Below are 56,108 nucleotides of genomic sequence, written 5' to 3'. Positions count from 1 at the left end.
TTAAAGATGCCAAGAAAGAAACGCCTGTCAAATTGTACGTTAACGGTCAATTGGCCGGTCTGACAATCGAAGATGCCAAAGCTTTTGGAACAGACGAGTCGAAACTGTTCCTTACAACGGCTGAACGTGCGGCTGCTTTCCTAGAAGCGAACGCTGCCGTCATCACGGACACGCACCTCGAATACGATCGCCGGAACAGCGCCGTACCGATGCTCGATACGACGCAGTTGAATGCCCGCATCGAACCAGGTTCGTTCATTCGCGACCACGTTCAAATCGGGAACAACGTCGTCGTCATGATGGGTGCTGTCATCAATATCGGTGCCGTCATCGGTGACGGGTCGATGGTCGATATGAACGCGGTCATCGGTGCCCGCGGGACACTCGGGAAAAACGTCCACCTTGGCGCTGGCGCTGTCGTGGCAGGTGTTCTTGAGCCACCTTCAAAAGATCCGGTCATCATCGAAGACGGTGTCATGGTCGGTGCGAACGCCGTCATTTTGGAAGGCGTCCGCATCGGTGAAAATGCCGTTGTCGCAGCAGGTAGTGTCGTCACGCAAGACGTACCGCCAGGCGTCGTCGTTGCCGGTACACCAGCCCGCGTCATTAAGCAAAAAGATGAAAAAACCGCAGAAAAAACACAACTTGTTGATGACTTACGCTCCCTGTAACGTATAATAGACAGAAAATATCAAAAATGAATGGGAGAGTTGAACAATGGAACAGTATGGACAATGGATGTGGCAAGACGGGGCTTGGATCGAGCCGAGTGATGCGAACACGAGTATCATGACGCACGCAATTCACTACGGTAGTGGGTTCTTTGAAGGGATTCGGGCATACCACACAGAGGAAGGCCCGGCCATCTTCCGACTCCGTGAACACTTGGAGCGACTCGTTCGTTCGTGTGCATACTATCACGTCGACTTGCCGTACACGGTCGATGAGCTCGAACAAGCAACAATCGAATTGATTGAACGCAACGGATTTGAAGCTTGTTACATCCGCCCATTCGTTTTCCTCGGCACACCTTGGCAGGCACTCATGCCGACGCAGGAAACAAAAGTACACGTCGCGATCTCGTGCTGGCCGCTCGGCGAATATTTCAGCAAGACGGTCGGAATCCGTGCGAAAGTCGCCTCGTATCGCCGCGTCTCTTCGACGATGATGCCGATGCAAGCGAAAGCGGCAGCGAACTATATGAACTCGCAACTCCTTAAAGGAGAAGCGGTCCGTGACGGATATGACGAAGCGATTGCCCTCGACATGAACGGAAACGTCAGCGAGGCGAGCGTCGCCAACATCTTCCTCGTAAAAGGAAACAAAATTTTCACACCGTCACTCGATTGCTCGGTGCTCGACGGCATCACGCGTCAAACGGTGATCGAACTTGCCCGTGAGGAAGGGTTCGAGGTCATCGAACGCCACATCGGACGTGACGAACTATATGTCGCAGATGAGATTTTCTTAACAGGAACGGCGGCTGAAGTGACGAGCGTCATCGAAATCGACAATATTTCGATTGGTGGCGGCGTTCAAACGGTCGCGACGAATATGCTCTCGCGTTACCGTGAGGCTGTGACAGGACAAATCGCAGGCCACCGTGATTGGGTCACGTTCGTCAAAGCTGGAGTCAAAGAGTAAAGGAGTTTTTTGTATGGGAGTCACAATTGACTTGAATGCGGTTCGCGAAAACAAACGTCGGATTGAAGCGCTTGGCCGACCGGTGTTCGCCGTCGTAAAAAACAACGCCTATAACTTAGGGATGGAGCCAGTTGTGACGACACTGTACGAAGAAGGGGTGCGTCACTTCATGGTGACGACGCTTGACGAGGCGAGCGAGGTCCGGGCATCAGCTCCGGAAGCACGCGTTCTTGTCATGAACCCGGTATACGAGTGGACAAGCGTCCATCGTGACCAACTTGACGTCGCCATCGGTTCCTATGACTGGCTCGTCTCGCAACGGGACCAGCTCGACGGGGTCCGGCTTCATTTGAAGCTCGACGTCGGCATGAACCGCTTCGGTGCGAAGACGTTCCAGGAAGCGTTGGCCATCGTCGCCTTTTGCCAAGACGAGGGGCTCGATCTTGTCGGGTTATGTACACATTTCCCACTCGCTGACGCGGATAACGCCGAAATCGAGCACAGTGTGCACGTGGAGCGGTTCGCCGACTGGTCGAATCGTCTCATGGAGCGGCATACGTTCGACATCGTGCACGCAGCCAACAGTGCAGCGACGCTTCAAGCGGACCCGCGTCTCGGGCATTGCACGCACGTCCGTGTCGGTATCTTTCTCTATGGCTACTCTTCGGTCGAACCGGTCGATTGGCTCATCCCGGCGTTTCGCTGGGAAACAGAAGTCGTCGCCGTGCATGACATCGAGGCCGGTGCCCACGTCGGTTACGGTACGGGCTACACGGCCGAGACGAAAGAACGCATCGCCGTACTCTCGGTCGGCTATGGTGACGGACTCATGCGAGCCCGGCGCTTCTTACCAGCCCATATCGAAGGACGAGCCTATCCGTTCATCAGCAACATTTTCATGAGCCACAGTTTTTTACGCGTCGATGACACCGTACAAGTCGGAGATCGTGTGGAGCTGTATGGCCATCTTACGAAAATCGATGACGTGACCCGTACCGGTCACGCCAATAACTCAGAACAATTATGCGCACGCTCATGGCGTGTCCCGCATCGCTTTGAAGGAGGCAATGTATGTACACCACCAACCAATCAGTTTGTATGATCGAAGGCGTGTCCGTCCGTGAACTTCAAGCGACGTACGGGACACCGCTCTATATCATGAGCGAGCCTGAACTCGAACGTCGTCTCGACCTTGTCCGGAACGCGTTCCTCGACAAGTATCCGAACACGTACGCGCTGTACGCATCGAAAGCGATGTCGATTGCGGCCGTATACGATAAAGTGATGGCAGCGGGTCTGAGCATCGACGTCGTCTCGCGGGGCGAGATGTTCGTCGCGCTCCACGCCGGTGTCCCGGCTGACCGGATTCACGTCCACGGCTCGAACAAGACGGTGCAGGACATCACGTTCGCGCTCGAGAACGGAATTACCCACTTCACCATCGACAACATGCGTGAGATTGGGCTGTTGTCGGGTCTGGCCGCTGAGCAAGGGGTAGACGTCGATGTCTTGCTCCGCATCGTCCCACAAGTCGTCGGAGGCGCCCATGAGGCGATTCAGACGGGCGGGGTCGATACGAAATTCGGCTTCCCGACCCATGATGATACGTATCTCGAAGCGATCAAAGCAACGCTACAAGCGGAACGACTGCAACTGCGAGGCATTCACTGTCACGTCGGCTCGCAGATTCAAGAACCGACGCTGTTCATCAATACGGTCAAAACGATGGTCAACTTCATCGAGACGATCCGTCAAGAGACGGGGTATACGGCCGACGTCTTGAATATCGGTGGCGGCTTCGGTGTCGCCTATCTCGAGTCGGACGACCCGCTCGACTTCGCCGACACGATGACGCAAGTGATGGACACGCTCGTCGCGGAAGTGGAACGCTTCGGCTTGCCGCTTCCGAAAATCGGCATTGAACCGGGCCGTTGGCTCGTCGCCAACGCCGGCGCGACGCTCTATGAAGTCGGGACGGTGAAAGAAGTGAGCGGTGTCCGCACGTACGTCTCGGTCGATGGAGGGATGACGGATAACATTCGTCCCGCTCTCTATGACGCTGAATATGACGTCATTGCGGCGACACGGATGGATGAAGCGAAGACGCTCGAGGCGAAAATCGTCGGGGCGTGCTGCGAGTCGGGAGACATCATCTCGAACCGTTCGCTTATCCCGCCGGTCGAAGCTGGTGATCTCTTGCTTGTCAAAGCGACGGGAGCGTATAACTTCTCGATGGCAAGCAACTATAACCAGATGCTCCGCCCGGCCGTCGTCTTCGTGAAAGACGGGACACATCGTCTCGTCGTCCGGAGACAGACGCTCGAAGACTTGGTCGCCTGTGAGATTGTCGGACAATCGACGTGACGCCATAAACGCATTCCTGATTCAGGGATGCGTTTTTTAATGGAAGTCGTTCTTCTTCAAATGAGAAATGCTTTTAATTATGATGGGGGAGAGAGAACAGAGGGGGAAGTGACTTCAATGGAAAAGACAGCAGGACAACAGTTGATTGAATCGCGGCGGACGATTCGCATGTTCACGGAAGAACCAATTGCGACGAAAGTACTCTATGAGTTGTTGGCGTCAGCTCACCAAGCGCCGTTTCATAACAAAGTCGAACCGTGGAATCTCTATTTGTTCAACGGGGATGGAAAAGACGTCTTGCTTCAGGCGCTCGAACCGGCGTTTCAAGATGGACCGGAATCGAAACGTGAGAAGATCGCCGGGCGGATTCGTAACGCGGCCGCATGTGTCTACGTGACGACGAAAGCGTTCGAGACGGACAAAGGGAAGAAAGATGCGCTACTCGCGACGGCGACGATGATTCAAAACTTTCATTTATTGTGTAGTGAGCAACAAATCGGCCTCGTCTGGCGGACGGGCGGTATTTTTGAGGATGCCAGGCTTCAAGAGATGATTGGAGCTGAAGGTGAGACGTTTGTCGGGTTACTCCAGCTCGGTCGTTACGAAGACGTGCCACCGACGAAGCAACGTCAATCGATTGACGCTAGTTTGACAATTTTTGAGTGAACGAAAAGGCCCGAGCGTAGGTGACTACGACCGGGCCAATCTTTATAGGTCAATGAGACTGAGCCGTTCATGTGAGCGCTCGGTTTATTTTTTTAACTTGGCTGCAAGCCAGTCTTGAATGACATTCGTTGGAATCATCGTGTTCACGTTCCCTCAGTTTTAATTTCTTTCTCTATATTATTATCCAATTGCAGTCGTTCCCAAACCTCTCGATGTGTACCTTGTAGCGTATCATCGAACGAATCCTCGATATGCAGGCAATAACTTGGGTTAACGGACGAAGCGTACAAGTCTAACATCAGTTCGGCATGATTTGGATACATACAAATTGGCCCCTTTCGACACGTCGGCTTGACTACATCCTCAGTATACAAAGGAAACATAAAGAAAAATCGGGGAAATCGTTAACATTTTATGAATCTTGTAAACGCTTTCACAAACTTTATGTGGATGTCAGTGGTTCACACGTCTGTCTGTACTGCTCGGCTCGTTTCGCATATTTGTTGACGGTCCGTTCCATGATGAAGCGATCTTCGTCGTTAAGCGGACGGACGACTTTGGCAGGGACGCCCATGACCATGACGCCTTCCGGAATTTGCATGTTCGGTGTGACGAGAGCACCAGCGGCGATGAACGAGCCCTTCCCGATTTTTGCACCGTCGAGAACGGTGGCATGCATCCCGATGAGACAACCTTCTTCAATCTCACAGCCGTGAATCATCGCCATATGTCCGATGGAGACGCGGTCATGAATGACTGTCGGGGAACCTTCATATTGGTGGACCATCGATCCGTCTTGGATATTCACGTAAGAACCGATGCGAATCGGTCCCTCATCGCCTCGAATGACCGTGTTGAACCAGACGCCGGAATGGGCGCCGATGGTGACATCACCGATCACGTGGGACCCAGGTGCGAGAAAAACCGTCTCGTCAACTTGCGGCATCAATTTGCCTAATTTGTACTGCATAAGTGTAACCCCTTTCAAACAGATATGCTTTCATTGTCGCATAAGTTGAAAAAGAAATTGCGCCTGAAAGATTATTCTTGTTAAGATAGTAAAAATACGTAGGAAAAAGGAGACACACAGATGGAGAAACAACATTTGATCGACATCGCGGCGAAGAAAAAGAAAGCAGCGGTCGTCTTTAAAGATGTGGCGGTCATCGACGTCTACAGTCGTGAGACGATTCGCACGGATGTCGCTATCGATGCGGGATACATCGTGGCCATCGGGGACGGTTACGAAGGGGAGACGGAATACCACGACCCGTCCTGGACGCTCGCACCGTCGTTCATCGATTCACACGTCCATATTGAATCATCGATGGTACCGCCTCACGAGTTCGCCAAGGCGGTCCTGCCGCTCGGAGTCACGACAGTCATCGCCGATCCGCATGAGATTGCGAACGTCAACGGGGCGCTCGGAATCGAGTATATGTTGGCGGATGCCAAAGGCTTGCCGCTCGATGTGCGCATGATGCTCCCAAGCTGTGTGCCGGCGACACCGTTCGAGCACGCAGGTGCGAAGCTATACGCCGAGGACTTGGCACCGTTTTTAGGAGATCCGGGCGTACACGGTCTCGGCGAAGTGATGGACTATCCGTCCGTCGAGTCGGGTAGTGCGGATATGCTTCAAAAGATCGCCCAGACAGAACTTGCCGGAAAAGTCGTCGACGGTCATGCCTCAGGTCTTGGCCCGGATCAGTTGAACGTGTATCGCACGGCCGGCATCATGACCGATCATGAGTGTACGACGGCTGAGGAGGCGCTCGAACGGGTGCGTCGCGGCTTTTACGTTCAAATTCGTGAAGGGTCGGTTGCCCGGAACGTGGAAAAAGTCAGCCGGGCCATCACGGAGAGCAACGCCCACCGGTTCTTATTCTGTACGGACGATAAGCATTTGGACGATCTCGTCGTTGAGGGTGGGATCGACTACAACATTCGCATGGCGATTAAACAAGGCGTCAAGCCAGAGACGGCCTATGCCGTTGCTAGTCTGCACGCGGCCGAGGCGTATGGACTAACCGACGTGGGTGCTATCGCCCCGGGCAAGCGCGCGAACTTTGTCATCTTGTCAGACGTCGAATCGGTAACGATTGACACCGTCTACGTGAACGGGAAAGTCGTCGCTAAAGATGGTAAGGCGACGTTCGAGGCTGACGGGATTGAAGTGCCGAAACCGATGAAAGGTGAGCTGAAGCTGCCGGACTTGACGGCTGATTCGTTCCGTTTGGCCGTGAAGGAAGAAGCGGTCGATGTGATTCAAGTATTGCCGAATAGTCTCTTGACGAAACGGGAGCGACTCGTCTTTCATCCGGATGCTTCTGGTGCCGACCTCAAGCAAGATATCGCCACGCTCGCCGTCATCGAACGCCACCACGGGACGGGTCATATGGCCCTCGCACCGGTAACCGGTTTCGGCTTGAAACGAGGGGCGCTCGCGGCCACGGTCGCGCACGACAGCCATAACCTCGTCATCGCCGGGGTGAGCCCGGACGATATGTTGCTCGCTGCCGAGACGCTTGAAAAAGTGGGCGGTGGGGTCGTCGCGGTGTCAGAAGGCAAGGTGCTGGCCGTCTTACCGCTTGAAATTGGTGGACTCATGACGAAACGTCCTTATGCGGAAGTGGCGGACGTGCTCGAACAGTTGAACGATGCGCTCGACGTCGTCGGGGCCCATCGTCACTTCAACCCGTATTTGACGATGTCGTTCCTGGCGCTTCCGGTCATCCCGGATTTGAAATTGACCGATATGGGACTATTCGACGTGACGACGTTCTCATTCATCGAGTCGTAAGTCAGTCTAACGTATGATTTTTGTTAAGAACGACCCGAAACGATTGAACGCTCTTGGTTAAGTTGGTATAGTTACGACAAGTTTCATCGGTACAAATGGAAAGGGGGGATATAACAGATGGAACAAGTTGCTTACAACAGGTCGTATGATGAACATGAGGATTTGATCAATTCTGTGTATCGTGCCTTCCAGGATCGATGTGAAGAATTGCCTGACGAGACGCGGACGAAACGGCGGTTGCGTCAACTCGTCTTACTGACGATTAAAGACCATACATCGTCACACGCCGAACGATTCGTCTTGTATCATTTCTTTAGTGATTTCTTTAAAGCGGTCGAGTCTGACGATCAAGCCGCACTCGCTGTGTTAAAACAAATCATCCGAGATGAAAAAAACTATTGATTAGTCACTATGACCTATGATAATTTAGACGTAACTTTAAATGAATATTCGTGCTATCGATGAGGTAGAGGTGCGATGCTGATGAGTAAGTAGTCCGAGGATGACAACGGTGAAGACTACAGAAAGGCAAGATCGCCGAAGTGTAAAGTCATGTCTCTGACTTTGTGCTGGGCTGACGGGAAATACCCGTCAGACTGCCATACATATTTACGTATGGAGCGCTCCAAGTCGGCTAAGAAAGACGGAACATCCAGCGAGGGTGTCGGCTTTGTTGCCGATGCCCTCGCTTTGCGTTTTTTTAAGCATAGGGGGGCCTCATCTCAAATAGAAGAGGAGGAAATCAGCATGGTAGATTATTCAACTTCGGTACTATCACTCGTACCGGCTTTACTCGCCATTATTATGGCCATCACAACACGGAAAGTCATTCCGTCACTCGGTGTCGGGATTATCGCAGGGGTGCTACTGCTTCACAATTTCAACCCGCTCGAATCGATTCAGTATTTATGGTCAAACATCATTGCGCTATTTTGGGCGGATGGGGCCATCAATGAATGGAACGTGCTGTTAATCGCGTTCTTGCTCTTGCTTGGGATTTTGTCATCGATCATCCAAACGTCGGGCGGCGCCCGCGCGTTCGGAGAGTGGGCCGCTTCAAACGTCAAGACAGCCCGCGGTGCTCGTCTCGTCTCGTTCGGACTTGGGATTTTAATTTTCATCGACGATTACTTTAACAGTTTAGCCGTCGGGAACATCAGCCGACCGCTCACAGACCGTAAAAAAGTATCACGTGCAAAACTCGCCTACATGATTGACTCGACTGCCGCACCGGTCTGCGTCATCAGCCCGCTCTCGAGTTGGGGAGCTTATATCATCGCCATCATCGCAGGTATCCTGGCGAAGTATTCGATTGATAGCTACTCATCGTTCTCAGCGTTCATCCAAATCATCCCGATGAACTTCTACGCGGTATTCGCGCTTCTCTTGACGGCTTACGTCGCCTACACGGGACTTGCCATCGGACCGATGCGCACACATGAACTCCGTGCCCTCCAAGGGGAGCTCTACGATACATCGAAAGGTGCACCGATGGGGATGAGTGAAGACTTGAACGAACATGAAGGTGGAAAAGTACGTGACTTGATCGTTCCGATTATCGCCTTGATTATCGCGACGGTGTCGGCCATGCTCTACACGGGCGGACAGGCGCTTGCCGCTGACGGTCAGAGCTTCTCGTTGATCGGAGCGTTCGAATCAACAGACGTGACACGTTCCCTGGTAACGGGTGCTGTCATCAGCTTGATTGTCGCCCTCTTATTGTTGATTGGCCGCAAGATTCCGGCGAAAGACTATGGACAAGCGACATGGGGCGGAATTCGCGCCATGTGGCCAGCAGTGCTCATCTTGTTGTTTGCTTGGACGATTATCGCCGTCATCGGTGACATGAAGACAGGTGACTACTTGGCAAGTTTCGTTACGGATTCGATTTCACCATCTTACTTGCCGTTCCTCTTGTTCATGATCGCCGGTCTCATGGCGTTCTCGACAGGAACGAGCTGGGGGACGTTCGGTCTCATGCTTCCAATCGGAGCCGATTTGATTATGGCAGTCGAGCCGGAGCTCTTGCTTCCGACACTTGCCGCTGTTCTCGCCGGAGCGGTGTTCGGAGACCACTGTTCACCAATCTCGGATACGACGATTCTCAGTTCGACGGGTGCTGGATCGCACCATATCGACCACGTGTTGACGCAACTTCCATACGCGTTGATTTCAGCGGGCGTGGCAGCTGTCGGATATTTGGTACTCGGTGTTTCGGGATCGATGTGGATTGGATTCTTTGCAGCCCTCGCGACGTTCATCGTGGCTCTCATCATTGCACAAATCATTTCAAAACGCGGACGCGTACCAGCCGATATGCGGGCTGAGCGCGAAGCGTAATCATCTAGATAGGGGACGTACCACAACTTCGTGGTACGCCCCCTTTTTTTGCGTCACAACGGCATAGCCCCAACAAACAAACCCTGCCGCAAGCAAGCGGCAGGGTTTGTGGGTTAGTTGACGTCCAACCATTTGAAGCTAGCGTCAGCTCCGAACGGGTGGCGGTACATGTTTTCGATGTTTGAACGCTCAAGGTAAGCTTCACCTTTTTGGTAAATCGGTGCGATCGCGAAATCATCTTCGAGCAAGATGCGTTCGGCTTCTTGCATCGCTTCCCAACGTTTCATTTGATCGGCTTCTTGTTTCGCGCCTTGAATCAACTTGTCGTACTCGTCGTTCGAGTAAGCCATGCGGTTGAACGGACCGTCTGTGACCCACATGTCGAGGTACGTCATCGGATCTTGATAGTCAGGGCCCCAACCGGCAGCGGAGACGTCATAGTCGCCAGCGCCTTCAAGTTCAAGGAAGTTTTTGAACGGCTGTTGCTTAATGTTAATTGTGAGGCCAGGAAGGTTCTTCTCGAGCTCACCTTTGATATACTCGTTGACTTTCTTGAACGCTTCTTCGTCACGTGAGAGGAACTCAAGTTCGATTGTCTCGACACCGAGTTCGGCAAGACCTTTCTCCCATGCAGCTTTCGCCTCGTCGACGTTATAGCTTTGAAGGTCTGGATACTTCTCACGGAAGTCAGCTCCATCTTCTGTGAACGTGAAGTCTTTCGCGACGATATAGTTGGCCGGCTGTGAACCGTCCGTCAAGATGACGTCTGTGACGCCTTGCTTATCGAAGCCTTTTGCGAGTGCCTCACGAATGTTGACGTTTTGAAGTGATTCGTTCTTCTGGTTGAAACGAAGGAAGTTGATTCGTGCGTCGGCACGTGTCTTGAACTCATCCGAGTCTTGGAATTGTGGAACGAATTCAGATGACAAGAGCGTGTAATCGACTTCGCCCGATTCGAACAAGTTGACGCCCGTCGCGACTTCTTTAACGACCTTGACGTTGATCGTATCCATCTTGACGTTTTCAGCGTCCCAATACTCAGGGTTCTTTTTATAGACCCAACCTTCATTGTCTTGCCAGCTATCTAACACGTATGGTCCGTTGTAAAGTGTCTTATCGACAGCTGTCGCAAACGACTCGCCTTGTTCTTCGACGAACTCTTGCTTTTGCGGCATGTACGTCGGGAATCCTGTCAACCCGAGGAAGTAAGGGGCAGGTGCCTCCAATTGTACTTCGAGTGTCTTCTCATCGAGCGCTTTCGCGCCAAGCGTATCGAGTTCTTCTTCGCCTGCGAGAATCTTATTGGCGTTTTTCAAATCTTGAAGGATATACGCGTACTCGGCACCTGTCTCAGGATTGAGGGCACGTTTCCATGAGTAGACGAAATCTTCAGCTGTGACCGGTGAACCGTCTGACCAGTTCGCGTCACGCAATTTGAAGGTGTATGTAAGTCCATCTTCTGAAATTTCTACGTCTTCAGCAATTCCCGGTACCGGTTGGTTATTTTCATCCAGACGATACAGTCCCTCGAAGACGTTGTTCGTCACGATGATTGACGTCGAGTCCGTTGTGAGCGTCGGATCGAGCTGTGGTAAATCTGTCGCCGAGACGAGCGTGATTTCCTTTTTCGCATCACTTGATGAAGATCCTTCAGACGAATCTGTTGTTTCTTCTCCGCCGCCACATGCTGCTGTCGCAAGCAAAGCGACACCCGATAAAGCTAACCATTTTTTGTTGCGCATTGTGTTACCTCCCGAAAATTCTGATTGTTTCGAATATATTGCAATTAAACTACAAACAAGATGAATGCGCAATAAAATTTTTTAAATTATTCGAAAATATAAACATTAGCAAAATACCTATCTAAACACCATTAGTTTCAGTAGAATAAGGAAATCATCGAATGATTATACATTATCGATGTATAGTTATTCGTCAGACGTCAACTTTTTGTGGAGGGTTTTAAATGAAGTCACAGTCAGCCGGAATCGGCTTTTTTGGGCTTGCTGCCATGGTCGTTGGAACGATGATTGGCGGAGGCGCATTTAATTTACCGGGAGCGATGGCACAAGGTGCTGGAGTCGGTTCGGTGTTAATCGGATGGACGATCACCGGTATCGGGATGGTCATGCTCGCGTTCGTGTTTCAATTTTTAGCCAATACACGTCCTGAACTTGAAGGTGGGATTTACGCCTATGCGAAAGAAGGATTCGGCAAGTTTGTCGGATTCAATAGCGGGTGGGGCTACTGGATGTCGGCGTGGATCGGGACGGTCGCGAACATCACGTTAATCTTCAGCACGCTCAGCTACTTCTTTCCGATCTTTTCGGCCGAGCACCGGACGTTCCGCTTACTTATGAGCGCGGTCGTCATTTGGGGGCTGTTTTGGATTATCTCGCGCGGTATGAGAGAAGCGGCGCTACTCAATATCGTCACGACGATCGCAAAACTTGTACCCATCTTTTTGTTTATTGTCCTCATCTTGTTTGCGTTTCGAATCGATACGTTCCAAATCGACTTCTGGGGTCAATCGGGATTCAGTTGGTCACAGGTGTTCCCGCAAGTGAAGTCGACGATGCTCGTGACGCTTTGGGCGTTCGTCGGGATTGAAGGGGCGGTCGTCCTATCATCACGTGCCCGCCACAAACGAGACGTCGGTCGGGCGACGGTGATCGGACTCGTCGGAACGCTTGTTATTTATATGATGATCTCGATTTTATCGTTCGGGGTGATGACCCAGGAACAACTCGCGGCACTTTCGGAACCGTCGATGGCGTACGTGCTCGAGGTCGTCGTCGGACCAGTCGGTGCGACCATCATCAACATCGGACTACTCGTCTCGCTCTCGGGTGCCCTGCTCGGGTGGACGATTCTCGCGACGGAGATTTCGTACGTCGCCAGTCGTGACGGCGTGTTTCCGAAACTGTTCAATCGGCTCAATCGAAATGAGACGCCGGTGAGTGCCTTGTTCATCACACAAGCGTTCACGCAACTCGTCACTATCATCGCTCTCTTCTCGGAACAGACGTACTTGGTGCTATCGAGCATCGCCGGCATCGCGGCGCTCGTGCCGTATTTGTTCTCGGCCTTGTTCGGTTGGAAAGAGGCACGGCGGACCGGAACACGCCCGATGCTCGTCATGTCCGGGATTGCGACCGTTTATGCGGCCTGGCTCCTTTATGCGTCAGGTGTCGAGTATATGCTCATCGCCATGATTTTGTACGCGCCGGGCGTGTTCGTCTTCATGTTGGCCGAACGCGAACAAGGCCGGCCGTACCTCAGCCGGTTGCAATACATGATTGCGGTCGTCATCCTCTTGGCAGCCACGTACGGTGTCTATGGACTATGGACGGCGACGATTAGCCTATAATAAAAAGTCATCGTACGTCGGGAGACGCGCGATGACTTTTTTCATTGACTGTTGTCCGTCAATAAGCGAACGACTTCAATTGGAGGGAGCGGCTTGGCGTACAAGAACCCTTGGAACGAGTCGCAAGCGGTTTGTTTCAAGTGGTCGAGCATCTCTTGGTCCTCGACACCCTCGGCCACGACGTGCAGATTCAGGCTCTTGCCGAGGTGGACGATGACATCGAGTAAGTGTGACTTCGACGTCAACCAATCATCGAGGAAGACTTTATCGATTTTTAGCTCGTCGACCGGGAACGACTTCAAGTATTGCAGTGACGAGAAGCCGGTCCCGAAGTCGTCGATGGATAGGCGATAATCGAGACGTTTGATTTGATCCATCCGGGCGATAATCTCGTCCGTCTGCTGCATGACGAGACTCTCGGTAATCTCGAGGATGATGTCAGACGGGTTCAAATTGAGCTGTTGCTTGATATTACGGAGCGTATTGATGAAGCTGTCGCTCCGGAATTGATTCGGTGAAATGTTGACGGCCATCGACAACGGGCGGTCGACGAGTTGCTGCCAGACTTTCAACTGTTTGGCCGCCTCGAGAATGACCCAGTTGTTGATTGGGACGATGAGTGCCATCTCCTCGGCGAGCGGGATGAACTCTGAAGGTGGGATTTGTCCGAGTTCATCATGATGCCAACGGAGAAGCGCCTCGAACCCGATGAGCGTGTCAGTCTTTAACTCATATTTTGGTTGATATTCTAAATAGAAGTGTTTTTCTTCAAGTGCTTGATAAAGTGCTTTCTCGATATGGATTTGACGTGAGAACGCATCGTCCATATCTTTCGTGACGAACTGGATTGTCCCGACACCGATTCGTTTGCCTTTGAACAGGGCGCTCTCGGCGCGCGTGTACAGTTCTTCTAATGAAGACGTGGCGGACGGATAGAAGACGCACCCGATGGAAATCGATACCATGATGGAGTGATGATAAATCCGGAACGGACGCTGCAATTCATGTTGCAGTTGGCGCAGCAACTGGAATACTTCTTCTTTCGACTGTTCAAAGAAAATCAACCCGAACAAGCCACCCGACGGATGGAACATGACGCTCGTCTCAGGCAAGAACTGCGCAGCCCGGTCCTTGATTTGAAGGAGCAATTCGTTGCCGACGCGTGAACCGAACGATTCATTGATGATTTTGAAGCGATCGATATCGAACAAGGCGACGTGAACCAAGCCATCTCCTTGATCGACATCCGTCAACACGTGGCTGTACTGACGGAGCCATCCTTTCTTGTTCAAGAGTCCGGTCAAGTCGTTATGGTACGCGAGATAATTGACCTCTTGCTCGAGTCGCTTTTTATCTGAGACGTCAAAGCCGAAGGCGGTATACTGTACGATTTCGCCTTCATCACTCAAAATCGGGACGACCGTCAAATTGAGCCAACACATGTTGCGGACATGCCGCTCGGAACGGACGGGCATTTCACCGTTCCAGATGCGGTCGGTCGTAAGTGCTTGAAGCACGTCCTCGGCAAGCGGATGATTCTCAAATGACGGATGGATGAGCTCGAACCAGTTACGACCGATGAATTGATGATCGGGTGCGCCGATTAATCCGCATAGCAACGGATTGATTTCTGTAATCTCGCCGTAAGCGTTTGTTGCCAAATAATACGTCGATTGTTCAATCATCGCTTGAAAGTGGTGAAGCAGATTGAACTGTTCCGTGCTGATGAGCGGCCCAAACCCTTTCGGCAGGAACGCAAGGAAGTACCCGGTATAGTCGTTGATGAAAAAAGATTGTAAATAAGCAGTCGCATAGACGACTGATCCGTTTTTATGTTTGAACGGCGTCATCGCCGTCGTCGAGAACGGATATTGAAGGAGCATCGGTGACCAGGATTCAAGCGCATCCTGTAAGTGTTGGACAACAGGGAGCGGATGGTGAAGCACCTCGTCTCGTCCCCATCCGAACAGCGTTTCCGCATATTCGTTCCACAGCAGGACGTTGCCATCGAGATTGATGTAACAGCATGGGACAGATAAAGCATCGATAAACTCGTCAATCGGCAAATCACGCAATGAAGCCACATTGTTTCCTCCAATCTACATCAAATGAATCGTATTCTACGTTCAGTGTACCTTATTTTGCCAAACCGAGGAATGGGCAAGTTGGTCGTTGTCAAAAGAAAGACGGTCATCATATACTGAAGGAGTAAGTTAGTTTTTTGATAAGGGGGAAATCAAATGTCAAAGACACAAGAAGTGATTGAATTGACAGAGAAATTCGGGGCGCACAATTATCATCCACTTCCAATCGTCATCTCGGAAGCGAAGGGGATCTGGGTGACAGATCCAGAGGGGAACCGCTACATGGATATGTTGAGTGCCTATTCGGCCGTCAACCAAGGTCATTGTCATCCGAAAATCATTCAAGCGCTTAAGGACCAAGCCGATAAAATCACGCTGACGTCACGTGCGTTTTACAATGATCAACTCGGTCGTTTCTACAAAAAAGTGGCAGCGCTTACAAACAAAGAGATGGTGTTGCCGATGAATACAGGTGCGGAAGCGGTCGAAACGGCTGTCAAAGCGTCGCGGCGCTGGGCGTATGAAGTGAAACAAATCCCAGGTCAAGCGGAAATCATCGTCTGCTCGGGCAACTTCCACGGCCGGACGATGGCGGCGGTGTCGATGTCGACAGAAGCGGAATACCAACGTGGATTCGGACCGCTATTGCCAGGGTTTAAAGTCGTGCCGTACGGTGACATCGATGCGTTCGAGGCGGCCATCACTGAAAATACGGCGGCGTTCATCGTCGAACCGATTCAAGGCGAAGCCGGCATCATCATCCCACCGGCTGGTTACTTGAAACGTGCCAGCGAGTTGTGCCAACAGCATAACGTGTTATTTGTGGCCGATGAGATTCAGTCAGGGCTCGGTCGCTCAGGCAAATGGTTCGCCATCGAATGGGAAGATGTGGAGCCAGATATGTATATTCTCGGAAAAGCGCTCGGGGGCGGCGTGTTCCCGGTATCGTGTGTGGCGGCCAATGAAAACGTCTTGAGTGTATTCAATCCAGGCTCACACGGTTCGACGTTCGGAGGGAATCCGCTCGCGGCGGCCGTGTCGATCGCGTCACTCGAAGTGTTAGAAGAAGAGCAGTTGCCACAACGTTCTCTCGAACTCGGGACATATTTCATGGACCGTTTGAAATCAATCGACAATCCGCTCATTAAAGATGTGCGCGGTCGCGGTCTGTTCATCGGGATCGAATTGACGGAAGCAGCCCGTCCATACTGTGAGGCGCTTAAAGAACGTGGCCTACTCTGCAAAGAGACACATGAGACGGTGATTCGATTGGCACCACCACTCGTCATCACGAAAGAGGAGCTCGATGAGGCGTTCGAGGCCATCTCGGCCGTGTTCGCACCAGCAGCTATTTCGTGATCACGCATCGCTTGGTATAATGGTTACAGACTCAACACCTGTCTCGCGACGTGCGCGCGGCAGGTGTTTTTTTGAAGGGAGGCCTGGCGATGCTATATGTATACGTCGGTTTGGCAGGAGCGCTAGGTGCCTTGGCACGTTATGGGATCGGCACGGGCATCGAGACGTTTTGGGTCGGTATGTTTCCGCTCGGGACGCTGCTCATCAATTTATCAGGCAGTTTCGCGCTCGGTTGGCTGACACACTTCTTGTTTCGGTCCGGACGACTCTCCCCGAGTGTCGTCACCGCGGTCGGGACAGGGTTCATCGGCTCGTTTACGACGTTCTCGACATTCAGTGTGGAGACGATTGAATTGCTAGAGGCTGACGCATTCGGTTCAGCTCTGCTTTATGTGACGCTCAGTCTCGGACTTGGGCTGTTCAGTTCATGGCTCGGATTTTGGTTTGGGCGGCGACGGTTCGATCGGGCTGTCATGCGAGAGGGGGGAGTACGATGACGCTTCTCGTCATCATGATCGGCGCGTTCTTCGGGGCGATGGCGCGATTCGGGGTCGGTCAGTTCGTCAAAACCCGGACGACATCGGCGTTCCCGTGGGCGACGCTCATCGTCAATGTGACTGGTTCGTTTGGACTTGGGTATTTATACGGGGCGAGTGTTCACCAAACGCTCATGCTCGGACTCGGTGTCGGCTTTCTCGGTTCGTTCACGACGTTCTCGACGTTCAAGCTCGAAGTGATGCGGTTCGTCGCCAAAGACTGGCTTCGTTTCGGGATGTATTTGCTTGCGACCTATGTACTTGGTCTGCTGGCGGCCTATCTCGGTTATCATCTGCCATGAAAAATCCCTCGGAAACTTGTTCCGAGGGATTTGCTTTATTCGCTAAGTTGCAGTTTTTCAGCACAGGATGGGCACGTGTTCTCGTAAGACTCGCACTGCTCATCCATCTGTTTCCCGCATTCTTGACACGTCTTGTCCGGTAACTTCCGATAAAATTCGACGGAAGATTCAAGTCGGCTTGCCCATTCATTCATTGTAACTGCCCCCTTTATTTAAGTAACGTAGCTGTTATGTTGTTTTGATTGTATTATAACAGTGGTGTATAAGTCAACAATAATATATAACAGATTTATAAATCGGATTTTGTTAGAATGAGAGTACAGAAAACGAGGTGAGACGGATGAAAGCACCCCAGTGTGAAACAATCGCCATTCAAAGTGAAGATGTGACGGTGTTACAACGGGCACTGACAGACCTAGATGTGGTTCGAGTCAGCCGATTGTTCAAGGCGTTCGCCGATCCGACCCGGCTTAAAGTGTTGTACGTCCTGACGTTAGAACGGGAACTGTGCGTCTGTGACGTGGCGGCCGTGATCGGACATTCAAACGCGACGGCGTCGCATCATTTACGGACGTTGCTCGAGCAAGGGCTTGTCAAATATCGAAAAGAAGGAAAAGTAGTCTACTACTCACTCGACGATGATCACGTCCGGCTACTCGTCGAGATCGCGATGGCCCACAGTGCCGAACAAATTGATGCGTGACAAAGAGCCAGCTGGGATTCCAGTCGGCTCTTTTTTCGGTTGTAATTGTGATGGAACAGCGTTACGATATATTCAAATGAACATTTGAATGTAAAGGGGCGAGATAATTATGAAACGGGATGTATTACCTGTCGAAGGGATCACATGTACGAACTGTGCCGCCAAAATCGAGAAAAGCGTGACGGGAGAGGACGGTGTCGCCGCTTGTCAAATCGATTTTGCGACAAGTCGAATGATTATCGAATGGGATGATGCGAAGGATCACACGAAGACGCTCCGCGCCATCGAAGCGACGATGGGGCGAATTGAACCGGGTGCACATTTTGTCAAAGACGAGGCGGAAGTGCCGATGTCGGGTCGCTTATTGTGGCGGTTTGGCGTCGCGTTCGCCCTGCTGCTCGTCGGTCTGTACACCGATTTGCTCTTTGTGTACGCGATTGCCTATGTGGTCGCAGGCTATGACGTCGTCTATGCCGCAATTCGCAACGTATGGCATCGGGAATGGTTTGATGAAAAATTTTTAATGTCGATTGCGACGATCGGTGCGATTGCGATTGCGGAGTATCCGGAAGCGGTCGCCGTCATGCTGTTCTACCAGCTCGGTGAATACTTCCAAGCGCGGCCCGTCCACGCCTCGCGACGGTCGATTCAATCGCTGTTGAACATGAAACCGACGATTGCGCGCGTGTTCGAAGATGGACGAGAAGTAGAAAAACGTCCTGAAGAGGTCGCAACCGGTAGCATCATCATCGTTCGAGCAGGCGAACAGATCCCGATGGACGGTCGTGTGCTGCGAGGCTCGAGCTCATTGGATACGGCGTCGCTGACAGGTGAGTCGTTACCACGCCCAATCGGTCCCGAGGAAGACGTCCTTGCGGGAATGGTCAACCTTGACGGGCGGCTCGAAATACGAGTCGAACGCCCGGCGACTGAATCGAGCCTGCAAAAAATGATTGCCCTCGTCGAACAAGCGAGCATGAACAAGGCGAGAACGGAACAGATGATCACACGGTTGGCGAAAGTATACACGCCGGTCGTCGTCGTGCTCGCGGCGGTCGTCGCATTTGTTCCACCACTGTTTGTCGGAAATCTCGAGGAATGGGTATACCGGGCCTTGATTTTCCTCGTCATCAGTTGTCCATGCGCCTTGGTGATCTCGATTCCACTCGGCTATTTCGGTGGGATTGGAGCAGGTTCACGGCGGGGCATCCTAGTGAAAGGCGGCGAATATTTAGATGTGCTCGCCGAAGTCGATACGGTCGTATTCGATAAGACCGGTACGCTCACGACCGGCCGCTTTGAAGTGACCGATGTCGTGACAAACGGGGAGCTGACGACAGACGAGTTGCTTCAGCTTGCCGCCCGTGTTGAGATGGCCTCCACGCATCCGCTCGCAAAAGCAATCGTCGAGCATGCGGGTCCAGTCGCACCGTTCTCGATGATTCAAGAAGAACCGGGATACGGGTTGATGGCGATCGACGGTGAAAACCGCATTTACGTCGGCAGCGCCCGCTATGTTCAAAAATTGGGTTATCCAACCCCGGCGGAGACATCGGGGACGATCGTCCATATCGTCAAAAATGACCGTTGGCTCGGCCGAATCGAGTTGAGAGACCAAGTGAAGCCAGATGCGCAAGAAACGATTCAAGCTTTGAAGCGCTATGGTTATCAGACGGTCATGTTGTCCGGGGACCGGCAAGAAGTCGCAGCCGCCGTCGGTTCGGCAATTGGAATCGATGAAGTGAGAAGCGAATTGCTTCCGCATCAAAAAGTCGCAGAAGTCGAACGGTTGGCGGCAACTGGCAAGGTCGCTTTTGTCGGTGACGGATTGAACGATGCGGCGGCGCTCGCACGAGCCGATGTCGGACTCGTGATGGGCGGCGTCGGGAGTGATGCAGCGGTCACGGCAGCCGACCTCGTGCTGATGAACGACGCTCCGCGAGACGTCGTGGCAGCGATTGAATTGAGTAAGCGGACACGGCGGATTGTTTGGCAAAACATCACGTTCGCGTTCGGTATGAAGGCGCTCTTCCTCTTGCTCGGTCTCTTCGGACTAGCCTCGATGTGGGAAGCCGTGTTTGCTGACGTCGGGGTTGCCTTGCTCGCCATCGGGAACGCCGCACGTCTCATTCATTCCAAATAAAAAGACCTCACAATGGAAATTGAGGTCGAGGGATCGTCTCATTGGAGACGGTCTTTTTTTCGTGTTTTGAAGAGGAGAAACAGCAAAACGAGCAGTGCGGCGATGAGCAAGGTGGCAATCGACGTGAGGGCTTGAATCAACACATCGATTTGATTCTCGGTCGCGACGAGTTGTTTGCGGATGTCTTCATACTGTAGTTTCTTCAATGCGCGCAAATCTTCGAGGATCGTTTGGCGCTGATCGGTCATCGTCTCGGCTAGCTCGGTCGCGGCCTCGAGATCGCCGCGCTCATAAAAGACAAGCACTTCGGCGGCGCCTTGCTCCCATATTCCGTCACGGTAAAGCAAATCAATCAGCGAGCTCGGTGTGTGCGGGTCGTTCGTGATCGACGTCTTCAACTCTTCAGCTTGCTGGGACATACTGTAATACGATTCTAAAAAACGCCGGTCTTCGTAGGCGAGCAACCCGCGAATGGCGTTGGCTCGTTCAATGTTAAAATACATGATCTCTTCGATGGCATCATAGGAATCGAGGCGTTGACTATGAATCGACTCGAGTTGATGTCTCGTGTCTCGAAGTTGAAAGGCGAAACTAGCGAGAACGAGGATGGATAAGACGGATAACGAAATGAGTACGGTCAGCCATTTTCGTTGGGACATGGTCATCCCTCCTTCCATACAATCGTACATTATTTACCGATTTTGTCGCAAAATATTTTTTTGGAAAAGGAAAATTTCGGGTAAAGGTATAAAAATATAGTAATGCGTTTCTTGATATCGTTTACAATGATAGAGGAACGATTTTATTCATAAGGAGAATACACATGCCAGAGAACTCATCGTTAATCAAGTTGCACCAAGTCTTGAAAGAAAAACGAACGAACGTCCATTATGAGATTCCGACGTTATGGAACCGGCTGCAATTCGCTTCAGAGCCTGTACGTGATGGGGTCGAACGGGTCAATCCATATGATTTCTTGATCGAGACGATTGAAAAAGCGATTCTTCCCCATGCGGTCGACGGACGGGGTTACCATCAATCGGTCGCCCAAGCGGACGGATATTTGCAAACTGGCGGCGATTGGATCAAGCGGGCATCGGTCTACTCGATGCAAGTCCGGACGTCGACATCATGGGATCATGATGGATCAGGCTATGTCGAAATGGAGAACTCGATCGGCATGAAAGACACAGGGACGTTCGTCAAAACGCTCGCGTTGATTCCGCATCTCCTTTACATGGGAATCGACACGTTGTTCTTATTGCCAATCTCGCAACACAGTCATAAAAACAAAAAAGGCGAATTTGGTTCTCCTTATGCCGTGCAAGACTTTTTTGGAATCGATGAGGAACTGAAAGAGACGTTGACCGGAGACGGCTTGACGGTCGAAGAAGAGTTCGCGGCGTTCGTCGAAGCATGTCACATGGTGGGGATTCGTGTCGTCATCGATGTCATCCCGCGTACATGTGCTCGTGACAACCGACTCATTCTCGAAAATCCGGAATGGTTTTATTGGATTCCGGTGACCGAACTCGATTACTATCATCCGCCGCACGTACCAGGAATTGGTGAGAACGTGAAACCAGAGCATGCTTTCTTACCTATGATTTATGGGTCAGAAGACGTCTGGGCGCACTTACGTCGCTTCTCGATGGCACCGAATCTCGTCGATGCGGACAAGTGGGAGACGGTGAGAGCGTACTTGCTCGAGCATCCAGAAGAGAACTTGCTTGCCGTCATCGAGCGCGAGTTCGGCTTGACGACCGCTCCAGCCTTCTCCGATTGCATCAATGATCCGCAGCCACCATGGTCAGATGTGACGTATTTCCGTCTGTTCTTGGACCACCCGACAGCGGCAGCACCTTACGTGAGCGAAGCGAACTTGGCACCTTATATCTTGTTCGACTCGATCAAATCGAATCAATTCCGAGGCGATCAAATCAACGAGCCGCTCTGGGCGATGCTCGCCGACATCATTCCGCACTATCAGCGTGAATATGGGATTGATGGAGCTCGCATCGACATGGGGCACGCCTTGCCGGTCGATTTGGCGCAACGGATTCTACAGCAACCGCGTGAACTCGACGCCAACTTCAGCTTCATCGCTGAAGAATTGATTGAAATCGGTGCGTGGGCGGCGAAAGAAGCGGGCTATAACATGATTATCGGGTACGGGTTCTATAAAGAGCCACGCTTTGATACACATGAGACGCACCAGTTCGTATATGACTCGCGCTTCTTACCGTTACCGGTGTTTGCGGCCGGAGAAACGGCAGACACGCGCCGTATCGCGACACGAGATGGGGGACGGCAGGCGAGTCGCTTGCTCGCCGTCTTGAACGGCTTCGTACCGAACGGCATCCCGATGACGAACTCTGGACTCGAACTGTATGAGACACAGCCGATGAACACCGGGCTCGACTGCCGACCGGAAGAAGCGTATCAACTCTTCCCGACCGATCCGTACTTTGGAAAGCTTGCTTTCTTCGATGCGTACCAGTTCCATTGGGATCATCCGGAGCGAGACGAGATGATCGAACTGATGCATCAAGTGGCCGAGGTGCGTCGTCGTTGGTTGGACGTCCTCGTCAACCCGAGTCATTTCGAACCGCTCGCCATGGCACATATGGATGCCCCGTTCATCGGCCTCGCTTGGTTGCGTCCGGATACGAACGAGACGCTTCTCGTCGTGGCCAATACGGATATGCACCAACCGTTGCAAGGGAAAGTCCCGCTCGACGGGGTGCGACGCCGCAACTGGAACGCGAGCCGTTTCGCCGAGATGGTGTACTCACCGACGTCATGGCCGTACGCCGAGCATTCGTTCGATGAGAATTGGGACCTGTGGGTCGATTTGAAGCCGGGCGAAGTGAAGATTTATGAGATGAAATGAGCAAATGCCCCGAACCGGATACCGATTCGGGGCATGTTCGTTACATCGTCTTCTTCATATAGTAAATAACAAACTCATCGAGTGGCATCGGTTTCGCATAGCGATAGCCTTGCATCGAATCACAGCCGATTTTCCGTAAGAAATTCTCTTGATACTCGGTCTCGACACCTTCAGCGACGAGTGCCATCCCTAGTTGCCGGGCCATCGCGACGATGGTCGCGGTGACGGTCTGATACTCCCGGTTTTCTTCGAGTTGCATCGTGAACTCGCGCGGGATTTTCAGCTCATCGATTGGATAGCGGACGAGGTAGGCGAGCGAGCTGTAGCCGGTACCGAAATCGTCGATCGACAGTTTGATGCCAAGCGCCTTCAACTCGAGAATCCGTGTCAACACGCGGTCGGATTGATGGGCCGCGACCGTCTCGGTCAACTCGAAGTTAAGTCGGCCAGGTTCAATCGGGAACCGTTCGAATAACGTCGTCAAATATTCGATTAAGTGCTCATCGAACAGTTGGCGGACGGATAGGTTGACCGATAGTTTTGGTAAATCGATATCGCCTTGCTCGAATGCGTACATCAATTGGAATGTTTCATGAATCATCCAGCGGCCGAGATCATGGATATGCCCCGTCTCTTCGGCAATCGGGATGAACTGGCTTGGCGGGATGAAGACGCCATCTCGTTGCCAACGCATGAGCGCCTCGGCCCCGATGATGGCTTTCGTCGAAGCGTCAACTTGAGGCTGAAGATAAAGTGAGATCTCGCCTTTCTCGAGGGCGGTATCAAGCCCTTCCATCAACAGTTTGCGCTCTTCTTTGTGGGCCCGTAATTCAGGAGCGAAAAAAACGGTCTCGTTGCGTCCTTTGTCCTTCGCCTTATACATGGCAAGGTCGGCGTTCGACAGCAAATGCTTGAGCGTCGAACCGTGTTCAGGATAGCGGACGATACCGATGGACGCGTGAATCTCGACGAGCGTCCCGCCCATGAAGTACGGCGGACGATAGACGGAGCGCCGTAACCGTTCGACGAGCATCTCATCGTCGTCATGCTCGGCGACAACGATGAATTCGTCACCACCGAGCCGGCCCGCATACTCGTTCGGCAACAAGGCGCCCCGCAGACGTTTACCGATATGTTGCAACAACTCGTCACCCATATGATGGCCGAACTGGTCGTTAATTTCTTTAAAACCGTCGAGGTCGGAGAACATGAGCGAGAACGGACGTCCTTCCGCGATCAGCCGTTCAATCTGTTCTTGCAGGGCGTAGCGGTTATGAAGCCCGGTTAGACTGTCATGGTTCGCTTGATAATAAATCTGTTCTTGTTGGACGATCATTTGCGTGATGTCCTTGACGATCGCATAGATGCCTTCGACTTCGCCGTCGATAATCATTGGAATATTCATCAACTGCCACACCCGTTTCGCCCCGTCTTCGGTGACGACATCGACGTCGAGCGTCCGGGGGCGACCGTTCGTTAAATCGTGCAACACGGTCGCATAGGCGGACCGGTCTTTTTGTTCGATAATGTCTAAAATGTTGGAGCCAATCAACGTTTCCGTATCATGACCAAGCACCGAGCTGCCGGCCTCGTTCACAGACAACACTTCGCCATGGAGGTCGAACAAGAAAATCGGTTCGGCATGATAGGCGAATAGCGAGCGATACTGTTGTTCGCGAACCTCGAGTTCATGCGCCTTCGTCGTCACCGCGACTTCGAGGTCGGTATTGACGGTATGTAAACGGTGACTGATCAATGCGTTTTGTTTGGCGACGACGAACTGACGGATGAGCAGCAACAAGACGGCGTTCGCCGTCATCGAGTCGAGCACAGATGTGCCGAGCAAACGATCCGAGGCGAGCATGAACAGCATGACGATTGCGCTATAGACGACGTAGTCGAACACGGAGTCATAGACGAGGGCATCTTCTCTCGATTCATCGAACACGTAGCTGATTGAAATGATAAAGATGCTACTCACTTGAAGCAGGTGCACCAACTCATGGCCGATGCCGTTGAAGATGAGCAATTGGTTCAAAATCGAGGCGGTCGTGAAGCCGAGAATGCCGATCAACAAGAGCACACGGAACGTTTGGCCGACCGAGGTGATGCGATTCAAGTACAGGAAGCCGAGCATCATGTAGAGACTAATCAACACCATCTGTTCTTCAAACCCGTTCAAGTGAGCCGCATAACGCCCACCGTCGTTCGAATAAATGAACAGATGCAACGCCCCGATCAACACGAAGCTGAACAAGGCGAAAATGTCGAATGTTCGCAGTTTCAATGTCCGAATTTCAATCGATTGCGTGATGACAATCAGCGACATAATCAAATAAAAAAAGTTCTGAATGAACGGCATATGGTTGATTGCTGTCGATGCGCCAAAATGGTGTCCGACCAAATAAGCGATGAAGCAGACATTGCCGGCGCTAATCAGTAAATGTATGTAGCGTCGCATCCCTTGATTTTGAAACACGGCCGTCGCGCTAAAGACGGTCGCGATGAGAGTGACCGCCGTGAAATAGACGAACAAACTTGTCTCCCTCAAGGCGTAAGGGGTGAACAGAATCAATAAAAGTCCGAGAAAAAAGGTCCCGACGAGCAAAGCGGGGACTGTTTGGCGCAACGAGTGGTTGGTCAACTCATGCACCTCCTTCTGTATATGTCTAAGAGGCTCACCATTATTATCGGATTGTTCATGCGTTTGTTACACAAAAAAATCGACAGCAAGTTGCTGTCGATTAAAGTGTATACGAATGTTCTTTGAAGTTACCGACGACCGAATCGATTTCAGAGACGGTGATGAACGCTTCTGAATCAATCTCGGAGACGATTTGACGCAGTTTTGGAATCTCGTTATTCTGGACGACGACATACAACATCTTCTTCGAGTCGTTCGAGTAACCGCCGGTCGCGTCCATAATCGTGACGCCGCGTTTCAAGTTCTGCTTGATGACGAGGTTGATTTCATCGGCTTTCTTACAGATGATGAAACACTGCTTTTGCGCCGAGAAGAACCGGTGAATCGTCAACAACGTCCGCGACCGGACGAAACTGAGGACGAGCGCATACATGACCGCTTTAATGTCGAACGTGATGAACACGAGGATATAGACGATGAGATCTTGTGTCAAAAAGATTTTCGGGAGTGATAAGTTCCGGTTGTTCGTATAAATGACTTTCCCGAGAATGTCGAGTCCTCCGGTCGAAGCGCCTGCGAATAACAGCAAGGCGAGTCCGAGCCCAGAGACGATTCCGCTGAACACCGAGGCGACGAGCGGGTCATCGAGCGGGGTCGGTGGGATGAGCACGGGTAGCGTGTCAATCAAGATGGATGACAAGACGACGACAAGCCCGGTCATAAGGATAAACCGTTTTCCGAGATATTTAATTCCGACGATGAAGAGTGGGATGTTCAAGACGAGTTGCGTGAACCCGATTGGCGTGTTGAACAATTCATTGACGATCAACGTGATCCCGACGATGCCCCCCGTCCCGATTTCATTTGGTTTGAGCAGTAGTCCGACAAAAATGGATTGTAAAATCGTTCCGGCGATGAGGAACAAGGTCGTTTCGACGGCGATCCGTTTTCTAGTTTTTGCGTACATAGATCATGGCTAGGTGCCATACGCCCCCCTTTGACATAAACTCATTCAAGCGTACTCCGACGATGTCGGAATTTCAAGGGACGATTGATTACAATTCATTATGGAAGCGGTCGATATCACTTGCGAGCTGTTCATGAACGTAATCGATGACTTGAGCGTCATCGAATAAGCCGAGTGGGGCGTCGTCCGGAATCGCATCGAATGGGGATACGAAGTATAAGACGGCCGCAACGAGGGCATGTTGTTTGTCCGGCTGCATCTCGAACTGGTGATTATAGACGGCACGCAACATGTTGAGTAACTGTTTCATTTGGAAGTAGAGCGTCAGTTCTTCTTCTCGCTCGATATTGCTAATCTCGTTCGAAGCGACGTCGACCGTCACTTTAGCGAGAGCGAGTTCGCCTTGGACCAATAGGTCACCTAATGTTTCATTGTCGGTATAGTCCTCGGTCGCGCTCGTTAAAAAGTGTGTGTACGTTGTTTTCCAATCTGACATGTATATTCCTCCTTCTGTCTTCATCTACTAATATGCCCGTTTTTGCGATTTGGTTGCAACTTTTCCGAAAATTTAAGAAAATAGAAATAAGTGAAAAAGGAGGAACTGTACATATGTCTACTGTAACCATGCCGACTGAGGCAGAATTTGCCCGCTACGCTGAGCTTGCCGTCAAAAAAGGCGTCAACATTCAGCCGGGCCAACAGCTCGAAGTCCGAGCTGATATTAGCCAAGCACCGCTCGTCCGTCAAATCGTGAAAGCAGCTTACGCAGCTGGCGCGAAACAAGTATATGTCAACTGGAGCGACGAAGAGACGACGAAAGTCCGTTACTTCAACGCCCCGGCGGATGCTTTCAAAGAATACCCGGAATGGCTCAAGGCCCGCTTTGAGCAATTGGCCGAAGAGAAGACGGCGTTCCTATCAATCGTCAGCGACGACCCGGACGCACTGAACGGCGTTGAGTCGTCACGCATCGCGGACTCGAACCGTGCTGCCGGCGTGGCGCTCGCGAAATGGCGCAAATATGTCATGAGCGACAATGTCAGCTGGTCAATCGTTGCTGGCGCTTCGGAAGCATGGGCGAAGAAAGTCTTCCCAGACCGTGAAGACGCCGTACCAGCCCTTTGGAAAGCGATTTTCGAAGCGACGCGCATGGACCAACCGGATGTCGTCGCGGCGTGGGATACGCATGACGCATCGCTCCGTGAACGCGCGACGTTACTCACGAACAAGAAGTACACGAAGCTCCATTACAAAGCACCGGGCACGGAATTGACGATCGGCTTGCCGAAGAAGCACGTCTTCCTTGGCGGCGGCGGTCCGAACATCGACGGTGTCGATTTCATCGCCAACATGCCGACCGAAGAAGTGTTTACGCTCGCCGATAAAGATTCGGTCGAAGGACACGTCTCGAGCACGAAACCGCTCAGCTATAGCGGCAACTTGATCGATGGATTCACGCTCTGGTTCGAAGGCGGGAAAGTCGTGAAAGCGGAAGCGAAACAAGGCCAACAGGCACTCGATGAGTTGTTGAACCTCGATGAAGGGGCGCGTCGTATCGGAGAAGTTGCGCTCGTGCCGGACGACTCACCAATCTCGAACTCGGGTCTCCTTTTCTATAACACGTTGTTCGACGAGAACGCATCATGCCACTTGGCGCTCGGACGCGCCTACTCGACATGTCTCGAAGGCGGACCGCAAATGTCAGCTGAAGAGCTCGCCGAGAACGGTGCGAACGACTCGATGACACACGTCGACTTCATGATCGGCTCGGCCGAGATGAACATCGACGGCGAACTCGAAGACGGTTCACGCGAAGCCATCATGCGTGACGGAAACTGGGTCATTTAATCAAGCAAGAGACGAATCCCTTCGTGGAATTCGTCTCTTTTTTATGTCAATTCATAGAGGAAGGCGAGGGCGTTCGGTAGCCGACGCCGCCACGCGATTTCATTATGGACGGCACCGGGCTCGACTTCATAGCGGAAGGCGATCCCTGTTCGCGCGACCGTCTCGACGAGTTTCGCGTTCGTATAGAGGTAATCCTCGGGCGTGATCGGTCCGCTCGTCTCGTTCGTCCCGATGTCCATATAGAGACGCGCCGTCACATCGGCCTGCTTCACATCCCGAATGAGGGAGTCGAGATTGGCCCAAGCGGCTGTCGAGAGCGAGCCGACGCGCCGGATGGACGGATAGGCCGTCATCATATAGAGCGAGATGACCCCGCCCATCGAGCTGCCCATCACGCCGACGTCGTCCGGGTCGGTCGCGTAGCGTTCATCAATCCACGGCTTCAACTCTTTCATGAGCCAGTCGGCGTAAGCCCGACCTCTCCCGCCGAGCGTGGGCCGTGTCTTGGCGAGTTCCGGCCCGATTCGGCGATATAGCATCTCATCCTCATAAAACGAATACTCATCGTAGCGGTCGAGCCAGTCCGGGGCACTCGCGATGGCGACGACCATGAGCGGCAATTGCAAGTCCTCGATGTGGCGGTCGATTGACCAACCTTCGCCGATCGTGGCGGTCTTGCCGTCGAACACGTTTTGACCGTCGTGCATATAGAGGACCGGGATTCGTTCGTCAGCCGACACGAAGTCGGGACGATAGACACGGACAATCCGCTTCCGGCCACGTATGGCCTCGGTCGGTAAGGTGAAGCTGAATTGGTCGAGCATATAAAGCGCTCCTTTCGCAGTCAACTGGTTTTAGTTTGCCGGGTGTGGACGAGAAATGCAATCGCGACACTTGACTACCTACCGTTCGTTAGGTAAGGTGATAATGAAGAAAGGGGTCGATGACGGATGAATACGAAACAACGAATCGAGCTGGCGGCACGGCGGCGCTTTGCGCTTGAAGGGTATGAAGGACTATCATTAGCGGCACTCGCCGAGGATGTTGGCATTAAGAAAGCGTCGCTATACGCACATATCGAAGGAAAAGAGCAATTGTTCAAACAAGTCGTCGAGGACATGGCAGATCGTTACGATCGCGTCTGGCGAGAAGCGCGGGACGCCACTGAGGGCGCGGCACCGCTCGAACGGATCGAGGCCATCGTCGAGACGTTGATTCGCTTCTTTGAAGAAGAGGAGACATGGATGCTGACGAAGCGGATGTTGCTCGTCCCGCCTCCTGAATTGCGATTGTTCATCGAGACGACGCTCGGGTCGGTCGAGACGGACTTGCAAGCGTTTGAGAAAGAACAGTTTCGATTGGCGATGGAGCAAGGGGCGTTACCCGAACAGTCGCTCGAGGACGTTTACGATGCCTACTATTGTTTTCTCGACGGCGCGCTCATCTCACTCTTCACGCTCGAGACGAATCGCGTCAAGCGGCAACAGGCCGCATTCACAATCTATAAGAAAGGAGTCGGATGGACATGAAACAAGATCAAATGGCCTGGGTTTGGCTTATTCTCGCCGGCCTGCTTGAAATCGTCTGGGCCACGACGATGAAACTGTCGAACGGCTTCACGGTGCTCGGTCCGAGCACCGTGACCGTTCTCTTATTAGTTGTGAGCTTTGGATTGTTGGCGATGTCGTTCCGGACGTTACCGGCCGGGACCGGTTATGCAGTGTTCACCGGCATCGGGGCCGTCGGAACGGTCATCGTCGGTGCAGTCTTGTTCGATGAGGCGCTGACCGGCATGAAGCTCGTCTTTATCGCGACGCTCCTCATCGGTGTGATTGGACTGAAACAAGTGACAGGAGGAGAATCGGCATGAGTTGGGTATTTTTGATTGGCGCGGGTCTTGCCGAGATGATGGCGGTCTTTTGGATGGGAAAATCGAAAGGCTATCAGATTGTTAAATGGTCGATCTTGTCCGTCGGAACGTTTGCCTTAAGTTTTTATTTGTTGTCGCGCTCTCTCGAGACGCTCCCGCTCGGGCTGGCATATTCGATTTGGGTCGGGATTGGGGCGGCCGGCGGCGTCGTGCTCGGCATGCTGTATTTGAACGAATCGCGGGACCGGTGGCGTATCTTCTTCTTATTGCTTATTATCGGGAGTGTCATCGGATTAAAAGTTGTCGCGTGATCAGGATTAGCTTCGAATAAAAACGGGAATTAAATAGTTCAGACTGTGAACGAAAGGGGCGGGGACGATGAGTCATATCAAACTGCAATCCGAGCGTCTACGACTCGAACCTTACACGATTGCTGATTTTTATTTCGTGAAATCGCTACTCCAAGATCCGCGCGTGATGCGTTTCATTAGCCCGGATGGAAAGCCATATACGGATGAACAGACGATCGAATGGTTCGAGCGCCAGTTGGCCCGCTATCAGACGGGTCGTCAAACCGGGTTGCTCAAATTGATGTCGCATGAAAATGACGAGCCAATCGGTCATGCCGGCACGTTGCTCCATGAACTCGACGGCACGATTGAACTTGAAGTCGGATATTGGTTGGCGCCGAAGCATTGGCATATGGGCTACGGACGCGAGGCAGCGGCTCGTCTCATGCGTCATGCGTTCGAAGAAGGTGAGAAAGAGATCATTTCCTTGATTCATCCGGATAACGTCCCATCGCAACGGGTCGCGAAAGCGAACGGACTGCATTGGGATCGGGATACCGAATATCAAGGCATGCTCGTCTCGGTATATGCCGGTGATTTAGAACGGTTGTGCCGCCATATGAAACGGGAAGAAATGACGCGTTAAAAAAAAGTAAAAAAAGTTTTAAAAAACAGTTGCCAAGGCATTAGTTTCTTGATATATTAATAGTGTCCTTAAGAGAGGACACGACCTGATTCTGTAGCTCAGCTGGGAGAGCGCTACCTTGACAGGGTAGAGGTCGCTGGTTCGAGCCCAGTCAGAATCACTTGGGTGCCAAACCCGATGCGAAACCCATAGGAACGTGGGTTTCCGCGACGCCACTTCTTGCGAGAAGTGGCTTTTTTTTTTGTTTTTCTTTCAATTGACAGCCTACATAAACAGTTGGTATATTCCTCTCAATACATACAGAAACGGGGAATTATACGATGGTCTTAACCGGAACAATCGTCAACGCGGCGTTGATCGTGATTGGCACATTACTTGGACTCTTGTTTCACCGCATCCCCGAACGAATGAAAGAGACGGTCACCGCAGCCATCGGTCTCGCCGTCGTCTTGCTTGGCGTTCAAATGGGGATGAAAAGTGAGAACTTTTTAATCGTCATCGGCAGTCTCGTCATCGGGGCTGCACTCGGCGAATGGTGGAAGCTCGATGAGAAGTTGAACGAGGTCGGCTATCAATTGGAACGCCGCCTCGGGGGCAAGAGTAAGTCAAGTATCGCCGAAGGCTTCATCACGGCGACGCTCATCTTCGTCATTGGTGCGATGGCTGTCATCGGCGCGCTCGACAGCGGATTGCGCGGGGATCATGACGTCCTCTATACGAAAGGATTGATTGACGGTTTCACGGCACTCGTCCTCAGCTCGACGCTCGGCATCGGGGTCATGTTCTCGGCCGTCCCGGTACTCTTATACCAAGGAGCAATCGCCTTGCTCGCCATTCAAATCATGAAGTTCATCCCGGAGTCGCTCATGGATGACTTTATTTTAGAGATGACGGCGACCGGTGGTGTCATGATTGTCGCGATTGGGTTGAACTTGGTCGGCATCACGCGGATTCGTGTCGCGAACTTATTGCCGGGAATCTTGATGGTCGCGGTCATCGTCTCGATTTTACATATCGTCCAATAAAAAAATCCGAGAGACGCGATGCGTTTCTCGGATTTTTTCAATTCTTCGGTTGTTCGACTTCTTCTCTCGCACTTTCGCGAAGGGCAGAAGCCATGACGTCTGCTAAATCGCGCGAGCGGAGCACACCGACACCGCGGTCGGTCGGACCGTCTGGCGCGGCCACGTCCGCAATCAAGTCGTTCGTCGGCCGTGTCTCGTGAAGCAACAGTTCAGCCGATCCTTTCATCGCCTGGGCGACGATTTGGCGCGCCGTCGCTTCATCGAAACCGGCATCGGTCAAGACGGGCGTCATCGAACCGACGATTTCATAAAAGAAAGCGGGGCTGCATCCGGCGGCAGCCATGAAGGCGGACATCTTCTTCGCATCCGTCACGGCCGTCCGTCCGACGCGTTCAAACAGCGCCGTCGCGGTCTCACGGACCGTATCATCGGTCTCTGGGCCGAACCAGAGTCCGGTCATCCCGCTCCGATAAGCGACTGGGGTATTCGGCATCGCGCAGACGGCAGGGAGACCTGACGCCTCTTCAATCTCGCTCGGTTCGATATGAGCTGCTACGGAGACGAGGAGCGGTGTGCTCCACGTTTTAGATTGCACGTAAGGAATGACCCCGTCCGGTTGCATCGCGAGGACGACGATGTCATACGCGTTGACATCTTCCTCGTCGACGATTTGCACGCCGAGCTCGGCCTGTAACGCTGTCAAACGGGTCCGGTCACTCCGGTTCGTCATCGTGATTTGTTCAGGCGACACACCAGAGGCAAGCCATCCGCGTACGAGTGACTCACTCATCGATCCTGCACCTACCATTAAAATATTCATTCTCGTCACCTCTTCATATAGATTCGGTCGTATATATACATGTTGCTTATCATAACAAATGACGCAACAAATAGCGCCCATCGTGCTCAAATTGTAAAACAAAGGAAAAAAAGATGAGCGGTTTGTCATTTGATTGTCGCATGCGCCATAGATGACAAGCTGGCCCGGGCAAGCTATTATGGCAGTAATCAAACTGGAGGCGATGAGAGTGAAACGAGTGTTAGTGCGGGGGATTCAAGGGTATCAACGGTTCATCTCGCCGTTGAAACCGCCGACTTGCCGTTTTTATCCGACGTGTTCGCACTATGGAATCGAGGCGATTGAAAAGCATGGTGCCCTTAAAGGTGGGTATTTGACGACTCGCCGCTTAATGCGGTGCCAACCGTTCCATTCGGGCGGACTCGACTACGTGCCGGATGAATTTGATTGGCGCGCCCCTTTACAACGTGAAAAACCCCCTTCTCAGCGAGACGTCTAATCGGCGGCTCGCTGTTTTAGATACAGCTTAAAAATCAAATCGTTGTTTTATTACAATACTTTTGACAATCTTCTAAGTATTCTGAAAAAATAGAGGTGTACGATTACATAAGGGGAAGGGGAATTCAATATGAGTCAATCGTTCAGTGAACTCATCGGTACGATTTCGAACTTTGTGTGGGGACCACCGTTATTGATTTTGCTTGTGGGGACAGGCATCTACTTGACGGTACGGCTCGGGGGACTTCAAGTCACGAAGTTGCCGTACGCATTGAAGCTCGCGTTTTCTAAAAATCAAGACAAAACATCGAAAGGGGATATCAGTCACTTCCAAGCGCTCATGACGGCGCTCGCAGCAACCGTCGGTACGGGGAATATCGTCGGGGTTGCGACCGCGGTCGTGCTCGGTGGACCGGGGGCGATCGTCTGGATGTGGGTATCCGGATTTTTCGGTATGGCGACGAAATACGCCGAAGCCGTGCTCGCCGTTAAATATCGGGTGACCGATGAACGCGGACAAATGGCCGGGGGGCCGATGTATTACTTAGAACGTGGCTTGAAGCAACGTTGGCTCGCCGTCGCATTCGCAGGATTCGCCTCGCTCGCGGCATTTGGGATTGGGAACGGGGTGCAGACGAACTCGGTCGCGATGGCGCTCAAGACGACCTTTGACGTGCCGTTGTATGTCTCTGGTATCTTGATTATGATTTTCACAGGCGCGGTCATCTTGGGCGGTGTCAAATCAATCGGTCGCGTCGTCAGTTACTTCGTACCAGTCATGATCGTCTTTTATCTCGGCAGCGGATTGTTGATTATGGTGATGAACTACACGCTCATTCCGGATGCCATCGCCCTCATCTTCAGCAGCACGTTCAGTGCCGAAGCAATCGGTGGCGGAGCCATCGGGGCCGCCATTCGTTACGGTGTGGCGCGCGGCGTCTTCTCGAACGAGGCAGGTCTCGGTTCGGCGCCGATTGCCGCAGCGGCTGCTAAAACGGATATGCCGGGACGTCAGGCGCTCGTCTCGATGACGCAAGTGTTTCTCGATACGCTCATCGTCTGTTCTGTCACGGGAATCACGCTCGTCATGGGCGGTCAAATCGGTTCGGGCCTCGAGGGGGTCGAATTGACGACGGCGACGTTCGAGCAATTCCTTGGACCGGCCGGCGGTTATATCGTGACGATTGGACTGGTCATGTTCGCCTACTCGACGGTGCTCGGGTGGTCATACTACGGGGAACGGTCGATTCATTACTTGTTCGGTCAAAAATCGATTCTTCCTTATCGGATTGCGTTCGTTCTCGTTGCCGGTCTCGGTGCGATGACGACGAACCTCAACTTGGTTTGGGCGCTCTCGGACGTGTTCAACGGTTTGATGGCCATCCCGAACTTGATTGGCTTACTGTTCTTGTCGGGTGTCGTCATTGCTGAAACGAAGCGATTCAATCAACAGCTCGAACTCGAAAATCGAAATCGAAAAGCTTCTTAAACCAATACGCCACCATCCTTACGGGGACGGTGGCGTATTGCGTTTGCGAACCTCTTCGAGCCGTGCTTGTTGAAGATGGTCGAACACTTTCGTGATGAAACCGACCATGATGCCGACACCCGTGATGACATAGCCGATCGTGAACACTTTGCCGATATCGGTCGTCGGGACAAAATCCCCATAGCCGATTGTCGTGAGTGTGACGATACTGAAATACAGGGCATCGAGCCAACGCATGTCTTCGAAGCGTGAGTAGAACAGTGTCCCGGAGAGGATGGTCAGGAAGGCGAGACTGAACAAGACTTGAAACTCCGCATCCTTCAAGCCACGCCAAATCCCGCGGAACATGCGCCGGAACGTCAAGATGAAAGATAGCATTTCATTTCCTCCTTTCCCTATAGGTTTGTTCGCTAGCAACAGGGGAACATCCTTTATAGCAAAACTGGAGAGGATGATCATGATGACACGACTGATTCCAAAAGAAGAAGGGCTCGATCATAGCCTGGCGTTCCTACGGGAAGGATATTTATACGTCCCGAACCGTCGGAAGAGCTTTCAATCCACTCTGTTTGAAACACGCTTGCTCGGCGAACGCGTCATCTGTCTCGGAGGCGGCGAGGCGGCAGCCTTGTTTTATGACGCGGACAAGTTCGTGCGCAAAGATGCGGCACCGAAACGGTTGCTGAAAACACTATTCGGTGAGGATGGTGTGCAGACGTTAGACGGCTCGGCCCATACACATCGCAAACAGATGTTCATGGCGCTCATGTTCCCACAAAATATCAAGCGGTTAACGAAGCTGGTCAGCCGGGAGTGGGAACGGGCGCTCGACGCGGCAGCTGACGAGACGGTGCTCTATGACACGGCGCAAGAAGTTCTCATGCGGGCCGTCTGTGAATGGGCCGGGGTCCCGCTCCATGAAAGCGAAGTAGCGCGTCGGACGGACGAGATGAAATTGTTATTTGAATCTGGGACTGCCCTCGGACCAAAACATGTTCGGGGGCGAGCGGCCCGCTCCTCGGCCGAGGCGTGGGTGCGTGGCATGGTCGAAGAAGTGCGGACGAACCGGCTTCTCCCAAACGAACAAACGGCGTTATACGAATTTTCTTGGCATCGGGATGAAGCGGGTCATCTGCTTCCGGCCGACGTCGTTGCTGTCGAAGTAATCAATATATTGCGCCCGACCGTGGCTGTCTCGATTTATGTGTTGTTCACTGTATTGGCGCTCCACCAATTTCCGGAAGCGCGGGACCGATTGGCGCGTGGTGAGACCGAACCGACATGGTTCGTCCAAGAAGTGAGACGCTTTTATCCATTTTTCCCCGTGACCGCTGCGAGGGTCAAGCAAGATTTCGAGTGGAACGGATTTACGTTCGAAGAAGGGACGCTCGTCTTGCTCGATTTATATGGGACGAATCATGACCCTTCCTTGTGGACGGAACCGGATACATTCAACCCCGATCGGTTCAAAGACTGGACGGAAAGTCCGTTCACGTTCATTCCGCAAGGCGGCGGGGATGTCGATTTCGGACACCGCTGTGCGGGGGAGCACGTGACGATTGCAATCATGCGCGAGACGATCGACGTGTTCCTAACACGTTACCGTTACGAGGTGCCGCCGCAAGACCTCAGTTATAGCTTTGTCGACTTGCCGAGTTTACCGAAGAGCCGTTTCGTGCTGAATCAAATTCAAAAGAACGAATAAATGAGTCGCCCGCGGGCGACTCATTTCGTGTGTAACGCTAGCCGTTTTGTAATCGGTTGAATCGTGATATTCGTATCGACCATTCGATTATCACGTTTCGGTTCATCAGTCTGTTCGATTTGCCACGACGTATCATGTGACTCTTTGAGCGCCATCGCGATGTCATACAGAGAGTGACTCGAATTGCCGTTCAATTGGTACAGCCCGGGCCCTCGCTTCGTCAAAATCTCGAACAAGGCATCGGCCGTGTCTTCCAAAAACGAGCAAGACGGGTACCAGTGAGCGCTCGCGACGATGACGCCATGTCGTTTCATCTCGTTCTCGAAATAATCCATCATGTTATTCGAACCGGCACGATGCCCGATTTGCCAACCGAGCCGTACGATTTGGGCACCAGGATTGGTCCGGGCAATCGTCTCTTCGCAGGCCCGCTTATAAGCCCCGTATTCATCGGTCGCGTCAGGAGGCATGTCCGGTGTGATTGGCCCTGTCACGTTGTCAGAGAACACCGAGACGGTGCTCGTGAAGAGAAATGGAATCTTATATTCTCCGCATAGCCGAGCTAGCGTGTCGGCCCATTCGACGGCACCCATCCCGATATGAAGAAAGTAGTTCGGACGCACCGATTCGATGAAACGTCGCATCTCGGCCTCATCTGTGGTCGATACTTTCGTTCGGTCCCAGGCCACGGGCTCGATGCCATGCCGCGTTAACGTCTCGGCGACGACGGGGGCGACGGTCCCGTTCATACCAGTCAAAATTGCTTTCATCATGCATTCCTCCCTTTTGTTTCTATCATCCCACACTTCACGAACTGACAAACCCTTTGTGGACAGCTTTATGCTAGACTGTTGAGTGGAGGCGATAATGATGAATATTCGAAAAGCGACACCGGACGATCAGTTGCAGATTGCACCGCTCGTCTATACGGCGATTCATGAAATCGCCTATTCATTGACCGGCACATCCGATCAAGAGCACGTGCTCGATCGACTCGCGATGTGGATTGGTCAGCCTGGCAACCGCTTGAGCTACGAGAACATATGGGTGGCCGAATCCGATGCGACGATTGCAGGCATCCTGATTGCGTATCACGGCGAGCAGACGGCAATGCTCGACGAACCGATTAAAGCTTGGCTCCGGACAAACGGTCAGCCCGACGATTTGGATGTCGAAACGGAAGGCGACGTCCTGTATATCGACTCGGTCGCCGTCGACGCGACGTTCGGCGGACGCGGGATTGGGACGGGCTTGATTCAACAGGCGATTGCTCATGCGCGTGCCATGAACATTCCTCGCGTCACGCTCAACGTCGATCAGACGAACCCGGCAGCAGGTCGATTGTATGAACGTCTCGGCTTTATGAAAGAGAAAGAGATTGAGATATCCGGGGGACGGTTCGATTATATGACGTTTACGGTAAGCGAGAACGCCTGAACACGTCACGAAACCGATGCAAACCGATCGGGACTCGGCTATACTATAGGCTTGATCACATTGAGAGAGAAAAAGGAGATTGTGTATGGAGTGGAAGAATATGTTGCGCGGCATCGCGATGGGAACGAGTGATTTGATTCCTGGCGTCAGCGGCGGGACGATTGCAGTCATTTTAGGAATTTATGACCGTTTGATTGAAGCCATCAGCGGTATCTTCAGTCGGCATTGGAAACAGCACTTGTTGTTCTTGATTCCGCTCGGGATTGGGATGGCAGGGGCGATTTTAGGACTCAGCCGCGTGATTGAGTTCCTCTTGCTCGAATATTATGAACCGACCCAGTTCTTTTTCATCGGATTGATTCTCGGGATTATCCCGATGCTCTTCTTTGAATTTCGAACGAGAGCCGTCATGCGACCGGTACATATCGTCGCGATGGTCATCGGGGCGATTCTTGTGGCCAGCATGGCGATCATCAAACCAGCAGATACGGCGATCATCACGGAACTCTCGACAGGGACGACGATTCTCTTGTTCTTCTCAGGATGGCTCGGCAGTATGGCGATGTTGTTGCCGGGAATCAGTGGCTCATTCGTATTGCTTTTGATCGGGGTGTATCCGACCGTCATCAGCGCGTTGTCGAACTTGAACCTGCTCATTATCGGCATCGTCGGTCTTGGAGTGGCCGTCGGTTTTATCGTCAGCAGTAAAGTGATTCGTTATTTGCTCGGTCATTTTCCGGGCATGACGTTTTCGGTCATCATCGGGTTGGTCATCGGCTCGCTTGCGGTCGTATTCCCAGGTCTGCCGGACACGACAATCATGTGGATACTCAGTGTCCTCTCGTTCTTCGCTGGATTCATCATCGTCCGTCTACTTGGACGTTTCTCCGTTTAACCAAACATGCACGCCCGTCAATGAAGACGAGCGTGCATGTTTTTTGCTTAATAAATGAACGGGATCAAGCGTTTACGTGACTTGGCCCACGTCTGATACGTCACACCGAAGTGAGATGTCAACATTTTCTCCTCGATATGGATGCGCCATAAGAGAGCGAGACTCATCAAACATGTACCGACGAGAGCAATCGTCCAAGGCGCGAAAAAGAGTGAAAATCCGAACGTGATAAATAAGAGCCCCGTGTAGAGGGGGTGGCGTAAATAACGATACGGTCCCGAACTGACGAGCTCATCCGCGGGCCGGACGACGACGTGGCGGGTGAACTGATGGCGCAATTGTCGGATGCCCCAATAGCGAAGTGAGACACCGGCGATGAACCCGCTCAGGCCGAGCAGGCGTTGCAGTGTGGCCTGACGTGTATCGGTCCAAACAGAAAGTCCGATCGAGATAGCGAATACGGTAACCATCATCAATGAGACGATATAAAAACTAGCGTGCTCACTGGCACCATCGGTCGGTTCGGACCGGTTTCGGTATCGCCAAATTTCATATAGCCAAGCGACCGAGGTGAGAACAAATAATCCATCGAGCCAATCCATAACGTGCCTCCTTTTTCAATACCTTCGATGTATTACCCGTGTCTTCCTCCTCACTAACGTGCAGGAATCGAAAAAACGTCTCGCGATGTGCGGGACGTCGAGAAAGCCTAACGGGCATTGGCAAGCAAGGTTGCGGCGGCCTGCTGGGCAGGGGGCGCTTCTTTTAGCTCATCTTTAATCAAATGGTAAGTGAGGCACATCGGTTTTTCGGTCCGGGGGTCACGCCCGATGATGGCATCGATATGGAACACTTGTCTGAGCACGAGCGGACAAATGACTTCCTCAGCCGAACCGGTCGCGAGCACCTCGCCGTCTTTCATCGCAACGATATGATCGGCAAAGCGAGCGGCCTGGTTCAAATCGTGGAGCACCATGACGATGGTCCGCCCTTGCTCTCGATTGAGCGTTTCGAGCAGTTCGAGCACTTCGAGCTGATGGGCCAAATCAAGGTAAGTCGTCGGTTCGTCCAAGAAGATTAAATCGGTCTCTTGGGCGAGTGCCATCGCAATCCACACGCGTTGACGTTGTCCCCCAGACAGGGCGTCGACGCTGCGGTCTTTATAAGCGAGCGTCCCGGTCACATCGAGTGCCCAATCGATGACTTCATGGTCATGTTTCGAGAGGCGTCCAAATCCGGACTGATAAGGGAATCGACCGTAGGAGACGAGTTCGCCGACCGTCAAGCCGCCGGCGCCTTCCGGCGTTTGCGGCAAGATGGCCATTTTACGGGCAATCTCTTTCGTATTACATTTCGCGATGTCGGCCCCGTCTAAATGCACAGCGCCAGCAGATGGAGAAAGAACCCGTGTCATCGCTTTTAAGAGCGTCGATTTTCCACAACCGTTCGGTCCGATAATCGTCGTGATTTTATGGTCGGGAATCGACAAGCTCAATTGTTTTACAATCGTCTTGTCCCCATATCCGACCTCGATATCCGTCGTATGTATCCGTGACATGATGGATTCCCCTTTCCGTAAATGACGCCCGTGATAATGATTCTCAATATCGAGTTTACTATAGCAAGTGCGACACATCGTGTCAATGTTTGTTTGATGTCAAAATAGATTGTCGAGCGGTCTAATTCGCGGTATAGTGAATGAGAATGAGAATCAATGGCGCAGGAGTTTTGAGGAAGGGTGAGGACGATGAGCGAACAGGACCTATATGACGTAACGATTATTGGAGGCGGACCGGCCGGGCTATATGCGACGTTTTACAGCGGATTGCGGGGGATGAAAACGAAATTGATTGAGTTTCAACCGCATCTCGGCGGGAAAATCCATGTCTATCCAGAGAAGATGATTTGGGACGTCGGGGGTGTCACGCCGACGACCGGGGCTCGACTCATCGAACAACTGGTAGAACAAGGCTTGACGTTCGACCCGACCGTCGTGCTCGGAGAAAAGGTCGAATCGATGACGAAAGATCACGATGGCCATTTCGTATTGGATACGACGCACGGGCAACATCGATCGAAAACGGTCATTGTCGCGACAGGAAGTGGTATCCTGCAACCGCAGAAAATTGATATTAGCGGAGCGGAGCGCTTCGAGGTCTCCAACTTACACTATACGGTCAAATCGCTCATGGCGTTCAAAGGGAAGACGGTGTTGATTTCGGGTGGCGGCAACAGTGCGATTGATTGGGCCAACGAGCTTGAACCGATTGCCGAGCGTGTCATTTTGACGTATCGAAAAGAGGCGCTTAAAGGACATGAGTCGCAAGTCGATAAGCTCCTCTGTGGACGTGTCGACTGTCGATTGCATACGCAAATCGAGGATTTGATTTCCCGGGACGGGACGACGATTCATGCCGTCGCTCTCGTCGATTGCGGAACAGGCGCCCGCGAGGTTGTGGAAGTGGACGAGGTCGTCATCAATCATGGGTATGAGCAGGATACAGCGCTTCTCGGGGAATGTGAGCTTCAAGTCGAGATGGTGAACGATTTTTACGTGAAAGGCAATGCGAGCAGTGAGTCGTCGGTGCCAGGTCTATACGCAGCGGGCGACATTTTGACGCATGAAGGGAAAGTCCATCTGATTGCGGGTGCTTTCCAAGATGCGGCCAACGCTGTCAACCGAGCGAAAACGTTCATCGATCCGGACGCGACGAAAACCGCAATGGTATCATCCCATAACGAACGATTGAAAACGAAGAACCGGGATATCATCGAACAGGCATTACAAAAGCAGTGAGGGGAGCCCTCACTGCTTTATTGTTGGATAATCACATAGTTCGACGATGACGCCTCCGGAATGACGGGGGTCCATATAGATGAGGCGCCGGCCTTTGGCCGTCGTCCGCAACGTGTCCTCTAAAAAAGTTACACCGTCACGTTTAAGTGACTCGATTGACTCGTCCAAATCCTCGACGCGATAGGCGATATGGTGAACACCTTTACCACGCGCTTTCATGAAGCGAGCGATTGGGCTGGTCGGACTCGTCGGCAATAATAGTTCAATTACGTCGTCACCCACGTGGATGACGGCAATCTCCGTCTCGACGCCGATGGCTGTGTTCGTATAACGGTCGACCAACTTTCCTTGTAGAACGGTCGTGTAAAATGCGATCGCCTCGTCTAAGTCACGGACGGCGATTCCGGTATGGTCAATGTGCATGGTTGTTCCCTCCTCTCGCTCTAGTTTGACGAAACTTGAACAAATTGTCACTTCACAACGTTTTGTCGGAATCCGATATACTAAAAGAGGGAGGGACGGCGAAATGAACGGAAAGATCACTCTTGGATTGGTCAGCGCGTTCGCGCTGGTGTCATTTGTGTTTGGACTCTCACTTGCGACGTTTGTCGACTATCGGATCAATGAAGAGCAAGTCGTTCTGGAACGCTTGACGACCCATAAAAAAATTGGCCCATCTGAACTTCTATCCACAGAAGTGGACTTTCACTTGAACGGTTCGAACTACGCCCTGCGGTTTACAGACGAGCCCCACATCACGTACTGGTTCAGTGTGACGGATCGTGAAATTCAGTTCGACCGGATTGAATCGTTGGACCGACGTGATACGGGTCTTCGGACCGATCTCTTTGAAAAGATGCCACCGCTCGCGATGGATTCGACAAACGCTGCCGAATAAAAACACGAAACGAACGAGTCTGATTGACGGACCGCGGACGTTTCGTGTTTTTTTATTAATCGGTTCGCGCTGGGGTCAAGTACTTCAATAATGTATAAGTGGATGATGGCGTTGGACGGGCACCTTGCTCGTATAAAGCGTGTAGGACGTGTGTCTGCATCGAAGTGGCAGTGACACTCATCAATTCTGTCTTTTTAAATTTATCATAGTATGATTGCTGAAAAAATGAGATGCCTTCTTGAGTAAATTCTTTTTGGCCAACGATATGCAACTCGTGGAGGTACAATTGACCTTGCTTAATCTCGCCATACATCGTACCGACCACGGTGCCTTTCCATTTTAACGAATAAAAGATTGTTTGCCTTCGATGGAGCATATCAAGTGCCCGAGTCGTAAGAGGCACGGCTCCAGGCAAGAGCCAGAAATATTGATTTCGTTTTCGTAACCAATCTCCATGCGTCTCCGGATACTCTATACAAAATTGCCATTGGTCAAAAGTTGTTTTTGTGTACGGAACGAAAGGGAACTCAAACGACGTCGCCTCGAGGTGGGGAAGAAATCCAATGTCCTTGAAACCATTCAACAAATTGCCTGGTGCGTCAGTTGGGAGAGTTACCGAAACCGTTGTGTTGTGACGAACCTCTAATCGAAGTTGGAACAGGACCTGATCGATTAAACCGCTTAACATCATGCGATTTTTGCAAGTGGTGTCGCTCAAGCGAATCAAATGCGAGGTTTTGAAATCCTTGCAGTCAACTGTGACAGCGGCGACTGGCTTGTTACGAAACCATCCAGTATAGTGGTAGCAGTCGGCAGGCAGACAGAAAAGATGTGGAAGTTGACCTGCTGGATAGAGAGAGTGGAGCATGGACCGTTCATGGGGCTTGAGTTGTCGGCTTTCTTTGACGATAAAGGTGTGCTTCATGAAAGCAACCTACTTTCTACATTTATTGGAACACCCTTAAATTGTAAGCGTTACCACTTTAAAATGCTCGTATTAAAATGATGAACATTATTTGGTTAAAATAGGGATGAATTTAAGGCATTTTCCTGAGAGTCCCGTTTAAAAAGAACAGGAGAATGGCTTCAGAAATAGGTTTGTATCAAACTGAATCGAAAAAAACAAAACCAGATCTTTTTAAACGGAAATGGGTGTGAGAATTATTTAACTGGGGGGGGAACGAAGAAAACCGTGTCATGACTTTGAAATCGACATGCTATAATTGATGTAAAGAAACGAACCGAGGAGACGACTATGCGATATTTGACAGGCTTGTGGTTGATAGTAGTGCTGTTGGCGGGGACGCCGCTCGTGGCTCAAGCGGATACAGAAGAACCGATTGTGGTCCACGAGAATGTCATCGTCGACGAGGCGGTAGAACTATATGAGGGGTTTCGCTCCCCGAATGAGATGGTCTTTATTTTTGTGCTGATCGTGTTACTGTCCGTCATCGGTCTTGGAATCATTAATGCCATCGAATAACGTGAAAACGTTCACAAAAATGCAATATCTAAAACGGAAGCGGTTTCAAATCTGATTTATACTAAACGTGTAGGAAGGAAGTTCTGCACCAACTTCCCCTCCTTTTCAGATGAACACCCCTCGTTCATATCATGTATTGGAGTCAACCGACGATGTCGATTGACTCCCTTTTTTTCGTATGCAGCATGAGGTTACAACTGGATGCGCTTTTCTTTGGCGAGACGACGCAATCGTTTCGTTTCATTCGTATGTCCATGACTTTCAAGCATATTGACATACACTTTGAACGGTTCAGAACGATGCGAGAAGAACGGGATATATTCGGCGAACAATTTTTGTTCGGCCTCAGATAACAAGCCGCGTTCGACGAGCAATTCTAGCTCGAGCATTTTTAAAGCTTGATAATCGGCGAGCGCATTATCGTCTGTCTGGGCTTTCGCTAACGTACGGTCGCACAACGTGGTGAGGCGTTCGTGGAGCAAGTTCCATTCAGCTATACTATACGATTGCTCGAGGAGGGTCGAGAGCAAATCGACCCGGGTGGAATCGACATCTTTTGGGACGTGGAGCGCGGTATACAAAGACCGATCGATCCAAACGGCAGGGGCGGGGGCGTCGAGTTGATAATATTGAATCAGTTGGGATAACATCGTGGTTTGAGACAATTTTAATAGTCGAAACGGGTCACTTGTCGTGAATAGAGGTTCTTCTCCCGCTGAAGACGACAGCAACAAAAACATTTCTTCATACATCGTCCGAGCCTCGGGCTCATCGTCAGCGTAATGGACGAGGTCGCGAATAATCTTTTTAGCGTGAATGTACCAGTTTTTTTGATCCCGTTCGCTCATCACTTGATTGGGTACTAAATATAAATGGTCATATGCCAATTCGACAAAGCGCTCAGCGAGGATGATGGTCTGTGAGAGCGAATGACGTTCGTCTGACGACTTTTGTTCTTTATAGCGCGTGAACTGGCTGACCATAAAGTCGATGTCTTTCTCTTCAATCACGGTTTTTGGGATGTTGCGATACATCTCGACAATTACATCGCGAAGCGTGGCTTCACCGTATTGTTCCAGCAACATCCGTAACTTCCCGATACGCATTAGCTCTCCCTCCTTTCGAGAGGACGTCGAACAATCTATCCATCCACAGATGGGCAGACACCAATTATTATTCCTTTCCCGGTTTCGATTCAAAACAACCCTTCCGTCTCATGCTTAAGACGGATTTTTGCGCTAACCGTTGTCAGAATAGCGTTTGTCGATGATAATGTAGAAAAATCTAACCATACTAGAGGTACAGCATATGAATGACGATCAACACTTATCACGTGTCGAACGACGGAAACGGGAGCTTGAACGCGAACGATTAACCGAACAAGCCCGGCTAGACGAACAAGCTCGACTAGATGAAGAGGCTCGACACGAGACGCCCCAGCACCAAGGGCAAGTAGAAGACAAGTTTAACAATGATTCGAATCGACCGACAGATACAGGGCAGGGCGAGCATCCGTTTTTAAATCGTTCGGAGGAAACGCCGTCGGAACGCAAGAAGAAATCGCTCAACGTCAAAAAACCGAAACTAAGTCTTCCCTTCGGTAAGAAGCGTAAGTCGAAGCCGCGCCGAGATGAACGACGTGAGCCTAGACAGAAAACACGAGAGCCGGAACGGACGCACGCCAAACGGGAGACGGCCGCTCCGAAGGAAAAACCACGCCGTCGCAAATGGAAAGGGAAATTGCTTCTCGTCCTGTTGCTCTTGATGATTGGGGCCGGCTATATGGCGACACGTCCGGTCACGTTTTTAGTCATGGGCAGCGATGCCCGGGTCGGAGAATCGTTATCAGGATCACGGACCGACTCGTTACAGCTGATGGAATTCGTGCCACGTTCCCGCACTGTCCAAAACGTCTCGATTCCACGTGACACGTATACGGCGATTCCTTGTGAACCAGAGCGAGAAGGCGATAAAATCACCCATGCGTTCGCCTATGGCGGTGCTGACTGTACCGTTGGAGCGGTAGAGGGATTGACCGAAGCGTCTGTCGACGGTCAAGTCATCATCACGTTCGAAACGTTCATGGAACTGATTGATTTGGTTGGCGGCGTCAACGTGACGGCGACCCACTCGTTCAGTGAGAAAGGCTTCAATCAGACGTATGAATACACGGAAGGTGTCTCGTACGCCATGGACGGAGATATGGCGCTCGCCTATGCCCGTCATCGGAAAACAGATACGGATGGGGCGCGATCGAATCGACAGACCGAGGTCATGTCAGCCGTCGCCGATAAATTGGCCAGTCCAACAGGCTGGACAAAAATCCCCGCAACGTATCGCTTTATGAAAGACGAGATGGGGCTTGAGATGAACCCGTTGCAAATGGCTTCAATCGGAATGACGATGGTGCTACAACCACAGGTGGACAAACTTCAAATCGAAGGGGAAGACGCCTACATCGATAACGTCTATTACTATCAACCGACCGAAGCGAGTGTTCAAGCCGTTCGCGATGCCCTCGACTTAACGATGTGGGGAACTGTTAGATAATTTTGCGAAAAGGGTTTGATTCCATCCCGAAAGAGGAAATTTAATCAAATGAACTACTCTTTTGAGGAGGGAAATTTGAATGAAAGTTTTAGTCATTGGAGCAACAGGAAAGATCGGTAGACGTGTATTGAAAAGTTTAGCGAAAACGCATCAAGTGACCGCTTTAATTCGTTATCCTGAACTACAGGCAGAGTATGAAAAAATGGGTGCGCGTGTGCTCACCGTCGACGTCGAGAAAGAATTGGATAAAGGGATACACGAGGCGACTTCCGGACAGGATGCCGTCATCATCGCAGCAACGGCTGGGGCAGAAGGTTCGAGCAAAGAAATCGAACTGCTGGACCGCAACGTCGCCATGAAAGCTATCGATGCTGCGAAAAAAGAACGGGTCCGCCACGTCGTTTTGCTCAGCGCTTACGGCGCCGATCAACCAGACGCTGCACCAAAAGAACATTTCAACTTCTTGTCTGCTAACAATGCGGCTGACGAGTATATCGAACATAGCGGTTTGAACTACACGATCATTTGCCCAGTGACAATCGTAGATGGTCCAGGGAAAGGCTCGATTGAGGCATCAGAAGATTTGAGTGATGCGAGTGACGCAACGATTTCTGAAACGGACGTCGCGACTATCATCGCCGCCTCGCTCGATAATCGAGGCTTGTACGGACGTCGGATTGAAGTCAAATCAGGCAGTACACCAATCAACGATGCGCTCGATTTCGACAGTCGTGGAGAAGTGGCGACAGGTGGCAGAACGACGCTCCGTCGACCACAGCGTTAACGAAAAACTGGAGGAGAAGGTGTCTTGATGGAACGAAAACTGTATAAAGATCCGTCGAATCAAATGATTGCTGGTGTTTGTTCGGGACTCGGGAACTACTTAGGTGTCGATGTGACATTGATGCGAATCATCTTCGTCGTTCTCGCCCTATTTGGAGGTCCAGGTCTTCTGATTTATATCGTCCTCGCCATCGTCATGAAAAAACCGCCTTCAGAGTATGAGGCGGAGCAAGACAGTCGCTTTTAACAAAACGTGCTGACCATAGCGGTCAGCACGTTTTTCATTCCATATACAAGGTGTAAGTCGCTTCGAACGACTCGCCTGGTTCGAGCAGTTGCATGTCTTCCTTATGGCGGATGTCTTTCCGGTGCCCTTTATAGTCGGCATGTCCGAACCACGGCTCGAGACAGGCGAACGGGGCGTCGGAATGTGGAGGTGACCAGATGCCGAAGTGGGTGAACTGGGGGGATTCCATGACGATGGCCCGGCCGCTCGGCTGATGCCGGAGCGCCGCGTATTCGATTTGTTCAAAGATAAGGGCGTCCTGGTCGAACAAATGATGCGTCAACGGGATATAACGACGTTCCCCAAGCGGTTGATAAGCACCCGTCAAGTAAGGTCCTTCGAGCAAGAGACGGTCGAGTGTTCGTGTCTCCCCAAAGTCAATCGTATAGTCTTCGAACGTGCCCCCGGCAAACGGAATGTTGAAGGCCGGATGTCCGCCGATGCTGAATGGGAGTACGACATCATCCCGATTGACGACGTGGTACGTCACATTCAACTCTTCGCCGATCAAGCGATAGATGACGTTCAGTTCGAATGAGAACGGATAGTGTTTACGGGTCTCGATCGAATCACGAAGAATGAACCGGACGTGTGTGTCCGAAGCCTCGGCGACCTCGAACAGTTCGTCTCGTGCAAATCCGTGTTGGCTCATCGTGTATGTCAGTCCTTCATATAAGTAGCGGTCGTCAAGCAGCCTTCCGACGAAAGGGAATAGGATTGGGGCTTGCCGCCCCCAATACGTCGGGTCGCCTTGCCAAAGGAGCTCCGTTCCTTCGACTTTCCAACTTGTCATTTCGGCGCCGTGCGCTTTTAGGGTGAGGCTAACTTTCTCATTGTGAAGTTGCAAGATAGTTACTCTCCTTTGAATGATGTGATAAGTTAAGTTTAGGAGTGAACAGTCCACAGAACAAGGGGTAAATCATGCGATTTCATAAACTAGCAATCAGTCTCATCATGGCCGGCCTCATCGGAGGATTGGCTTATAAAGGTTACGACGAGTACAAGACGAGTCAAGCGAGTGAGCCGACGGTCGAAGTCGCCACGGACGACGGCGTGCTCGGCGGTCTTGAAGTCGGACAGCGGGCGCCACAGTTCGAGCTCGAGACGACGGAGGGGCAGCCGGTGTCCCTCGCCGACTATGAAGGGCAACAAGTCATCCTGAACTTTTGGGCGACGTGGTGTCCACCGTGTCGGGAAGAGTTGCCAGAGTTGATTGAATTCGGCGAAGATACAGGCATCCCTGTGCTCGGAGTGAATGCGACGAAAAACGAGCGGCTCGGTAAACGAGACGTCGATGCGTTTTTACAGGAAGTGCCGGTCAGTTTCCCGATCCTATTGGACGAGACGGGGACGGTGGAGAAGACGTATCGTGTCGTCGCGCTCCCGACCACCTACGTAATTGGGCCAGACGGCATCATCACGGCCAAACAAGTCGGACCGGTCGATTTCGACTGGCTGCATGACCGAACGAAATGAACGGACAAAGACAGACTGGAAAGAAACCGGTCTGTCTTTGTCTACTTTTTATAATGTTGTTTAATCAGCGCATCGAAATTGGGTGTCATGTCTTCTTCGAGATAGTAATGGTGGTTATCTCGAATGATGGTATCGCCAACACGTGCTTCTGATGGCAAGAATCGTCTTGGGATAAAGCTCGAGCCGTTGTTCCAACGTAACACGGCATACTTCCCTTCGACCCGCACCAACGTGCCATACTTGATCATGCCTCTTCCTCCTCAACGAACAGCTTTCTGTCTCTTTTATTCTTATAGAGTGTATTCCCACATTCCACAAAACCTACACATATTTGCGCAAGGCTAGACAAGCAAAAGTAAAAACAGAAGCGTGACAGAATTGTGAAGAAACTTTGAAGAAAACGCTTTCTTTTTGAATTATTTTCTTCTATAATGAAGGCACGGGGTGATTATGACGAATTTGTGAACAATGGGGGTATGGTCAATGTTTTCATCAGCTATGATTGGATTGCTCGCTGTCACCGGCGTGACCATTTATGGGATTGACCGTATGTTCACGGTCCGTTCAGAACGCGTCACAAAGAAATAGGTCTACATAATAGGGGGGGGATCGCAACGTCTTGGGGAGACGTTGCGATTTTTTTGTGTTAATAATCTTGTTGCCGCGACTCGCGATCTTTTGCTTTTTGCTCGACATGCTTCCGATTACGTTCATGGACGCGTTGGAAGAAAGCGTGTTCGGGCCAATGCGGAGACCAGACGCGTTCTTCTGGCAAGGCGAGGATATATTCTTCGGCGGCGCTCAGTCGCTCCATCATTTTGCTTCGGTCGTCACACAAGTCGCCGTGGCCAGGAATGAGCCACCGAATCTCATACTCGTAAATGGCAGCTTGAAGTTTCTGCAACGACGTCAAATACGCCTCGGCATCGTCTTCGATGAACGGGGGCTCGATATTGGAGGCATAATCGCCACACACGAGCAGACGTAACGGCTCGACGATTAAAGACATGTGGGTCGACTCATGACCGGGCGTCAATAGGAACGTGATGGGCGTAGAACCGAGGGCGAGGGTACCATCTTCCGAAATCATAATATCAACAGCAGGTTTGACAATGGGACGATCGATGTAATACTGTTCGTAGAACGATTGAATCTCATCTAGCTGAGAACTCGCATCCGTCTCGACGAACGCTTGAGACGCGATGACGGTGGCATCAGGGAACGCATAAGCCCCGATGATATGATCATAGTGCTGATGCGTATAGATGACGTACAGCTTTTTCCCCCGGCGTCGTAATTCGACGTCCCGGCGAATCGTGGCGATTTCTTCAGGCAACCAGGTCGGATCAATCACAATCAAGCTCTCGTTCGTCTCAATCAACGTCGATGTCGTGCGCATCAAAGCACTCTCGTATACGGTGAACGGTTGAAGACGTACTTGAATCACAGGAATCCCTCCTTCTTGTCTTCCATCCTTTTCCCGAATTAACGTCATTTAAGCGTTGTTGAATTCGGTGCTATTATGCTGAAAAACAAAAAAAGCAGAACGTCGAATGACGTTCTGCTTTTTGCACGGGACACCGTGCGGTTATGTGTGCGAGCAAATTCTCGCGTATATGTCGGTAATTGGAGCGGGTGAAGAGAATCGAACTCTCGTCATCAGCTTGGAAGGCTGAGGTTTTACCATTAAACTACACCCGCACATGAAATTTTAAAATGGAGCGGGTGAAGAGAATCGAACTCTCGTCATCAGCTTGGAAGGCTGAGGTTTTACCATTAAACTACACCCGCGAAACGCTTAACGTTACGGTAATATAATAGCACAGGATTTTAGCTTTGCAAACCCTTTTTTGAAAAAACATTGGTTGTTGCGGCTAGGTCGTCTTGCTAAGATAATAGAGGAGAGGAGTGGATGGGGCATGAGTGAGCGTAAATCCTATTTACAGATGATGAGCGAAGGGTTTCGGATGATGAAACAATCCAAACAACTCAACCACGAGACGAAGCTTCGCCAATGGATGTTCTCGATTAATCGCGAGTCGGACTGGCAGGTGATTCTTCGAACGGAACGATTGAAATGGATCGGCCCGGCGACGAATGAGTTCATCGTCGAACCGCTATCCGTTCAAATTGGGGCACTTCAGCTCACGCGTCATCTCGAAACGAACGAAGTACGTTTGAAGATCGAGGAAGAATGGGGAATTGAAAGTAAGGTCGTCTGTGACGACAAGGAGTGGGAACGATTCGTCGCGTCGCTCAAACAATTGAAGGGGGAGTAGTCGTGAGTCGAGAAAGGCTATATCGGATTGAAGCGGAAGCTCGGGGCAGTGCCTGGCGAGCCCGTGTATTGACCGGCATCCAACGATTCCGCTTTTTTAAAGGGGAATTGCTCGCACCGACTGAACGTCCTTATGTCGTCTTGAGCATCTCACAAGACAAGCAGGCACTCCCCGATTTGATTGAGACGGATATGGGAGTGTTGCTCATCCATGAACGAATCGGTCCAATTTTTATGAACCTATGCCCATACGATATTCAGCTTGTTCGAGTCGAGTTGCACACGAGCACCGGGAAGACGGATCAATATTGCGCGCTCAACGTATTGCGTCGCTTCGAGATTGAGCATCTCGAAGATTCAGGCGAATATCGACCGTTAGACCCGGACCGACTCTATTTTTTATCACATCAAACCGTAAGATTGAACTTATTCGGGCACATGATTGCCCAAGACCAAAACAGTCAACGTCTTTACGTGACCGAGCGCCTCAAATATGCGCTCCAAGCGAAGATGGTGACAGGTCTAGCATTTAAGAAGACGAAGGAGCAAACAGCATGAAGGAATACGAGATTGACGGTTGGATCCGTCTATCCTACCCAGAACACTTTGAATACAATGAAGAAGAAGACCATGTCAGCTTTTATTCGGTAGAAGCCGACGCCCAAGGGACGCTTCAGATGTCCATCTATGAAGCCGAGGAAGAGCAAGCGCCGAGCGACGCGGCTCTCCAAGAGTTGAACACATTTTTAGGCGAGTTCCCGATTGACGTCAAAGTCGCCCCGAGCGTCACGACGGAGGCAGGCGGTATGACGACGGCCTATGCGAGCGGAATCGAGGACGGGATGCATCTCGACGTCTGGTCACTCACAGACGGGAAACGACTCCTGTTTTTGACGTACGTCGCCGATGAAGTGACGAATGAAAAAGTAGAGATTGAATCGATTATCGACTCCATTGAATGGACATAACAAGAGACACGCGCCAAAGTCGGCTGCGTGTCTCTTTGTGTCTTACTGGAATTTTGGAACTTCGAAGTAAAGCGTGTAGGCGTCGAGCTGTTGATACATGTTGTAGATGTTGGCGGTTTGTTTCGTCGCCCAAGCGATATCCGTGGCATATTGCATCGTCCCAGGATTTGATGGATTAAAGCGCATTTTATAGAGCGTGTTCTGTTTCCGGCTCGGGTTGTTAATATACGAATCCCCGATGAACTTGGCACCGCCGATGATGGCGGCTTCCGGTGTGAACCAACCTTCTTTATAAGCGCGCTCAGCCCCTTTGACGTGGGCGTTCCCGTCAATCGCACCGATTCCGTACATATTGTAGACGGTCTTCGGTGTGACGGCCTTGCCGTCGACGCTCGAGACAACTGTCCCGGTGGCGAGGGCGGACGTCCCATGACCGGTTTCAAGCAATGCATGCGACAATAGGTAAATTTCGTTGACGTTGTGCGTACGTGACGCATCGATGAACGCTTGACCGCGTCCATCTAAAATCCCTTTACCGACGAGCGACTTGTTCAAGACCGGCGCCGTCAAATCGGCCCCCTTCGACAAATCGAGGAACTGGAAATATTCCCGTGACGTCGTGGCGAACGAAGACGGTGACACGTGACGTGTGATTTCCTCATCCGTCGCAAGACGCCAAGACCGGTCATAGACGCGAATGTTGTATCCACTCGGGCGATAGTAGCTGATTGTGTAATATTGACCGAGCTCACCAGTGATGCTCACCGTCTCACCTGGGTTGAGCACCCCGAACGAGTGAGCTGTCATAGAAGCGTCTTTCAATACCTTGACATTACCAGCGACGTTGGCGGCGCTGACGTATCCGGTCAGTAGACCCGATTTTACTTTATACCAAGTCGTCGAACCGACTTTTTGTGTGCCGAGGTACTCAAGTTTCGTATTCGTCGACAAGCCGCCCAAGTTTGCTGCGGCTGTTGAAGCGGTTGCCTTCAAATATTGGAATGAAGTCGTCATGAGTTCCGTCGAACTGATCGTCCCTGTCGTGGCGGTCGGTGTCGCGCGAGTGATATACGCTTTCGGTACATAGGCGTTCGCAGCCCGGAAGGCGTCCGACTGGGCGAACACGTTGCGTTGCGTCGTCACCATCGATGCGAGCGTGTATGGATAGGCCGTTTCGGTGATGACCATTTCCTTACTGCCGGCCACAGGCGGTGTGTACGGTTTCGTATACGTGAGGGAGATGTACCCTTTCACGAGCGAGCCGTTGACGAGATATGAGATGACCCCCCAGTCGCTACCGACGATTGGCTTCACTTTGACGACCGTCCCGTTCGCGAGCGTCCCGATGACGGCGCCATCAACTGCTTTATTGCGCACGTTCAGCGTCCCGTTGTTCGCGACGACGACCTCGACTTCACGTTCTGATTCGAGCTGTTCTTCTGGCACTGGCGGCTTGTCCGCAAAGTAACTCGCGGTCGCATAGCCCGTGAGCGAGCCGTACTTGATTTTATACAACGAGCTGGTCAATCCGGCCTCAGAAATTTGCTGAACTTTTGTCCCTGTCGGAATGACTGCGATTTTTGTTTTCGGTGATGCCGACCGGTCATAGAGGACGACTCGTTGCGTCGTGTAGTAATCTGTCACGACAATCACCTCCGGTTTTTCGACTGAGAAGTGACGTGAAGCGGCATAACCGGTTTTCCCGTCATAGCGGACTTTGTACCAAGAGCTCGATAAGCCGCTTTGAGAGATTTGTTCGATTTTCGCACCGAATGGAATCGTATCGATTTTTGTCGCGCCCGAGGCGGACGAAGCGTACATCGCTACATTCCGAATCGCGTAATAAGGCTTAATGACAATCACTTCTGGTGGAGTCGTCGAGAAGTTACGAGCCGCGGCATAGCCGGTGACACCGTCATACTCGATTTTAAACCATGAGCTCGCGAGTCCAGCATCCGATACTTGTGTCACTTTACTGCCGGCGCGGATGGTCCGGAGACGGTCTGCACCCGAGGCAGACGATTTATACAAGACGAGATCGCGAGCGGCGTAATAAGGCGTCCGGACGATGACTTCTGGTTTCGTCTTCGAGAAGTTACGGGCGGCGGCATAACCGGTGACGCCATTGTAACGAATCTTGAACCACGATGAACTGAGTCCGGCCATGGCGATTTGTTCGACTTGGGCGCCTGATGGGATGGTCGCGATTTTCGTCGCGCCTGAGGCCGAACTGTTATAAAGGGCGACGTTTGTGATGGAAAAATAAGGCGTCGTTGTTTCAGGCGTCGACGTTTCCGGAGTCAACAGTGACGTCGAGAAGTTACGGGCTGGAGCGTAGCCGACTTTCGTGCCGTATTGAATTTTAAACCATGAGCCGGTCGCACCGAGCGAGGCGAGATGCGTCACTTTGGCACCAGCCGGAATCGTCGCGAGTTTCGTTGCGCCTGAACCGGTCGAGTTGTAGAGTACGGCGGTCTTGTTCGCATAGTACGGCGTTTCAACAGGAGCTGACGGCGTAAAGTACTGGGCCACGACGTAGCCGGTGTACTTGCCGTACGTCACTTTCATCCACGAGCCGGTTGCCCCGTGTGAAGAGATGTACGTGACGGTCGCGCCTTTCGGGATGGTCGTTAAGACGGTAGCTGACGTCGATGTCGATGAGCGCAAGTTGACGTTCGCATCCGCCTTGAAAGCAGATGTCGTCGTCGAGGCGGTCGTCGCCGTTTTCGTGACGGTCGATTTGAGTGTCAAATAAGTCGACGATACGTAGCGCTTTTCGCCTTCGAATTCAATTTGAGCCCAGTTGTCGTTCGTCGTATACACTTGAACGGTTTCGCCTTCGGTCAATTTCCCGACAATATCCGAAGTGGTAGATGTGGCGGAACGAACATTTAAAATCGATGTATTCACTGTTCCTTCGTATGTTGCTGCATATGAATGAGCGGGGACGAGCGTACTCAACACCGTGCTAGAGATGAGGACGGCCGTGCTCAATCGTGTGATCGTTGGCTTCAATGTGTTACCCCTTTCGGTGAATACGTATCAAAATATGAGTATTCTTTTAGTGTGCGGTCTAAGTATAGCGCACTTAAAAATTGGAAAGAAGAATCTAAATTACAAAAAAGGTAAATGAATTAGAATCCCATTGTATGATTTTGGTAAACAAAAAGAACCTCCTAGGAATGAACTGCTCCCCGTCAAGTAGACAGGGCAAATAATGAAAACCGGACTATGCGGCTTGAGACCTGTATTCGACAGGGCTCAAGCCGTTT

57 protein-coding genes, 3 tRNA genes and 1 riboswitch (1 of these 61 running past the window's edge) are annotated in these 56,108 nt (G+C 51.6%); of the genes, 37 read left to right on the top strand and 23 right to left on the bottom strand.

Going from position 1 to position 56,108, the window contains the following annotated elements; translation table 11 throughout:
- From dapD to KNP71_RS12235, 5 genes are all read left to right on the top strand, one after another.
- Positions 1-671, top strand: the 3' portion of a protein-coding gene (gene dapD / locus KNP71_RS12255; protein WP_021065230.1) for a 2,3,4,5-tetrahydropyridine-2,6-dicarboxylate N-acetyltransferase. It extends 37 nt beyond the left edge of the window; only the last 671 of its 708 coding nucleotides appear in the window; the start codon falls outside the window, past its left edge; the stop codon is at positions 669-671.
- Between the two features lie 46 nt (positions 672-717).
- Positions 718-1,644, top strand: coding sequence for a branched-chain amino acid transaminase (locus KNP71_RS12250; RefSeq protein WP_021065231.1), 927 nt, complete (start codon positions 718-720; stop codon positions 1,642-1,644).
- 13 nt (positions 1,645-1,657) lie between these two features.
- Positions 1,658-2,746, top strand: coding sequence for an alanine racemase (gene alr / locus KNP71_RS12245; RefSeq protein ID WP_021065232.1), 1,089 nt, complete (start codon positions 1,658-1,660; stop codon positions 2,744-2,746).
- On the top strand, positions 2,716-4,008 hold the full coding sequence (gene lysA / locus KNP71_RS12240) for a diaminopimelate decarboxylase (RefSeq protein ID WP_058765694.1): 1,293 nt from the start codon (positions 2,716-2,718) through the stop codon (positions 4,006-4,008). The genes alr and lysA overlap by 31 nt, the downstream gene beginning before the upstream one ends.
- A gap of 117 nt (positions 4,009-4,125) precedes the next feature.
- Positions 4,126-4,674 (top strand): nitroreductase family protein, encoded by a 549-nt coding sequence (locus KNP71_RS12235; protein ID WP_021065234.1) that lies wholly within the window; start codon positions 4,126-4,128, stop codon positions 4,672-4,674.
- Between the two features lie 442 nt (positions 4,675-5,116).
- Here the strand turns inward: KNP71_RS12235 and KNP71_RS12230 are convergent, their stop codons facing one another.
- A complete protein-coding gene (locus KNP71_RS12230) occupies positions 5,117-5,644 on the bottom strand; it encodes a gamma carbonic anhydrase family protein (protein WP_029596089.1) in 528 nt (175 codons plus the stop codon).
- 120 nt (positions 5,645-5,764) lie between these two features.
- Here KNP71_RS12230 and ade point away from each other — a divergent pair, with 120 nt between their 5' ends.
- The 3 genes from ade (at position 5,765) to KNP71_RS12215 (ending at position 9,814) form a co-directional block, all read left to right on the top strand.
- Positions 5,765-7,474, top strand: a complete 1,710-nt coding sequence (ade, locus tag KNP71_RS12225) for an adenine deaminase (protein ID WP_058765696.1) — start codon at positions 5,765-5,767, stop codon at positions 7,472-7,474.
- Positions 7,475-7,591: 117 nt separating this feature from the next.
- The gene (locus tag KNP71_RS12220; RefSeq protein ID WP_138859995.1) at positions 7,592-7,876 is read left to right on the top strand and encodes a hypothetical protein; all 285 of its coding nucleotides are present in this window, start codon (positions 7,592-7,594) and stop codon (positions 7,874-7,876) included.
- 57 nt (positions 7,877-7,933) lie between these two features.
- Positions 7,934-8,108, top strand: a riboswitch (Lysine riboswitch).
- Between the two features lie 113 nt (positions 8,109-8,221).
- The gene (locus KNP71_RS12215; RefSeq protein WP_214799614.1) at positions 8,222-9,814 is read left to right on the top strand and encodes a Na+/H+ antiporter NhaC family protein; all 1,593 of its coding nucleotides are present in this window, start codon (positions 8,222-8,224) and stop codon (positions 9,812-9,814) included.
- A 113-nt stretch (positions 9,815-9,927) separates the two neighbouring features.
- On the opposite strand, the gene KNP71_RS12210 is transcribed toward KNP71_RS12215, so the two are convergent.
- Positions 9,928-11,556 carry a peptide ABC transporter substrate-binding protein gene (locus tag KNP71_RS12210; RefSeq protein ID WP_214756700.1) on the bottom strand — a complete coding sequence of 543 codons (1,629 nt, stop codon included), beginning with the start codon at positions 11,554-11,556 and terminating at the stop codon, positions 9,928-9,930.
- Between the two features lie 224 nt (positions 11,557-11,780).
- Between KNP71_RS12210 and KNP71_RS12205 the strand changes: the two genes are divergently transcribed.
- Complete coding sequence (locus KNP71_RS12205; RefSeq protein WP_214799611.1) at positions 11,781-13,184, top strand: basic amino acid/polyamine antiporter; 1,404 nt, start codon at positions 11,781-11,783, stop codon at positions 13,182-13,184.
- 41 nt (positions 13,185-13,225) lie between these two features.
- Here the strand turns inward: KNP71_RS12205 and KNP71_RS12200 are convergent, their stop codons facing one another.
- Positions 13,226-15,268: an EAL domain-containing protein gene (locus KNP71_RS12200; RefSeq protein ID WP_214799609.1), complete on the bottom strand. Its 2,043-nt coding sequence runs from the start codon at positions 15,266-15,268 to the stop codon at positions 13,226-13,228.
- A gap of 156 nt (positions 15,269-15,424) precedes the next feature.
- On the opposite strand from KNP71_RS12200, the gene KNP71_RS12195 reads away from it, so the two are divergent.
- From KNP71_RS12195 to KNP71_RS12185, 3 genes are all read left to right on the top strand, one after another.
- A complete protein-coding gene (locus tag KNP71_RS12195) occupies positions 15,425-16,627 on the top strand; it encodes an ornithine--oxo-acid transaminase (protein WP_029596085.1) in 1,203 nt (400 codons plus the stop codon).
- Between the two features lie 89 nt (positions 16,628-16,716).
- Positions 16,717-17,124: a fluoride efflux transporter CrcB gene (gene crcB / locus KNP71_RS12190; protein WP_214799607.1), complete on the top strand. Its 408-nt coding sequence runs from the start codon at positions 16,717-16,719 to the stop codon at positions 17,122-17,124.
- The gene (locus KNP71_RS12185; protein WP_214799605.1) at positions 17,121-17,465 is read left to right on the top strand and encodes a fluoride efflux transporter FluC; all 345 of its coding nucleotides are present in this window, start codon (positions 17,121-17,123) and stop codon (positions 17,463-17,465) included. The genes crcB and KNP71_RS12185 overlap by 4 nt, the downstream gene beginning before the upstream one ends.
- A gap of 35 nt (positions 17,466-17,500) precedes the next feature.
- On the opposite strand, the gene yhfH is transcribed toward KNP71_RS12185, so the two are convergent.
- Positions 17,501-17,659, bottom strand: coding sequence for a protein YhfH (yhfH, locus tag KNP71_RS12180; protein ID WP_021065246.1), 159 nt, complete (start codon positions 17,657-17,659; stop codon positions 17,501-17,503).
- Positions 17,660-17,805: 146 nt separating this feature from the next.
- Here yhfH and KNP71_RS12175 point away from each other — a divergent pair, with 146 nt between their 5' ends.
- Together KNP71_RS12175 and KNP71_RS12170 are read left to right on the top strand one after the other, a co-directional pair.
- Positions 17,806-18,168 carry an ArsR/SmtB family transcription factor gene (locus KNP71_RS12175; RefSeq protein ID WP_214830776.1) on the top strand — a complete coding sequence of 121 codons (363 nt, stop codon included), beginning with the start codon at positions 17,806-17,808 and terminating at the stop codon, positions 18,166-18,168.
- A gap of 109 nt (positions 18,169-18,277) precedes the next feature.
- Entirely contained in the window at positions 18,278-20,311 is a 2,034-nt protein-coding gene (locus KNP71_RS12170; protein WP_251132805.1) for a heavy metal translocating P-type ATPase, read from the top strand.
- Positions 20,312-20,349: 38 nt separating this feature from the next.
- Here the strand turns inward: KNP71_RS12170 and KNP71_RS12165 are convergent, their stop codons facing one another.
- Positions 20,350-20,970, bottom strand: coding sequence for a hypothetical protein (locus KNP71_RS12165; RefSeq protein ID WP_251131499.1), 621 nt, complete (start codon positions 20,968-20,970; stop codon positions 20,350-20,352).
- 164 nt (positions 20,971-21,134) lie between these two features.
- Between KNP71_RS12165 and KNP71_RS12160 the strand changes: the two genes are divergently transcribed.
- Positions 21,135-23,204, top strand: a complete 2,070-nt coding sequence (locus tag KNP71_RS12160) for an alpha-amylase family protein (protein WP_251128747.1) — start codon at positions 21,135-21,137, stop codon at positions 23,202-23,204.
- 40 nt (positions 23,205-23,244) lie between these two features.
- Here KNP71_RS12160 and KNP71_RS12155 read toward each other — a convergent pair whose 3' ends face one another.
- The 3 genes from KNP71_RS12155 to KNP71_RS12145 all read right to left on the bottom strand — a co-directional run bounded on the left by KNP71_RS12155 (position 23,245) and on the right by KNP71_RS12145 (position 27,311).
- Positions 23,245-25,848 (bottom strand): putative bifunctional diguanylate cyclase/phosphodiesterase, encoded by a 2,604-nt coding sequence (locus tag KNP71_RS12155; protein ID WP_251131498.1) that lies wholly within the window; start codon positions 25,846-25,848, stop codon positions 23,245-23,247.
- A 100-nt stretch (positions 25,849-25,948) separates the two neighbouring features.
- Positions 25,949-26,815: a YitT family protein gene (locus KNP71_RS12150; protein ID WP_214756697.1), complete on the bottom strand. Its 867-nt coding sequence runs from the start codon at positions 26,813-26,815 to the stop codon at positions 25,949-25,951.
- Positions 26,816-26,903: 88 nt separating this feature from the next.
- Complete coding sequence (locus KNP71_RS12145; RefSeq protein ID WP_034781220.1) at positions 26,904-27,311, bottom strand: YkvA family protein; 408 nt, start codon at positions 27,309-27,311, stop codon at positions 26,904-26,906.
- A 113-nt stretch (positions 27,312-27,424) separates the two neighbouring features.
- Between KNP71_RS12145 and KNP71_RS12140 the strand changes: the two genes are divergently transcribed.
- The gene (locus tag KNP71_RS12140; RefSeq protein WP_200860057.1) at positions 27,425-28,663 is read left to right on the top strand and encodes an aminopeptidase; all 1,239 of its coding nucleotides are present in this window, start codon (positions 27,425-27,427) and stop codon (positions 28,661-28,663) included.
- A 41-nt stretch (positions 28,664-28,704) separates the two neighbouring features.
- Here the strand turns inward: KNP71_RS12140 and KNP71_RS12135 are convergent, their stop codons facing one another.
- Positions 28,705-29,487, bottom strand: coding sequence for an alpha/beta hydrolase (locus tag KNP71_RS12135; RefSeq protein WP_029596078.1), 783 nt, complete (start codon positions 29,485-29,487; stop codon positions 28,705-28,707).
- Between the two features lie 126 nt (positions 29,488-29,613).
- On the opposite strand from KNP71_RS12135, the gene KNP71_RS12130 reads away from it, so the two are divergent.
- From KNP71_RS12130 to KNP71_RS12105, 6 genes are all read left to right on the top strand, one after another.
- Positions 29,614-30,192 carry a TetR/AcrR family transcriptional regulator gene (locus KNP71_RS12130; protein WP_021065256.1) on the top strand — a complete coding sequence of 193 codons (579 nt, stop codon included), beginning with the start codon at positions 29,614-29,616 and terminating at the stop codon, positions 30,190-30,192.
- Positions 30,193-30,203: 11 nt separating this feature from the next.
- Positions 30,204-30,533: a DMT family transporter gene (locus tag KNP71_RS12125; protein ID WP_214756710.1), complete on the top strand. Its 330-nt coding sequence runs from the start codon at positions 30,204-30,206 to the stop codon at positions 30,531-30,533.
- Positions 30,530-30,844: a DMT family transporter gene (locus tag KNP71_RS12120; protein ID WP_021065258.1), complete on the top strand. Its 315-nt coding sequence runs from the start codon at positions 30,530-30,532 to the stop codon at positions 30,842-30,844. Before KNP71_RS12125 ends, KNP71_RS12120 begins: the two co-directional genes overlap by 4 nt.
- A 67-nt stretch (positions 30,845-30,911) precedes the next feature.
- Positions 30,912-31,469: a GNAT family N-acetyltransferase gene (locus tag KNP71_RS12115; RefSeq protein ID WP_029596076.1), complete on the top strand. Its 558-nt coding sequence runs from the start codon at positions 30,912-30,914 to the stop codon at positions 31,467-31,469.
- Positions 31,470-31,556: 87 nt separating this feature from the next.
- Positions 31,557-31,629: transfer RNA gene (locus KNP71_RS12110), tRNA-Val, on the top strand.
- 160 nt (positions 31,630-31,789) lie between these two features.
- Positions 31,790-32,494 carry a DUF554 domain-containing protein gene (locus KNP71_RS12105; RefSeq protein ID WP_021065260.1) on the top strand — a complete coding sequence of 235 codons (705 nt, stop codon included), beginning with the start codon at positions 31,790-31,792 and terminating at the stop codon, positions 32,492-32,494.
- 37 nt (positions 32,495-32,531) lie between these two features.
- Here KNP71_RS12105 and KNP71_RS12100 read toward each other — a convergent pair whose 3' ends face one another.
- Positions 32,532-33,314, bottom strand: a complete 783-nt coding sequence (locus tag KNP71_RS12100) for a pyrroline-5-carboxylate reductase family protein (RefSeq protein WP_214756692.1) — start codon at positions 33,312-33,314, stop codon at positions 32,532-32,534.
- 202 nt (positions 33,315-33,516) lie between these two features.
- On the opposite strand from KNP71_RS12100, the gene yidD reads away from it, so the two are divergent.
- Both yidD and KNP71_RS12090 read left to right on the top strand, forming a co-directional pair.
- On the top strand, positions 33,517-33,792 hold the full coding sequence (yidD, locus tag KNP71_RS12095) for a membrane protein insertion efficiency factor YidD (RefSeq protein ID WP_082665786.1): 276 nt from the start codon (positions 33,517-33,519) through the stop codon (positions 33,790-33,792).
- A gap of 129 nt (positions 33,793-33,921) precedes the next feature.
- The gene (locus tag KNP71_RS12090; RefSeq protein ID WP_021065263.1) at positions 33,922-35,280 is read left to right on the top strand and encodes an alanine/glycine:cation symporter family protein; all 1,359 of its coding nucleotides are present in this window, start codon (positions 33,922-33,924) and stop codon (positions 35,278-35,280) included.
- Positions 35,281-35,298: 18 nt separating this feature from the next.
- Here KNP71_RS12090 and KNP71_RS12085 read toward each other — a convergent pair whose 3' ends face one another.
- Positions 35,299-35,658, bottom strand: a complete 360-nt coding sequence (locus KNP71_RS12085) for a potassium channel family protein (RefSeq protein ID WP_131472430.1) — start codon at positions 35,656-35,658, stop codon at positions 35,299-35,301.
- A 79-nt stretch (positions 35,659-35,737) separates the two neighbouring features.
- On the opposite strand from KNP71_RS12085, the gene cypC reads away from it, so the two are divergent.
- Positions 35,738-36,985, top strand: a complete 1,248-nt coding sequence (cypC, locus tag KNP71_RS12080) for a CYP152 family fatty-acid peroxygenase CypC (RefSeq protein ID WP_353049151.1) — start codon at positions 35,738-35,740, stop codon at positions 36,983-36,985.
- Positions 36,986-37,005: 20 nt separating this feature from the next.
- On the opposite strand, the gene KNP71_RS12075 is transcribed toward cypC, so the two are convergent.
- On the bottom strand, positions 37,006-37,758 hold the full coding sequence (locus KNP71_RS12075) for a sugar nucleotide-binding protein (RefSeq protein ID WP_021065266.1): 753 nt from the start codon (positions 37,756-37,758) through the stop codon (positions 37,006-37,008).
- A 97-nt stretch (positions 37,759-37,855) separates the two neighbouring features.
- On the opposite strand from KNP71_RS12075, the gene KNP71_RS12070 reads away from it, so the two are divergent.
- Together KNP71_RS12070 and KNP71_RS12065 are read left to right on the top strand one after the other, a co-directional pair.
- Entirely contained in the window at positions 37,856-38,422 is a 567-nt protein-coding gene (locus KNP71_RS12070) for a GNAT family N-acetyltransferase (RefSeq protein ID WP_251132804.1), read from the top strand.
- 85 nt (positions 38,423-38,507) lie between these two features.
- The gene (locus KNP71_RS12065) at positions 38,508-39,317 is read left to right on the top strand and encodes a DUF368 domain-containing protein (protein WP_021065268.1); all 810 of its coding nucleotides are present in this window, start codon (positions 38,508-38,510) and stop codon (positions 39,315-39,317) included.
- Between the two features lie 47 nt (positions 39,318-39,364).
- Here the strand turns inward: KNP71_RS12065 and KNP71_RS12060 are convergent, their stop codons facing one another.
- Both KNP71_RS12060 and KNP71_RS12055 read right to left on the bottom strand, forming a co-directional pair.
- On the bottom strand, positions 39,365-39,919 hold the full coding sequence (locus KNP71_RS12060) for a methyltransferase family protein (RefSeq protein WP_021065269.1): 555 nt from the start codon (positions 39,917-39,919) through the stop codon (positions 39,365-39,367).
- Between the two features lie 107 nt (positions 39,920-40,026).
- Positions 40,027-40,875, bottom strand: coding sequence for an ABC transporter ATP-binding protein (locus KNP71_RS12055; RefSeq protein WP_214830773.1), 849 nt, complete (start codon positions 40,873-40,875; stop codon positions 40,027-40,029).
- A gap of 189 nt (positions 40,876-41,064) precedes the next feature.
- Here KNP71_RS12055 and KNP71_RS12050 point away from each other — a divergent pair, with 189 nt between their 5' ends.
- Positions 41,065-42,114, top strand: coding sequence for an NAD(P)/FAD-dependent oxidoreductase (locus tag KNP71_RS12050; protein WP_021065271.1), 1,050 nt, complete (start codon positions 41,065-41,067; stop codon positions 42,112-42,114).
- Between the two features lie 9 nt (positions 42,115-42,123).
- Here the strand turns inward: KNP71_RS12050 and KNP71_RS12045 are convergent, their stop codons facing one another.
- The gene (locus KNP71_RS12045; protein WP_029596069.1) at positions 42,124-42,537 is read right to left on the bottom strand and encodes a VOC family protein; all 414 of its coding nucleotides are present in this window, start codon (positions 42,535-42,537) and stop codon (positions 42,124-42,126) included.
- A gap of 103 nt (positions 42,538-42,640) precedes the next feature.
- Between KNP71_RS12045 and KNP71_RS12040 the strand changes: the two genes are divergently transcribed.
- Positions 42,641-43,012 carry a hypothetical protein gene (locus KNP71_RS12040; RefSeq protein ID WP_021065273.1) on the top strand — a complete coding sequence of 124 codons (372 nt, stop codon included), beginning with the start codon at positions 42,641-42,643 and terminating at the stop codon, positions 43,010-43,012.
- A 55-nt stretch (positions 43,013-43,067) separates the two neighbouring features.
- Here the strand turns inward: KNP71_RS12040 and KNP71_RS12035 are convergent, their stop codons facing one another.
- The gene (locus KNP71_RS12035; RefSeq protein ID WP_131472439.1) at positions 43,068-43,937 is read right to left on the bottom strand and encodes a hypothetical protein; all 870 of its coding nucleotides are present in this window, start codon (positions 43,935-43,937) and stop codon (positions 43,068-43,070) included.
- Positions 43,938-44,267: 330 nt separating this feature from the next.
- On the opposite strand from KNP71_RS12035, the gene KNP71_RS12030 reads away from it, so the two are divergent.
- Positions 44,268-44,495 (top strand): hypothetical protein, encoded by a 228-nt coding sequence (locus KNP71_RS12030; protein ID WP_021065275.1) that lies wholly within the window; start codon positions 44,268-44,270, stop codon positions 44,493-44,495.
- 191 nt (positions 44,496-44,686) lie between these two features.
- On the opposite strand, the gene KNP71_RS12025 is transcribed toward KNP71_RS12030, so the two are convergent.
- Positions 44,687-45,601 carry a hypothetical protein gene (locus KNP71_RS12025; RefSeq protein ID WP_021065276.1) on the bottom strand — a complete coding sequence of 305 codons (915 nt, stop codon included), beginning with the start codon at positions 45,599-45,601 and terminating at the stop codon, positions 44,687-44,689.
- Positions 45,602-45,803: 202 nt separating this feature from the next.
- Between KNP71_RS12025 and KNP71_RS12020 the strand changes: the two genes are divergently transcribed.
- From KNP71_RS12020 to KNP71_RS12010, 3 genes are all read left to right on the top strand, one after another.
- Positions 45,804-47,045: an LCP family protein gene (locus tag KNP71_RS12020; protein WP_131472441.1), complete on the top strand. Its 1,242-nt coding sequence runs from the start codon at positions 45,804-45,806 to the stop codon at positions 47,043-47,045.
- 79 nt (positions 47,046-47,124) lie between these two features.
- Positions 47,125-47,829, top strand: coding sequence for an NAD(P)H-binding protein (locus KNP71_RS12015; protein ID WP_021065278.1), 705 nt, complete (start codon positions 47,125-47,127; stop codon positions 47,827-47,829).
- Positions 47,830-47,856: 27 nt separating this feature from the next.
- Complete coding sequence (locus KNP71_RS12010) at positions 47,857-48,075, top strand: PspC domain-containing protein (protein ID WP_021065279.1); 219 nt, start codon at positions 47,857-47,859, stop codon at positions 48,073-48,075.
- Between the two features lie 34 nt (positions 48,076-48,109).
- Here the strand turns inward: KNP71_RS12010 and KNP71_RS12005 are convergent, their stop codons facing one another.
- On the bottom strand, positions 48,110-48,961 hold the full coding sequence (locus tag KNP71_RS12005; RefSeq protein ID WP_242679031.1) for an aldose 1-epimerase family protein: 852 nt from the start codon (positions 48,959-48,961) through the stop codon (positions 48,110-48,112).
- A 74-nt stretch (positions 48,962-49,035) separates the two neighbouring features.
- Here KNP71_RS12005 and KNP71_RS12000 point away from each other — a divergent pair, with 74 nt between their 5' ends.
- Positions 49,036-49,590 carry a peroxiredoxin family protein gene (locus tag KNP71_RS12000; protein WP_131472443.1) on the top strand — a complete coding sequence of 185 codons (555 nt, stop codon included), beginning with the start codon at positions 49,036-49,038 and terminating at the stop codon, positions 49,588-49,590.
- 41 nt (positions 49,591-49,631) lie between these two features.
- Here the strand turns inward: KNP71_RS12000 and KNP71_RS11995 are convergent, their stop codons facing one another.
- The 4 genes from KNP71_RS11995 to KNP71_RS11980 form a co-directional block, all read right to left on the bottom strand.
- Entirely contained in the window at positions 49,632-49,838 is a 207-nt protein-coding gene (locus tag KNP71_RS11995; protein WP_016508383.1) for a DUF3006 domain-containing protein, read from the bottom strand.
- Between the two features lie 398 nt (positions 49,839-50,236).
- The gene (locus tag KNP71_RS11990) at positions 50,237-51,037 is read right to left on the bottom strand and encodes an MBL fold metallo-hydrolase (protein WP_131472445.1); all 801 of its coding nucleotides are present in this window, start codon (positions 51,035-51,037) and stop codon (positions 50,237-50,239) included.
- A gap of 180 nt (positions 51,038-51,217) precedes the next feature.
- Positions 51,218-51,291: transfer RNA gene (locus KNP71_RS11985), tRNA-Gly, on the bottom strand.
- A gap of 16 nt (positions 51,292-51,307) precedes the next feature.
- A tRNA-Gly gene (locus KNP71_RS11980) sits at positions 51,308-51,381 on the bottom strand.
- Positions 51,382-51,509: 128 nt separating this feature from the next.
- Between KNP71_RS11980 and KNP71_RS11975 the strand changes: the two genes are divergently transcribed.
- From KNP71_RS11975 to KNP71_RS11965, 3 genes are read left to right on the top strand one after another with little or no spacing between them, the layout of a single operon-like run.
- Positions 51,510-51,869 carry a hypothetical protein gene (locus KNP71_RS11975; RefSeq protein WP_021067840.1) on the top strand — a complete coding sequence of 120 codons (360 nt, stop codon included), beginning with the start codon at positions 51,510-51,512 and terminating at the stop codon, positions 51,867-51,869.
- Positions 51,870-51,871: 2 nt separating this feature from the next.
- Positions 51,872-52,426 (top strand): hypothetical protein, encoded by a 555-nt coding sequence (locus KNP71_RS11970; protein ID WP_021067839.1) that lies wholly within the window; start codon positions 51,872-51,874, stop codon positions 52,424-52,426.
- Positions 52,423-52,836 carry a hypothetical protein gene (locus KNP71_RS11965; protein ID WP_021067838.1) on the top strand — a complete coding sequence of 138 codons (414 nt, stop codon included), beginning with the start codon at positions 52,423-52,425 and terminating at the stop codon, positions 52,834-52,836. The genes KNP71_RS11970 and KNP71_RS11965 overlap by 4 nt, the downstream gene beginning before the upstream one ends.
- Positions 52,837-52,878: 42 nt before the next feature.
- Here KNP71_RS11965 and KNP71_RS11960 read toward each other — a convergent pair whose 3' ends face one another.
- The gene (locus KNP71_RS11960) at positions 52,879-55,851 is read right to left on the bottom strand and encodes an SH3 domain-containing protein (protein ID WP_214830770.1); all 2,973 of its coding nucleotides are present in this window, start codon (positions 55,849-55,851) and stop codon (positions 52,879-52,881) included.
- Between the last annotated feature and the right edge of the window lie 257 nt (positions 55,852-56,108).

The sequence above is a fragment of the Exiguobacterium sp. s56 genome (assembly GCF_018618255.1).
Classification (GTDB): domain Bacteria; phylum Bacillota; class Bacilli; order Exiguobacteriales; family Exiguobacteriaceae; genus Exiguobacterium; species Exiguobacterium chiriqhucha.
Note: the sequence above shows the minus strand (reverse complement) of the source record. Positions and strands in the feature narration are given on the sequence as shown.

Bases quoted from the DNA above. Each gene is read 5' to 3' on its own strand.
- KNP71_RS12250 (WP_021065231.1), top strand. From the start codon at position 718: ATGGAACAGTATGGACAATGGATGTGGCAAGACGGGGCTTGGATCGAG.
- alr (WP_021065232.1), top strand. From the start codon at position 1,658: ATGGGAGTCACAATTGACTTGAATGCGGTTCGCGAAAACAAACGTCGG.
- lysA (WP_058765694.1), top strand. From the start codon at position 2,716: ATGTACACCACCAACCAATCAGTTTGTATGATCGAAGGCGTGTCCGTC.
- KNP71_RS12235 (WP_021065234.1), top strand. From the start codon at position 4,126: ATGGAAAAGACAGCAGGACAACAGTTGATTGAATCGCGGCGGACGATT.
- KNP71_RS12230 (WP_029596089.1), bottom strand. From the start codon at position 5,644: ATGCAGTACAAATTAGGCAAATTGATGCCGCAAGTTGACGAGACGGTT.
- ade (WP_058765696.1), top strand. From the start codon at position 5,765: ATGGAGAAACAACATTTGATCGACATCGCGGCGAAGAAAAAGAAAGCA.
- KNP71_RS12220 (WP_138859995.1), top strand. From the start codon at position 7,592: ATGGAACAAGTTGCTTACAACAGGTCGTATGATGAACATGAGGATTTG.
- KNP71_RS12215 (WP_214799614.1), top strand. From the start codon at position 8,222: ATGGTAGATTATTCAACTTCGGTACTATCACTCGTACCGGCTTTACTC.
- KNP71_RS12210 (WP_214756700.1), bottom strand. From the start codon at position 11,556: ATGCGCAACAAAAAATGGTTAGCTTTATCGGGTGTCGCTTTGCTTGCG.
- KNP71_RS12205 (WP_214799611.1), top strand. From the start codon at position 11,781: ATGAAGTCACAGTCAGCCGGAATCGGCTTTTTTGGGCTTGCTGCCATG.
- KNP71_RS12195 (WP_029596085.1), top strand. From the start codon at position 15,425: ATGTCAAAGACACAAGAAGTGATTGAATTGACAGAGAAATTCGGGGCG.
- crcB (WP_214799607.1), top strand. From the start codon at position 16,717: ATGCTATATGTATACGTCGGTTTGGCAGGAGCGCTAGGTGCCTTGGCA.
- KNP71_RS12185 (WP_214799605.1), top strand. From the start codon at position 17,121: ATGACGCTTCTCGTCATCATGATCGGCGCGTTCTTCGGGGCGATGGCG.
- yhfH (WP_021065246.1), bottom strand. From the start codon at position 17,659: ATGAATGAATGGGCAAGCCGACTTGAATCTTCCGTCGAATTTTATCGG.
- KNP71_RS12175 (WP_214830776.1), top strand. From the start codon at position 17,806: ATGAAAGCACCCCAGTGTGAAACAATCGCCATTCAAAGTGAAGATGTG.
- KNP71_RS12170 (WP_251132805.1), top strand. From the start codon at position 18,278: ATGAAACGGGATGTATTACCTGTCGAAGGGATCACATGTACGAACTGT.
- KNP71_RS12165 (WP_251131499.1), bottom strand. From the start codon at position 20,970: ATGTCCCAACGAAAATGGCTGACCGTACTCATTTCGTTATCCGTCTTA.
- KNP71_RS12160 (WP_251128747.1), top strand. From the start codon at position 21,135: ATGCCAGAGAACTCATCGTTAATCAAGTTGCACCAAGTCTTGAAAGAA.
- KNP71_RS12150 (WP_214756697.1), bottom strand. From the start codon at position 26,815: ATGTACGCAAAAACTAGAAAACGGATCGCCGTCGAAACGACCTTGTTC.
- KNP71_RS12145 (WP_034781220.1), bottom strand. From the start codon at position 27,311: ATGTCAGATTGGAAAACAACGTACACACACTTTTTAACGAGCGCGACC.
- KNP71_RS12140 (WP_200860057.1), top strand. From the start codon at position 27,425: ATGTCTACTGTAACCATGCCGACTGAGGCAGAATTTGCCCGCTACGCT.
- KNP71_RS12135 (WP_029596078.1), bottom strand. From the start codon at position 29,487: ATGCTCGACCAATTCAGCTTCACCTTACCGACCGAGGCCATACGTGGC.
- KNP71_RS12130 (WP_021065256.1), top strand. From the start codon at position 29,614: ATGAATACGAAACAACGAATCGAGCTGGCGGCACGGCGGCGCTTTGCG.
- KNP71_RS12125 (WP_214756710.1), top strand. From the start codon at position 30,204: ATGGCCTGGGTTTGGCTTATTCTCGCCGGCCTGCTTGAAATCGTCTGG.
- KNP71_RS12120 (WP_021065258.1), top strand. From the start codon at position 30,530: ATGAGTTGGGTATTTTTGATTGGCGCGGGTCTTGCCGAGATGATGGCG.
- KNP71_RS12115 (WP_029596076.1), top strand. From the start codon at position 30,912: ATGAGTCATATCAAACTGCAATCCGAGCGTCTACGACTCGAACCTTAC.
- KNP71_RS12105 (WP_021065260.1), top strand. From the start codon at position 31,790: ATGGTCTTAACCGGAACAATCGTCAACGCGGCGTTGATCGTGATTGGC.
- KNP71_RS12100 (WP_214756692.1), bottom strand. From the start codon at position 33,314: ATGAATATTTTAATGGTAGGTGCAGGATCGATGAGTGAGTCACTCGTA.
- yidD (WP_082665786.1), top strand. From the start codon at position 33,517: ATGAGAGTGAAACGAGTGTTAGTGCGGGGGATTCAAGGGTATCAACGG.
- KNP71_RS12090 (WP_021065263.1), top strand. From the start codon at position 33,922: ATGAGTCAATCGTTCAGTGAACTCATCGGTACGATTTCGAACTTTGTG.
- KNP71_RS12085 (WP_131472430.1), bottom strand. From the start codon at position 35,658: ATGCTATCTTTCATCTTGACGTTCCGGCGCATGTTCCGCGGGATTTGG.
- cypC (WP_353049151.1), top strand. From the start codon at position 35,738: ATGATGACACGACTGATTCCAAAAGAAGAAGGGCTCGATCATAGCCTG.
- KNP71_RS12075 (WP_021065266.1), bottom strand. From the start codon at position 37,758: ATGATGAAAGCAATTTTGACTGGTATGAACGGGACCGTCGCCCCCGTC.
- KNP71_RS12070 (WP_251132804.1), top strand. From the start codon at position 37,856: ATGAATATTCGAAAAGCGACACCGGACGATCAGTTGCAGATTGCACCG.
- KNP71_RS12065 (WP_021065268.1), top strand. From the start codon at position 38,508: ATGGAGTGGAAGAATATGTTGCGCGGCATCGCGATGGGAACGAGTGAT.
- KNP71_RS12060 (WP_021065269.1), bottom strand. From the start codon at position 39,919: ATGGATTGGCTCGATGGATTATTTGTTCTCACCTCGGTCGCTTGGCTA.
- KNP71_RS12055 (WP_214830773.1), bottom strand. From the start codon at position 40,875: ATGTCACGGATACATACGACGGATATCGAGGTCGGATATGGGGACAAG.
- KNP71_RS12050 (WP_021065271.1), top strand. From the start codon at position 41,065: ATGAGCGAACAGGACCTATATGACGTAACGATTATTGGAGGCGGACCG.
- KNP71_RS12045 (WP_029596069.1), bottom strand. From the start codon at position 42,537: ATGCACATTGACCATACCGGAATCGCCGTCCGTGACTTAGACGAGGCG.
- KNP71_RS12040 (WP_021065273.1), top strand. From the start codon at position 42,641: ATGAACGGAAAGATCACTCTTGGATTGGTCAGCGCGTTCGCGCTGGTG.
- KNP71_RS12035 (WP_131472439.1), bottom strand. From the start codon at position 43,937: ATGAAGCACACCTTTATCGTCAAAGAAAGCCGACAACTCAAGCCCCAT.
- KNP71_RS12030 (WP_021065275.1), top strand. From the start codon at position 44,268: ATGCGATATTTGACAGGCTTGTGGTTGATAGTAGTGCTGTTGGCGGGG.
- KNP71_RS12025 (WP_021065276.1), bottom strand. From the start codon at position 45,601: ATGCGTATCGGGAAGTTACGGATGTTGCTGGAACAATACGGTGAAGCC.
- KNP71_RS12020 (WP_131472441.1), top strand. From the start codon at position 45,804: ATGAATGACGATCAACACTTATCACGTGTCGAACGACGGAAACGGGAG.
- KNP71_RS12015 (WP_021065278.1), top strand. From the start codon at position 47,125: ATGAAAGTTTTAGTCATTGGAGCAACAGGAAAGATCGGTAGACGTGTA.
- KNP71_RS12010 (WP_021065279.1), top strand. From the start codon at position 47,857: ATGGAACGAAAACTGTATAAAGATCCGTCGAATCAAATGATTGCTGGT.
- KNP71_RS12000 (WP_131472443.1), top strand. From the start codon at position 49,036: ATGCGATTTCATAAACTAGCAATCAGTCTCATCATGGCCGGCCTCATC.
- KNP71_RS11995 (WP_016508383.1), bottom strand. From the start codon at position 49,838: ATGATCAAGTATGGCACGTTGGTGCGGGTCGAAGGGAAGTATGCCGTG.
- KNP71_RS11975 (WP_021067840.1), top strand. From the start codon at position 51,510: ATGAGTGAGCGTAAATCCTATTTACAGATGATGAGCGAAGGGTTTCGG.
- KNP71_RS11965 (WP_021067838.1), top strand. From the start codon at position 52,423: ATGAAGGAATACGAGATTGACGGTTGGATCCGTCTATCCTACCCAGAA.